The sequence below is a fragment of the Zarconia sp. genome, assembly GCF_057467645.1.
Genome location: NZ_JBRJXU010000179.1, coordinates 1 through 49,947, shown reverse-complemented (window position 1 = coordinate 49,947; position 49,947 = coordinate 1). Strand labels below are relative to the sequence as shown.

The following is a 49,947-nucleotide window of genomic DNA, read 5'->3' as shown; positions in this document are numbered from 1 at the left end:
TTTCAAACCCCAAAGCATTCCTGGTGCTTGTGGCGAGACGGAACCACACCGACCCCATCCCGAACTCGGAGGTGAAACGTTTCAGCGGCGAAGATACTTGGAGGGTAGCCTCCTGGGAAAATAGCTCAGTGCCAGGTTTAAAATTTATCAAAAGGCTTCTTTCTTATGAAAGGAGCCTTTTGTGTCTTGGTTCGCGATGAGCTAGCAATATGCGCAAGAAAGTGTCGAAACGACAGAAAGCGGTTGAGATATTAACTCGCCTCAAACGATTGTATCCCGATGCAACTTGTAGTTTGAACTACGACACTCCCGTACAGCTATTGGTGGCTACGATTCTTTCGGCGCAATGCACCGACGAGCGAGTTAATACAGTAACGCCGGCATTGTTCGATCGATTTCCCGATGCACTTGCGTTTGCTGGGGGAGATCTCTCGGAAATTGAAACGTTGGTGAGATCGACGGGATTCTATCGAAATAAGGCTAAAAATATCCAAGGTGCTTGTCGGGCAATCGTCGAAAAGTTTGGGGAAGAGGTTCCCAAGCAGATGGAACAGTTGCTAGAGTTGCCCGGAGTCGCTCGTAAGACGGCTAATGTGGTGTTGGCTCATGCTTATGGAATTAACGCTGGCGTTACCGTCGATACCCACGTCAAACGCTTGAGCAATCGGTTGGGATTGACCTCGCAAACTGACCCGGTAAAAGTCGAGCGGGATTTGATGCCTCTGTTACCTCAAGAGGATTGGGAAAACTGGTCGATTCGGTTGATTTATCACGGTCGTGCGGTGTGTTCGGCCCGCAAACCGGCATGCGATCGATGTCTGCTCGCGGACTTATGTCCGAGTGTCGATCTCGCGGCTTCTGAGCTATAGCAATCGCCACTGTGGTTAGGTCATAAGTGAGTGTAGGCGATTGAGGCTTCAGGGGCTTCGGGGGCAGCGGTCGGACATAAGTCCGCGCGCGCATACGCAAGGGAACGCCGACCGTTGGGGGGAAAGACTAAGGTTTATAGCGCTTCGCGCTGGTTTATTTACACTCTTGAAAAAATCGTTTTTTTCCATTCCCCATTCCCCGTTGTCCATGACGGAAAATCTGTAATGATACCAGCGCGGACTGTGATCGTTACACAATTTTCCGGTTCTGTCCTAACCGCCCTGACGGTTGCTATAAAAGCAAAGATCGAGGGATAGCATCCCAATCTCGACTGAAACCCAATGGGGAAAATGACTTGAAAAGCTTCATCCCAGGCAGTTTGGGCTATTCAAGGGCGATCGGATCGCGTTAGAATGATTCTTGTTTAACACTGGAGCAAGCGTCCCTTCTGGCGCGAGTTCAACTAGAGGAGATTTAGGAACACACTATGGCATACGAATTGCCCGCTCTACCCTACGACTATACAGCCCTCGAACCCTGTATATCGAAGAGTACCCTCGAGTTTCACCACGATAAGCATCATGCCGCTTACGTTAAAAAGTACAATGATGCGGTGAGCGGAACTCCCCTCGATAGCAAGTCTCTTGAAGATGTAATTAAGGAAATCGCTGGCGATTCGGAAAAAAGCGGTCTGTTTAACAATGCCGCTCAAGCCTGGAACCACAGCTTTTACTGGAAGTGCATGAAGCCAGGTGGCGGTGGAACTCCTACGGGAGACTTGGCTGCCAAAATCGATGCGGATTTCGGCAGTTTCGATAAATTCGTTGAAGCCTTTAAGAGTGCGGGTGCTACCCAATTCGGTAGTGGTTGGGCTTGGCTGGTGCTTGATGGCGGTACTCTGAAAGTTACCAAGACCTTAAATGCGGAGAATCCACTGACCTGCGGACAAACACCCTTATTGACGATGGATGTCTGGGAACACGCTTACTACCTCGACTATCAAAACCGTCGTCCCGATTATATCGGTGACTTCTTGGGTAAGCTGGTGAATTGGGATTTTGTGGCTGAGAATTTAGCCGCTGCATAATATAAACATCTCATGCAAATGGAGACAGGTCGATCGTTGAGTTACGCTCCCTGTCTCCACTAGCAACTAAGTTAATTCTGGGTTATCATCCGCAGCTGGGATACCAATGGTTTCTCAAAAATCTTCTAACAACCACTCCGAAGCTCGTTCTCCCAAATCGAGGGGAATACTGACTGCTTTCCCCAAGCGAGGGCGTTCTCGAGTTTGTTCGATGTAGCTGCGAACGCGATCGATGGCACTCCAACCGTTAAGATAGCTGGCGACGCGATCGAAATGGGAAAAGTATTCAGCTTCGGATAGGGGAAAAGAGGCTTGCTCTAAATATTTCCACATCACGAGCACAAAAATCTTTCCCTTTGTACGCCGCAATTGAACGTCATAAGAACGACCCCATTTACTAAAGATTAACTGGTGTAATTCTTGTCCGGTCATGGAAGTTTGATGGAGTGAAGGGGAACAGCAAGGTTAGCGGAGAACGGTAAGGCTGAGGACATAGAAACCTGAGAGATTTCGATCGCATTTTTTAAGCTTCGCTAGAAATCTGTTAGAGCCTCTCGCGAGAAATAATGAAGCGAGTCCTGCAATCAGAGGGTGTTTACATTTTTTTATATTTTAATGCAGTCAGCGACCTTTACAATAAGTTATGTAAAGGTACTCATTTTCGATACCATTTGTAAAGTTCTACAAATTAAATTCATACAACACATAGCACGAACGTAACCCATGACTCAACTCTCAGGATCGTCAGATGTCCCTAGCATGGGGCGACGCCAATTCATGAATTTGCTCACCTTTGGCACGGCTTCTGTCACGGCAGCTGCTGCTCTATACCCTGTCGTTAAATATTTTCTACCCCCTGCCAGCGGTGGAAAAGGGGGTGGATTAACGGCGAAGGATGCCCTTGGTAACGATGTGAGCGCCAGTGAATTTACCGCCACCTATAAGCCCACAGAGCGCTCTCTCGCTCAGGGTTTCAAAGGCGATCCGACCTATATTATCGTAGATGGCGACGGCTCGATCGCTAGCTACGGACTGAATGCGGTTTGCACCCACCTCGGCTGTGTTGTTCCTTGGAACGCCGGGGAAAATAAGTTTATGTGTCCTTGCCACGGTTCTCAATATAATAACGAGGGCAAAGTGGTTCGAGGCCCCGCACCGCGCTCGCTGGCTTTAGTTCACGCGAATGTCGAAGATGATAAAGTCGTCTTTACCCCTTGGACGGAAACTGACTTCCGCACCGGTGAAGACCCGTGGTGGTCATAACACAGATATTAGGAGAACCCCATTCCCAAAGCTCCGTTTGATGAGAACATTATCCCCTACAGATGAAAAAACTTTTTCGATTTGAAACGCTCCGCCGCCTGACAGCAGCTATTGTGAGAGGCTGCTTTGTTACCGCTACTGCGATCGCCTTCTTCCTTGCCGGTGACTTGGCCCTACCTCAGTCCGCCGCCGCTTACCCGTTCTGGGCGCAACAAACGGCTCCCGAAACACCCCGCGAAGCCACCGGACGCATCGTCTGCGCGAACTGCCACCTGGGGGCAAAACCCACGGAAGTCGAAGTGCCTCAAGCGGTACTGCCGGATACGGTATTTAAAGCTGTTGTCAAAGTTCCCTACGATACGGACGTTCAGCAAATTCTTGGAGATGGCAGCAAAGGTGGCTTGAACGTTGGAGCCGTGTTGATGTTGCCCGAAGGCTTCAAGATTGCCCCCGAAGATAGAATTCCCGAAGAGATTAAAGAAGAAACCGAGGGAATGTACTATCAGCAATACCGCGAAGACCAAGATAACGTGATTATCGTCGGTCCTTTGCCCGGAGACCAATATCAAGAACTCGTATTTCCCGTTTTGTCCCCCGACCCGGCAACGGATAAAACCGCCCACTTCGGTAAGTATGCCGTTCACGTTGGCGGCAACCGGGGTCGCGGTCAAGTGTATCCGACCGGTCAGGCAAGCAATAACGTTGTGTATAAAGCTTCTGCTGCCGGAAGTATTGCCGATATTCAAGAGTTAGAATACGGTGGCTATGACGTGACCGTGCAAACGGTCGATGGTTCTGAAGTCCTTGAGTCCATCGGTGCTGGAAGCACGCTCGTCGTTTCCGTGGGAGATACTGTAGAAGCCGGTCAGGCTCTGACCACCAATCCAAACGTGGGCGGATTCGGTCAAGCCGATGGTGAAATCGTTCTGCAAAGTTCGGCTCGAATCACCGGACTGCTCGGATTCTTCGTCCTGGTGATTTTAACTCAAATTTTCCTGGTTCTGAAGAAGAAGCAGGTGGAGAAAGTTCAAGCCGCCGAAATGAATTTCTAAGAGGTCAGTTGGGAATCGGGAGTCGATCGAACTTCTGGTTTCTAGCTTCCCGCGCGATCGAATATGAAGGATGTTTCTGAACGCTCAAGAAGCATCCTTTTTAATTTATCCCGATCGAGCTTCCGTCATCCATCATCCACCCATCGGTCGATCGCACCACGTGCATCCCCGCAGCTGCAAATCGATCGAAGGCTTCCTTGGCTGCCTCAGTATAGTCCACGACCCCCGGAACCACCACTGGGGAAGTGCAATCTTCGAGCAAATAGACCTTTTGCGCCAAACTCGGATCTGTAGCTTGGATCTCATCGAGTAGATCGGCGATCGTCCAGGCAACGCAATGGCTTTTGGCTTGTCCGGCGATAACGATTCGATCGAACTTCAATAAATCTTGCATCAATCGTCGATTCTGTTCGGCGATTTGCTTTCCGGTGGCATCGATCGAAACTTCCGGACGCAACACCGAATAATTTTCCGTGAGGGGATTCCCCCCCTTCAGTTCAAACCGAGTTTGGTCGTTCCGGGCAAGATTGTGGAAAAAGCACGCTTCCTCAAAAGCAGACACCAGTGCGTGCCCGATGCCCCCCAACATGGAATGATAAGGCCAAATGGTCAGGGGATATTTGCCATCTTGGGTGAGTTGGCAAACGTAGTGGCGAGCGTAGGCTTGTAACTTTTCCCCGTCGCCGTCAAATAAGTATGCCGCAATCGCCCGATTGGGTTGCCACGTCCGATTATCCACCGCTTCGAGGGAAATCTGCGTCATCGGCGGTGCGGTTCGGCCATCGGCATCGCACCAAAACACCGGATGAAAAATTTGGGTAGCGGTATGGGTATCCATCGTCGGCACAATTTGAGTAATGGCGCCCAAATTCCGATAAATAAACTCGCACAATCGGATATTATCCTCGATCGCCCCCCGTCCGCTGCGTCCCCCTACAAATAGCTCGTATTCCGGAATACAGAAGGTATTCTGCACGTCGATAGCGAGCAAACAGGTGCGGATGCGATCGCCCATAGCCGGAGAAATCCCGTGTTGCTGCGCCCAGTCTCGAGCTTCCGTTGCCCGTTGTTGGTACGGCACGCGCCACACCTCACCCACAGTGTCGCGATCGAAATGAGGGGGAATCGGTAAGGTTCGATCGGTATTAGTCATTTCATTTTTGCCAAGGGGGAAATTTTGAGCTTTCACGGGTCTAGAATTTTTGCATGTTTAATTTAATACGCGCCCTTTCTCCCCCGGCTCTCCTTTCTCCCCCTGCCTCCCCTGTTCTCTTTGTTGTGGGAACGACTGAGAAAAACGAGCATCATTTTTATAATGAACCCATTCTAATCTGTCAATATTCGACTCATGGATCTCTCTTTGGCCGATCGCCGTGCAATTCGCGAAACCGTCGAACGGCAACTGCAAGCTTTTCAAAACGACGATGCCGCGACTGCTTTTTCCTTTGCCAGCCCCAAGATTCAGGAGCAGTTCGGCACGCCGGAAAACTTCATGGAAATGGTTGTGACCGCATACGAACCCGTTTACCGCCCTCGATCTGTCGTTTTTGAAGACCCGAGCATCATTCGCAGCACTCCCGCGCAACCCGTCTTTCTATTGAGCGGTGACGGTATACCCGTCACCGCCCTTTACCTAATGGAACGGCAATCCGACGGCAGTTGGCGAATTAACGGCTGCTTTCTGATTCCCGTCAACAGTACCACGAGCTAGATAGACGACCCGCTAGGGGGAACTAGCCAAAAATGGGTTTGAGCACCATGTCTGGCGCAATATCAGTGATTTTGCCCGTCGGGGATTTGATGGGGGTAAATTTGTCAGCGGCTGGCAGTCGTTTTGCCGGATCGCTGGCACCAAAGAGGGCAATGGTATAGGTTTGAACCCCCACCGCTAACTGCATGGCGGCACCATCGGGACACAGCAGCACATCTGCCCCGGCGATCGCGGCCGCCATTTTTCCGGTATCTTCGGGGATTAAGATTTTCAAACCGGGGGTGGAGGCGGATAGCTCCCGCACGAGCGCCAAATTTTCAGGGGTTGTCAGTAGGGCGACGGGTACGTCCGGCTGTCGTTCTTGTAGGGTTTGAACGATCGCCTGCCAATGTTTGACCGGGTACGCTTCCGTTGAGTTATTCGAGATCGAAGGAGCTGGACCCAAATCAATTAAAACGTAGCCGCTCGCATCCATTCCCAGCCGTTTTTTCTCGGCTTCCGCCCAATCCAAATCTTCCTTGAGCAACGTCACGTCAATTTTTGGACAAGGAGCACTAATGTCAAGCCCTTGCAACAAATCGTCGTAAACTTCCGGGGCGTACTGTTCTGACTTCAGAGGAATGCGATGGGTGAGGAACATCTGAGCGCCACCGCCACTGTAGCCGATGCGAGTGGGAATTCCCGACATCCACAGCAGAAAGCCCACGTACCAACTGTTATCGCCCGACAGAACCGCATCGTATTCTCCATCGCGAACGATTCCCAGCCAATTTCCCCAGTCCGCCATTCCGTTGCGATCTTTAAAGTCAAACGGATAGGTTTTGAGGGATTTATCGTGAGAGAATTTACAAACGCGATAAGCATCTCGAGCGCCCGAGGCTGCCATGACATCGATCTGGGCATCCGGATACGCGAGTTTGAGCGTTTCTAAGGTCGGGAAGAACAGAAGCTGCTCGTCAATTCCACCGGGAACGAGGGCTAGTACGTGCATTACGATCGACTCTACTTTAGTTTCCTATGAGGTGGTCGCTCAATCGCCGTACCGGGTCAACGGTCGTTCGATTATCGGCAACGTTTTTATACTATATACCCAGTTCAGGTTAAGACTCGCGCTATTCATGTATTTTTTAATTCCTGCCGCAGGTATGGGCCGCCGGATGGGGGCCTCTCGCAATAAACTCCTTTTGGAATTATCCGGCAAACCCCTGATTTACTGGACGTTACAGGCAGCAGAAGCCTCCCAACGGATTCAATGGATCGGTCTAATTTGCCAGCTAGAGGATTTAGCTGATTTGAAAGAAATTGTCGCCAGTTTGTCCCTCACCAAACCCGTGGAATTCATCCAGGGAGGAGATACGCGCCAGGAGTCGGTCTACAATGGCTTGCAAGGACTGCCTCCCGAAGCGCAACAGGTCTTGATTCACGATGGGGCGCGCTGTTTGGCAACCCCGCAACTGTTCGATCGCTGCGCCGAAGTCATTTCTACCTGTCCCGGCTTAATTGCCGCAGTGCCCGTCAAAGACACGATTAAAGTCGTCGGTGGTGATGGCATCATCCAAGATACCCCCGATCGCGCCAAGTTGTGGGCGGCCCAGACTCCTCAAGGCTTCGATGTCAAGTTACTCAAGGAATGTCACGATCGCGGCAGACAAGCGGGATGGGAAGTTACCGACGATGCGGCACTGTTTGAAAAATGCAACCTCCCCGTCAAAATTGTGGAGGGGGAAGAGACGAATCTGAAAGTTACCACCCCGTCGGATCTCGCGATCGCCGAAATTATCGTGGGGCAAAGAAACAGCGATCGCTAACTGTAGCAAGATGGATAAATTAACCGAGTATCCCCAACTCATCAAGCAAATTTTGACCGAGTATATCGAACTGTGCAATCGCAATCCCAAGTCAGAGATGGAGACATTTTTGCTCGTCGATGAGTCCAAAGCGCACTATATGTGGATGAATCTGGGGTTGCAAAAGGGCGTTCGCGTCGCTGGGATGACGGTCTACGTTCGGATTCGCGAGGGTAAATTTTGGATAGAAGAAGATTGGACGGAAGACGGTATTACAACGGATTTAGTTCGTGCGGGGGTGCCCAAAGAAGAGATCGTGCTAGCCTTCCACGAACCGAAAATGCGACCGTACGCGGATTTTGCCGTGATGTCTTGACGCTCCATCGATCGAAAATTTACTCAGCACCGCGTCTGCGAACGGTTCTACAATAACGAAGAGATATAAAAATCCTTTTCACTTAAACTTCGATCGCCCTATGGCTCCTGCCGTCTTCATCGAAAACCTGCAAAAGCGCTACGGTTCCGTGGTTGCCGTTAAAAACGTCTCCTTCCAAATCGAACCCGGAGAAATTTTTGGCTTACTCGGCCCCAACGGCGCGGGGAAAACTACCACCATTCGCTGCCTGTGTACCCTGAGCAATCCTGATGGGGGACGCTTAGAGGTCTCGGGAATCTCCGTGGTCGATAATCCTCGGGCGGTGCGGCGACGGCTGGGGTACGTGGCGCAGGAAGTGGCGCTGGATAAAGTGCTCACGGGGCGGGAACTTCTCCAGCTTCAGGGGGCATTGTACCACCTGCCCAAAGCGGCGATCGGCGATCGGATCGAGAAAATGCTCGACCTGCTGGATTTGGGAGAATACGCCGATCGCAAAACGGGAACCTATTCTGGCGGATTGCGGAAGCGATTGGACTTAGCCGCCGGGTTGCTGCACCAACCGGACGTGTTGGTACTCGACGAACCCACCGTGGGATTGGATATTGAAAGTCGGATCGCCGTGTGGGATTTTCTGCGCCAACTGCGAGAAGAGGGGACGACGGTACTGATTACCAGCCATTATCTCGAAGAAATCGATGCCCTGGCCGATCGGGTGGGGATTATCGACAACGGCAACACCATCGATGTGGGAACGCCGTCCCAGTTAAAGGATAAGGTGGGGGGCGATCGCATCACCTTGCGGATTAGGGAGTTTTCCCCAGAAGAGGAAGCGGCGAAAGCCAAAGACTTGTTGTTGAACCTGCCATTTGTCAAAGAGGCGATCGTCAATCCGGCCCAAGGCAACTCCCTGAATTTGGTGGTGACGGCGGAAAATAATACTCTCCTCACCATTCAAGAGAAGTTGCGGGATGCGGATTTGCCCACCTTCAGCATCGCCCAATCTCGCCCCAGCCTCGATGACGTATACCTCGCCGCCACCGGGAAAACCCTAATGGATGCGGAACTCGCAGCGGCCGGGACGCGGGATTTGAAGAAAGAGAAGAAACAGCAGATGTCGGCGAAGTGATTCGGGTAAGGGGCAAAATTGTTGTAGGGGCGAACGGCCGTATAGCCCTTCAGGCATGGCTGCGCTAACGCCCCTACCCGATTAATCGCCGATTCCACCAGACGATTTACAGCCTTGACGAATGGAAGGGATATGCACCGTATCCAGAGATATCCCCATCTTCCAACGCCACGCTCAAATTCGTCAGGGTTGCCAGGTGAACCGGTTGTGCGACCCCGTTGCCATCGGCATCGAACATTACCTGTTGCGTTCCGCCACTGAGAGGAGTCGCGTATATCGTCGCTTGGTCTGTTGATGCTGCGGTTACGTTGAATTCGATCGTCGGGTTGCCGAAGTTTTCCGAGCTAAACTGGATTTTATCTTTTTGGCCGGAACTGAAATCGGTAATCGTATCGCCTCCTTCGTTGGGATTGCCGTATGCGAAGATATCTAGATGGTTGCCACCGGTTAGAATATCCGCTCCCGCACCACCAGAGATGATATCCTCACCGTCGCCACCATCAATGGTTTGAGCTTCCGCTTTTCCGATAATGCGATCGCCCCATTGCGTTCCCCACAGTTCTCCCTCATCGTTGCGAGCCAATAAACTGCCACCCTCATGGGTTCCATAATTCCGATAATATCCCGGATCTCGATCGTACCCTGTGGTCAAATTCACGATATCAGGCTCGGCAAGGGCATCCGGTTCGTTAAAGCCACCCAGGGTTATCGTGCCATCGTTCGTCACAATTTCGAGATCGTCTCCAAAGCGAACATCGGTAATCGCCCCATGTCGTAGTTCGCGTCCGGAATCGAAAGGATTGAAGGGATGAAAGTTTCCATCCTCAACACGGATTAACAGCCTTTCAGCCGAAGGTAATTGTCGATAAGGATAACGATCGTACCGATCCGGTCGAAATACCTGGTTCAATCGAAATGCAGGAATTGTGGCGGTGGTATCGAGATCGCCAACGTACAGAACTTCAGAACGATCGATGTCAATCGAACCCCGAGTGTCATCAGGATTGAGACCCTCAAACCCATCGGACATAAAAAATGTAATGCCACCTGAAATCGAAACAGAACCATCAAGAGTCAGTTCTCCTGTTTCTTCGACGATCAGCCCTCCATCTAAGGTAAAACGCCTGGGCAATGTCACCCGATCTGTAAATGTAGCTGTTGTCTGTAGATAGGCTGGTAGCTGAGGATTTTCTCCCGTAAATTTCGTTCGTCCGACTTTCCAATCACCTGAATCACCATACGGATCGGCAATCAAGTCTCCACCAATTGTAATTTCTGCGTATGGTGCGATGACATCTCCTTGAGTCAGAATGACATTCCCATTAATCGTCGTATTACCTTCAAACACGACTCCAGACCAGTTATCGATTTCTACATTTTGGAAGTATGAGGGTTGGAACTCTGGGTCGAAGGATTCTTTAGATAAATCTGGAACAGTTTGGCGTGCAGAACCATTAAAGGATACGGTATGGGTTCCGGAAGCCCGAAAAACGTAGCCATTCAGACCATTCCTGTGATAATAATTGTAACGGTCACCAAAAGGCTCATCTTCCTGTAACTTGAGCGTTCCACCAGTAAATTGACTCTTGGCTGCATCTTGTAGGAAGAATTTACCTCCGATTGTCAATACATCATCGGGATGTGCCATCACCAAGCTGGCATTCTCACCCTGGGTTTTGAAATCACCCAGAACATAGACTTCGTTTCCACCTAAACTCAAAACAGCATCAGACCTGTAGTCATTGCGATCGCCTACCTCCAGATTTCCAATGAGCGATAGATCGCTTGCAAGGGTTGTCTGGTTGACAAATATGGCATTGGTGCTGAGTCGAGAACCCAAGATTGGATTAGCCGCTGTGACAATAGTTTCATCAACTTGCCAGGAACTCTCTAAGCCCCAAGGATACTCCCATGGCTGGAGTTCGGTATTTGCCAATTCTGTATTGTCTACCAAGTTTCCATTGATAAAGACCTTCTGTCCGCGAACGATGCCATTGGTTAGAGTCAGAGTCCCGTTGACCTGAATATTGTTTAAATTTACTTCAGAAGAACTATCGATTTCTAGATTCTGGAAGTATTGCTCTTCATTCCATCTGGGTTCTTCCCAATCAATTCTCTGGTACTCTGACCCTTTAAGAACAATAGTGTGTGTACCAGATGCCCGAATAGACTCGACCGAGGAGTTATTCCAGGTGGTATCCCCCCCAATATTAATCGTTCCAGCTATCAATTGGGATGGCGCGGAGTTCGACATACTAAAGTATCCCCCGATGTTTAGAACATCGCTGGGGTCATCCATAATCAAACCTTCAGAGTCTGCATAGACATCACCAGTAACTGTAACTTCATGACCATTGAGGTTTAAACCACCATATAAATTTCCCTCAATGGTGGTTGCTCCCGCAGCCTTGACAAAGGCATTAACATGCAAACTCGGTAGAGTTCCTTGAAGCGTTAGATCGTCTTCTCGATCGGAGTCCCATAACTCTGCTATTTCTATGCCACTATATTCCCCGTTACCCGTAATAGAACCTAGAGCATTTAAATGTCCGTGGACTTGTAGTTCAAAGTCCGCAACATCCAAGCTCGCTCCATCTTCTACCGTTAGATCTCGAACTGGTGAATACTCTGTTAAAACAGGCTGATAGACTGTCGAAGCGGGAATGATGACACTTTCATCAGAGTCAGGAACTCGTCCATGGGCCCAGTTGTTGGGATTTGACCAGTTCGTGGGATCTGTCCCATCGCCTCCAATCCAGATGGCATCTGTCGTTACGATTGTGACGGTTGCTTCATCTGATTCTCGACCATTATCAATTTCATACTCAAATGTGTCGGTACCGATAAAATCTGGGTTAGGGGTATAGGTAATGGAACTTCCAGCCAAATCGAACTCGTCGATGTAAAAATTCCAGGAACTCGACGGATTAATATCACCATACCTAAATGACTGAATATACCAGTCTATACGTGAGTTCTCTGAATAGATATCATTCCCGAATAAGTTCATCTCTACGGATGTAGTACCGTAGGGAATCAAAATGACATCATCTTGAGCTTCTATCTCGGGAATGTATACTTCAACAACGGCAGTGTCGGTTTCGATACCATCACTAATGGTATAAGTAAATATATCGATCCCCCGGAATCCTGGTTCGGGAATATAAGTTACTCCTCCCCACTCATCAGTTACAAGCGTCCCCCGAGTGGCAGGGTTTTTATCGAATGTCAGGGTTAAAGGACGATCGCTAGGGTTTATATCGTTATCGAGAATGTCATCATCGATCCTTTCAATCGGTCGATTGAGTTCTGTATCAAAGTAATCATCATTTGCCGTGAATACCGGTTCGGGTTCCACTTCAATCTCGATCGATCCAGTATCGCTATCCGTCCCATCGCTAACGGTATAGGTAACCCGATCGATTCCCGTAAAATCGGCATTCGGCGTATACGTCACCGTCGTGCCATCCGTCGTCACCGTTCCGTTGATGGCACTCTCCTCGTCCACCGTCACCGTCAGCGCATCCCCATCGGGATCGGTATCGTTATTGAGGACGGAAATCTCGATCGCCGTGTTGAATTCGGTGGTTGCGATATCGTCGATCGCAATAGGAGGTTGGTTTTCGGGAATCGGATCGGGTGGCGGATCTGCCGGTGGTGGCGTGTTGGGAACCGGATCGGAGGTATTGTTCGTCGGTGGGGTTTCCGGTTCGGAATTGGGGGTATTATTCGTAGGTGGAGTATCCGGTTCGGGATTTTCCGCAGGGGTTTCCGGCTCGGGTTCGGTATTGTCTATCGGAATATCCGGTGTATCGTCGTTCTCTTGCGGGGTTTCCGTTGCCGGTGGCTGCGGTGCGCCCGAGTCGGGAGTAGACTGAGTATTGGCAGACTGAAAATTCTGCGGTGTTAAAGTTGTGCTGCTAACTCCTTGCAATACGAGCAACGCTTTACCCGATCGCCCGTCGCGCACAACCGTCCCCCCAGCACCATCCGACTCGAAAACCAACTCGGCAAAAGTCGTCCCATCGGGAAGTCGAACCGCATCCTCGCTAGGCTGAAAATCGGTAATCGTATCGAGTGCGACCCGGCTGCTTTCTTCCAGGACAATGACATCGCGACCGTCCCCCCCGGTTATCGTATCGGCTCCAACATCGCCGTAAATTGTGTCGTCGCCCTTATCTCCTTCAATGTGGTCGTTGCCTTTGCCGCCATAAATGGCATCGTTTCCTTGACCGCCAAATAAAACGTCGTTGCCGGAATTGCCAAATAAAGAGTCGTCACCAACCCCGCCAAAAACCAGATCGCTGCCGCCACCACCGAGAACGACATCGTTACCATCGTTTCCCAAAATAACGTCGTGGCCTTGGTTTCCCAAGAGTCGATCGTCACCTTGGCCGCCTTCTAGGGTGTCGTTATTTTTGCCACCATAGAGAGTGTCTTTGCCAGCATTTCCGAAAAGGCGATCGTCATCATCATTACCCCAGATTAGATCGTCGCCACTTAAACCGATGACCGTATCGAGTCCGCGACGACCCACTAACGTATCGTTTTCATCACTACCAACAAGAAGGTTGTTAGTAATATCGCCTCGTAAATTTAAACCTGGCATAGTTTTCACCCAAATTCGATCTCTCAGAGAAAGTACTGGTGGAACATGATTAAATCATGCAATAGAGTTCGATGGAAAAAGCCGTTTCTCAAAAAGAGAAAATTCTTTTCTTTAGCTCTATGTAGAGAATTTAATGTCTGTCCAGCCAGTACACAGATAGTCAAGTCTGAATCTAGGGTACGAAGCGAAATAATGAATCGTCAGGTATCAGTTCAGAAAAATATATTAGCTTTTGATTTTTCAAAGAAATATAATTTTTTTAAAAAATCCAACATTCAAATATACTCGAGAAAATTTGAAATGATATAATCTATAAAAATCTCGCAATCAAAAAAATATAATCTGTACTTTTGTATTCTAGTGATTCTGCAAAATCGTTCATTTAGATCGATTTAAGTTAAAAATAAAATAATATATTCTGCGCATCAAAATCTTGCCGTTTAACAAAATACAACGGTAAACATCGCTCTGTTTTTATCAACAAATATAAAAATTACTTCATTGTCGCCTCCCTTAAAAAAATCAATAGTAATATATAGAGATTAAGAGCCATCGACAGATAGAGATAGTTGGCGCCAGTTTTTGAATGAGTTCCCACAAAAATGACTCAGTTTTTGAGAATCTTCTATTAGTACTTCGACTAAATATTCATAACTCGAACGACTCAAGCTAGGCTTTGAAATTTGCCGATCGACTAACTCCGGTTTAATCGTTGAAACCGCTTTAGCTAAAGCTCTACCCCCCGGTAACTTTGAGAGCTTCAACCTCAGCTCTGTGGGTTGCGTTTTGACAGAGGAATCGTGAGCGGTATGCTCAAATCTGGGGTCAGTAAAATTGGAATCGACATTGAGAAACTTGAAGATATTCTGCAATGTCTGAATTCGATCGTGATATAAATCCTCTTGAAGAACAATTAAAATATTTGACGCTGAATAATACTCTAAATAGCGTTCGAGTTGCATGAAATAGAGACTAGTTTTAAGATAGTTACCGCTACCACGATCCGCAAGCACCTCATCGATACTTCGCTTTTCCAAACCGCGAGCGACTCGATGGACGTAATGAGAGATAATTCGTTGAATGGGATCGCGAACCAAATAAATCAACTTGGCATCGGGAATGATACGATGCATTCGCCCGGGAACTCCCGGAAACAAATGACATTTGGTATAATTCGGAGAAGACTCGCCGCGAATCTCTGTCGGCTGTCTAAAGTTCGATCGATACCAATCAAGTCCTCTTTTCCCGTTTAAATCTTCAGTAAAAAAGTCAAGTTCTTTAAATTTTGACATTGAAATTTGCGGGTGCAGCGATAGATAGTCGTGCAGACTCGTCGTTCCGCACTTCATCGCACCGATAATTGCGAGATTGGGTAAGTAGGTTTTCGTTTGGAGCAATAACATTTCAATAATCTAGATACGTTTTCCGACAGAAGGGCGATCGAACTCAAACGCAATCCGCGATCGCCCACCAAAGTTGGATTAAACTTGTGGATTAAAGTGGGTGAAACTTGAATCTATTGTCATGAGGGTTCGCCTAATTCGAGGCGCACCATAAACCTTCAGTTAGGGTCAACAGCGATATCGCCTTTCGGCATGTTGCACGCTCGACTCCAACTCCTCCCCAGGATGAATTGGGCATCAACTGCGTTACTCCTGAGACCCAAAATCCAAGGTTTTAACTCAGTTCCAATGAAGATAAATCCGCAATATAAACTCGGCGCGTGCCATCGGGACAAGCATTAAATGCAATTCGTTGAAACTGGCGATCCCACGCCGGATGGGGGTCGACGCGCAACTGCCTTTTCGGGCCGTAATAGGGAGGGGTAGTCTGAATTCGGACTAAGGTTTGTTCTTCCCCCGTCTCCACGTTAACCCAGCGAATGGGCGTCGTGCCATCCCCAAAAGACACCGGTTCGTAGGGATAAGCATCGGTCAAAATACAGTTGCCGTTGGGGTGCAAAGTTGGGTGTCCCGAACCCGAAATCGTTTTGGCAATCGCCTGATATTGACTGCCGTCGTAGCGAACTTTGATAAACCGCAATCCCTGGCGGTACATATTCAAATTCATGATGATAGTTTCCCCATCAGGACACCAATTAGGGTGATGGCCGCCTTTCCCCCATTCCGAGTTGGGAATCGCCAGACGGATATCAGAACCATCCGCTTTCATCGTCACCAAATTCAGCTTCAGCTTTTGCTTTTTGCGCAAGCGCCGCAAGAGGGGAATGGGTTTGAGGAAATCGAACGAAAAAGCTTTGTGAGGCAGCCACCGCAAGACAAACATCAATCGATCGCCCTGGGGATTCCACTTCACGTGAAACCCATAGAAATCCCCTCGTTCGTACTCGGCTAAATCCAACTGCGGGGCGATCGCATCCACCACTTCCCGAATCGAAACCAATAGCTTACACTCGCCGGTTTCCGTATCGGTAATGTAAATACCATCGTCTGACGATATACCGCGATTGGTGGGAATATGGGAGGGAGGAACGATAACACCGTATCCGGCTTGGGTCGCCCCGATGCGCAACAAGCAGGGACTCGCCGCCTGCTTGCCATCCGGGGAAATCATATACACCGTCCCATCAAGGATTTGCCGATCGCCCGAAAGAGGATCGAGCTTCACCCCAAACGCGCGCCAGGTTGTGACGTCAACATCATTGTAGAAAAGTTGAGTATCATCCGTTCCCCACTGAACTTGGGCCCCGAGTTGGGTATCCCATCCTTGGGTTTCGGCAACGACGCGAGATTCCCCCGTCTCCAAATCCACCAGAATCACCTCAGCTTTGTCCCCCGGTTGAGGCAGGCGATCCTCGAACGGAAAGCGCGTTACAGCCAAATATCGTCCCGACGGACTAAAGGGAGACGTATCGAAGAAACGATGGATGACACCATTCAAATGGGGCGTGGCACACCAAACTCGAACGGTCGGATCGAATTGAGTATAGCTGGGAAAGTGCTGGGTGAGAGTCTGAGTCATCGGAAACCAGTTTAATTAAAAATAAAAGGATATCGATATGGCAATTGACATGACCATCGGTGGGCAAGCGATTCGCCCAGACGATGTTCGAGCGCTCTCAATTTTGAATGTAATGCCCCTAATCGATGCAACTTGCCCGCAATTTATCCCACAGATCGGGCGAAGAACTGAAGATGATGCCCCTAAACGCGCTGTCGCGGTATCTGCTGCCATATCTCTTGGGTCTTTACCTACCGTTATAGCATCGCCCGATCGATAGACTTGGGGGTCGATCGCAGCTATCACATTCTTTAAAAACGACAACGATCGCGATCGCACCCTCGAAACACCAACCGGCAATAATGGGAGTAGAGCAGCGACCTGCTTGGCAGACGAAACTTGACTAGCAACCCACAGCGCATTGATTTGCGGACATCCCCAATGGTGGGGGCGTTAACGATCCTTTGACACTTTCATCTCATCGTCTAGTCAAGTTCAAATCGTCTGCTCAGATGCCGATAACTGCACGATCGCCGCTCGATCGGGCACTTCCCATCTCAACCCTCGTCTCGATTACTAAATCCTGGGAAGAAGCTCGGTGTCTAACGATATCGGGGTGAGTGCCACAACTAATCTTATCTGCTCGGTATCGCCCATGAGTTTAAAACAAAAAGCTGTTAAAGGAGTCGTTTGGTCCATCATCCAGAAACTGGGCGGGCAAACGATTTCTTTAATTGTGTTCTTTCTCCTCGCTCGCTTACTCGATCCCAAAGACTTTGGTTTGGTCGCGATGGCAAGTGTCTACCTGGCGTTTCTACAGGTTTTCGTCGATCAAGGATTTGCCGAAGCCATCGTCCAGCGCAAAAATCTCGAACGCGAGCATCTCGATACGGCCTTTTGGATTAGCATCGGCAGCAGTGCGATCCTCATGGGTTTGACAATGGCTATTGCTGGACCGGTCGCCCACCAATTTAAAGCAGCCGGACAGACTTCGGAACTGACATTAGTTCTTCGCTGGCTGTCCGCGAGCTTCATGTTTTCTGCTCTCAACAGCGTTCAGCAAGCTCTATTCCGGCGCAACCTAGCCTTCAAATCTCTCGCAGTGCGATCGCTCTCGGCCACCATTGCGGGGGGAACCGTCGGCGTCACCATGGCACTTTCGGGCTTTGGCGTGTGGAGTTTAGTCGGCCAGCAACTCGTCAACGGTACGGTGGGCATCATCGTTCTCTGGAGAGCCAGCGATTGGCGACCGGGTGTTCGGGTTTCGCTCCCTCATTTCAAAGAACTCTTCGGTTTCAGTGCCAGTATTTTGGGCTTCAACATCCTCAACTTTTTCAATCGTCGAGCCGATGATTTTTTAATTGGATACTTCCTCGGACCCGTTGCATTAGGTTACTACACCATCGCCTATCGCATCTTGCTGATGGTGACCGACCTCATGCGCACCCTCTCCAAAGTCGCCCTGCCAGCCTTCGCCCAACTCCAGGACGAACCGGAACGATTGCGGCGCGCTTATTACAAAGCCATCCAGCTCACGAGCTTAATCGCAATCCCCACCTTCTGCGGATTAGCAGCACTCGCCCCGGAACTCCTACCGAGTCTGTTCGGAACTCAGTGGACTGAGAGTATCCCCATCATGCAGATTCTCGCCTTTATCGGCATCGTCCACGCCCTGAACAATATCAGCGTCAACACCATTAAGGCCATGGGCAAGCCGGACTGGATTTTGAAAGTCAACATTGTCAATGCCGTTCTCAACGTCACCGCCTTTGTCATCGTGGTGAAACATGGGGTTTGGGCTGTGGCTGCCGCCTACGTCATTCGCGGTTATCTCGTGCCGCTACCCACATTTATTTTGATGGCACGCAAGCTCATCCACACAAAAATTTCCACCTACGCGCGTCAGTGTCGGACACCGATTTTGGGTTCGATGGTAATGGTTGCCGCAATTTTCGGTATCCGGTCGGTACTCGCAGCTTGGCTAGATATGTACGGACTGCTCGTTGTCTGCGGCATTCTCGGTGCGGCGACTTACATCGGCGTCGTCTGGCTTGTCGACCCCCAGCTCGTGCCCCAACTGATGGGATTGGTGAAGTTGGCGACATCGAAGAAGAAAAAGAAACTCGACCCCCAAGGTTTATCGTGAGGAGGGAACACATCATGGCTGGCAATATTCAAGGTCGTATTTTTCTGGTGGGATGTCCTCGTTCGGGGACAACCCTTCTCCAAAGTTTGTTAGCGGCACACCCGCAGATTGCCTCGTTTCCTGAATCCCATTTCTTTACCAGCTTGGAACCCTCAAGAGCGTGGATGCGCCAACTGGGATTGGGTTTAGCCTCTGGCAAGCGGGCAAAGTCTCGGTTTTTGGAGTTTCTCAAAATTTTGAACCAAGAGCCGATGCTGTCTTACGTGCCAGCGTTTGCTCCCTTCGTGCGGCAATACACTTCTGCTTTCGTGAAAGTGTTGGATACCCTGACCCTCGAACAGGGCAAAAGTTGGTGGCTCGAGAAAACCCCCGGACATCTCCAGTGCATCGATCTGATCCAGAAGCAGGTTCCGGAGGCAAAATTTATTCACATCGTCCGCAATGGTACGGATGTCGTCGCGTCGATCTACGATGTGGCAAACCACCGTCACTCCGAGGGTTGGCTCGAACCGGGCAATCTCGATAAATGTATCGATCGCTGGATTGCATCGATGGAGATTACCCAGCAATATGTCGATCGTCCCAATCATACGATCGTGCGTTACGAAGCATTGGTGGAAAAACCTCGGGAGGTTTTGAGAGATTTGTGCGAGGAGATCGAGATTGAATTCGACGCCACGATGCTGAAGGGATATCGCGCAGCAGCCAAACAAGTCGTGCGTCAGGATGAAACCTGGAAAGCATCCGCCGAGCAACCCATCCGCAATGCCAACGGGAAAAAGTTTTATCAGGTGTTCGACGAAGCTCAGCGCGAACATATTTTAACGCAGTTATCAAAAGTCGATATCGATCGATTGTGCGTGGCGAAATCGAGTTAAATGAGATTTTGAGAGATTGGGAAGATGAAGGTTTTTTTCCCAATCCCTCGGTGGGAGTTCAAAGAGTTTAATTTTCAGTCATGGGGAATGGGGAATGGGGAACGGGGAATGGAAAATACCTATTTCTTCGATGTGTGTAAATAAACTGATGACGAAGCGCTATAACCTGCCTTATTCACAAGTGTTCTACCAACATCGCTTAACGCCTCGTCTGGCAACCACTCATATCAAGTTTATTTGAATACTTATAATTCACCGTGAAATGAGCAGGCAATCGCGGGGGAAGCAGGGGAAGCTGGGGGCGAGATTCAGCACAATCGTGCTGTTTTTAAGTGATTATCCGAACTTGATATCAGACAATGTACTCAAAAACACGTCTGTTTTTTGAAGTTCGCTCGAGATCGGCATTTTAGCGTTTGGCGAACGATCCAGGTTAACTGATAGCCGTTTTTACAAAAGTAGACCCAGGTGCTAACGGAATCGGCGCCGGGCAAATTCTTATGTATTTGCGATCGAGCGAGCGAATTCGTTCGGTCTCTATGACTATTAACGTCATGTACAACTTGTTTATCCAAAACCTGACCGCACGGGGGAATGGGGAATGGGGGATTTCTCGACTCGCTTGCCATATGGCTTTGCTTAAAGTTGCACACCGCGTTATTTAAATTTCGATAGATTGCACCGAAAAAATTTTTTTTGACAGGTAATTTAGTTTTAAATGATTAATATAAAAAATAATTTTTCCGTAATTTCACTCAGCGACTATCAACAACATCGATGATAAAAAAGAATTAGATGATTATAGTCTGATTTCAAAATTACAGGTTTTCTGACAATGCTATTTAACTCTCCTGAGTTTATCTTTTTATTTTTACCAGTAACACTCATTACTTTTTTTGCCCTTGGAAAACTCAAGTTTTACCGAGGTGCTATCGTTACCCTAACTTCTGCCTCTCTATTTTTCTATGGTTGGTGGAATCCTCCTTATTTAGGATTACTTCTTTTTTCCATCGGATTTAACTATTGTCTTGGATCGCTCCTCAGCAAAAGAGTTTCTCATCCCATATCTCGGAAACTTCTCTTGTGGAGTGGAGTTGGAGTCAATCTCCTTCTGATTGGCTATTTTAAGTACGCAAACTTTTTTTTAGATACAGTCAATCAGTTTTTTCAAACACAATGGAATCTGAATCAAGTTATTTTACCCCTAGCCATCTCATTTTTCACCTTTCAGCAAATTGCTTACTTAGTTGATGCCTATCGAGGAGAAACAAAAGAATATCATTTTCTCGACTACTGTCTTTTTGTGAGTTTTTTTCCACAACTGATTGCCGGTCCGATCGTGCATCATCAGGAAATTATGCCACAATTCCGGGAAAAAGAAACTTACCAAGTTAGTGCCCAGAATCTGGCGATTGGGTTAACGATTTTCACGTTAGGGTTGGCTAAAAAAATATTCCTCGCTGATACATTTGCAACCTATGCTACTCCAGTATTCACCGCAGCAGATGGAGGAGAATTATTAACCTTTTATGAAGCTTGGTGTGCGGCGATCGCCTACTCGCTTCAGCTCTACTTCGATTTTTCTGGCTATTCAGAAATGGCGATTGGTGTCGCTCGAATGTTTGGCATCAAGTTACCATTGAACTTTAATTCACCCTATAAATCGATTAGTATTACTCATTTTTGGCGACGTTGGCATATTACGTTATCAAATTTTTTGCGAGATTATATTTATATTGTTCTCGGTGGAAATCGCAAAGGAGAATTGAGAAAAAACATGAACTTAATGACCACAATGTTACTCGGTGGTCTCTGGCATGGAGCGGGCTGGACCTTTGTTTTTTGGGGAGGTTTACATGGATTCTATTTGATTGTCAATAATCAGTGGGTATCGCTACAAAAAAGATTCAATATAACCGTTAATAATAGTGCGATTGTCACTCAAGTTTTAGGTTGCTCGATTACATTTTTCTTCGTCGCGATCGGATGGGTTTTCTTTCGAGCTGAGAGTATGGCCGGTGCAATTTCAATCTTAAAAGCCATGTTTGGTAGCGATGGCTTCATTTTGAGCGCACCTCATATCCGTTCTGACAAGCTTATGCCGGCGATGCTTGCCGTTGGTTTGTGTATTGTTTGGTTTGCACCCAACGTACAGGAGTGGATCGGTAAATACCAAGCGGCAAGCGATGTACCCCAGCTCAAAGAAAAACAGAAAGCTCCCGTCACGCATCATTTATGGAAGAGGCTACAGTGGCAACCGAATTTATTCTGGAGTGCAGCGATCGGGATTACTATCTTTTTGGTTTCTAAAACCTTTTTAACCGCTCAGTCTAGTGAATTCCTTTATTTTAATTTCTGATATGATGTTTGCCAAATTTTTAAAAAATGTCACCATTTGTTTTTTACTAAGCTGTACGTGTTTTTTGAGTGCAGTCTTCATTCAAATGAATGCGCCAACGGAAAGCTCGCGATGGATTTACGAAATCAATCAAGCCAAGTCAAATTTAGCCCATTCAATTAACGAGCCAAAATTAATCGTTTTGTCAGGGTCGAATAGCTTATTCGGAATGAGCTGTAAAACGATCCAGGAAGATATTCAAATTCCCTGTGTTAATGCTGCGACAAATGCCGGACTAGGTTTAGATTATATTCTGTCTTTCGGTCGTTCCCTCGCTCGCCCTGGCGATACTTTTTTACTTCCCTTAGAATACGGAATGTATCAATATGATGGAAAACACAGTGATGTTTTGATTGATTATATTTTCGCGCGAGATCCCGGCTATTTAAACAAGATCGGTTTTGAAAGTAGAATGCGCGCCATTGGGGGAATTTCTTTCTCCCGTCTGATGCGAGGAACCATTTATAAAGTCGCAAAAATTTCACCTCGCAAAGATGGATATCAGTCCGATACTTTAAATGAGTATGGAGATGAAACGAGAAATACTGTGGCGAGTATCACTGAAGCCCACCGTCAAAAATTGAATCGGCTTCAACCGATGGAAAAAATTAATGGTTCCGTCGATTCTAGTCATGGAATGCAAAGTATTCGTGATTTTGTCCGTTGGTGTCGAGACAATAATATTCAAGTCTTAGCATCTTGGCCGTCTACCGTTTGGTTTGAAGCCTACAATCAACCGTCGAGAAGGGAATACTTTAAGAGTATTAAAAACTTTTATCAAAGTCTTGATATTCCGATTCTCGGACAACCTCAAGACTTTATGTACGATGTTTCTCTCTTTTACGATACGGCTTATCATCTCAACGATCGGGGAATGCATCAACGAACGGAGCAGGTCATCAGTTTACTACAGCCGTATCTCCAGCCAAATGAAAAATTGACCCAGGTCACCAAAAAATAGTAGGACTTACCTAAAGCAAGCTATAGCCGTCGCCAGAGCAATTAGGATACTCGTGAAGGCAGGCGAAGGTGGCAAAGTCCGCCTCGAGCGACAGAGGAGAGGTCGGAGCGCACAAGACGCAAGGGAACTTCAAATCATAAAAGCGGCGATCGACTCAGGCGGTTGCCGCTCTTTAATGGACTCGATCGAGTTAAAGATGCTTGAGCTTTTTAAAAAAATAGTTCGGATTCTTCTTGACTAGTTCGTATCGATCGGATGCGAGAACATCCTCAACTATTTTTTTGACTTCCCACTGGGTTCCATCCGCAGAATCATCAAACAGAATAAACCCTCCGATTTCGAGTAATCGATCGACATTATAGAAATCGCGACGCACAAAATCGTAGTTGTGATTGCCATCAATAAAGGCAAAACTAATCGAACCACCGAGTCTGACCGTTCTCCCAAACAAATCGGTCAGTTCCGAACGATATATCCATTCTGCAAAAAAATCATCAGAAAAGAGTTCGATGGCATAGGGTAAATCCTGAGAACTAAAGAATTGTACGTTTCGCAGAAAGCTTTCTTTGACAAACTCCTTATAATCGCTGTGTTTGAGATAAGGATGTCCGCCTAAGAATTCTTTTTTATCTGCCCCTTCAAAATTCCAAGCATCGCTACAAAATAGCTTGTTTGAGATACCATGTTTGAGCTTAAAGTAGGAAATTAAATTGGTGGAAAGCCCGCAAAATGGTCCAATTTCTATAATGGGAGACGAACTAGGAAGATGAGAAATGGCATAATCGAAGCACCAAAGATTTCCTTTTTCAAACATCCCTGGATTGGCGCGAAACAACCACTTGATAAAATTATCTGAAACGACTTCCGTCTGTAATCGATCGATTGCTCGTTTTAAGCTATCAAGAACTTTACTCATATTTTTATTGAATACCGTTGCTATGGGTACGCGATTCGATATTGACAGTGATGTGGCGGTCAAAAGGATTTCAGGAAATATACGGAAGGCTCTACATGGAATTTCTTACGTAAACTTTCGTGATGTCTGGAATGTAAAGTTTACAAAAGATAAACGAATCCTGTAAACACTCCCATGAAAGTTTGTCAATACTGCACATACTTTTTTTCTAACATATAATGTTAGGAGAGGCTAAAAATTATCAAAATATTTGCACGATCCTTATCTGTATCTACCTACATTCAATAAGGTCTCCTTATAAAAATAGTCAGAACCTAAAAGGAATTGAATATGTCTCAAGCCGTACATCCTTTCGTTTCTGTCATCATTCCAGTTTTTAATGATTCTGAGGCTTTAGAAGTCTGCTTAACATTACTTTCAGAGCAAACCTACCCTCGCGAATCTTATGAAGTCATTGTCGTAGACAATCGTTCCGAGGAAGAGATCGAAGCCATCGTCGCTCGTTTTGAAGGAACGGTTTACGGCTACGAATCTTGTCCTGGTTCTTATATTGCTCGCAATCGCGGTATCTCCATGGCTAAAGGGGAGATCGTCGCCTTTACCGATTCTGATTGTCTGCCCAATCGAGATTGGATCGAGCAAGGTGTTTCTTATCTGACTCAAACAGAAAACGGCGGCTTAGTTGCGGGTTCGATCGAAACCTGTTTTCACAATCCCGAGCAACCGACAGCCGTAGAACTCTACGATCGAATTCTCGCCTTTCCTCAGAAAAACTATCTCGAGAAAACTCACTTTGGCGTGACGGCTAATCTATTTACCTTCAAACACGTCATTGACGCTGTTGGCACGTTTGATGAAACCCTCAAGTCCGGTGGCGACTACGAATGGGGACAGCGGGTTTATCAAGCCGGTTACCAACAAGTTTACGGCGAAAAAGCGGGCGTTTCTCATCCTGCGAGATCGACCTTCTCCCAGCTCTCGAAGAAAATCGGGCGCGTGGTGAAGGGGCAATACGATTTGCATCAGAAAGCCGCTTATACCAAGCAAAAGTTTATTCGCGAGACTCTCAAAGACTTAGTTCCGCCCATTAAGTTTGCCATGGGTTTATATCAAAAGAATCAAGATCTGACCCATTTGCAAAAGCTGCAAGTCACTTACATCCGGTTTTTGTTCAAATACAAACGAGCCTGGGAGCGGATGAAGTTACTCTTGGCCATCTAATCGGTCATCGAGATGGGTCATCTCAACCAACATTTTGTCCCCTATCGAACGAGCAAACGAGCGTGAAAGTTTTACATTTAAGCCGAGATACCGGAAGTGGGGCAGGACGGGGCGCTTACTGGCTGCATAATGCCCTCACTCAAGCGGGTGTTGAGTCCCAGGTTCTCGTGGCGCGCAAAACCATCGACGATCCCGATGTTGTCGGATTAGAAGGCAAGTCTAGCAAGTTTGCCAACAAAGTCCGGGACAAACTCGATAAGCTTCCCCTGGCACTTTACCCCAATAAAGATCCCTATATCTTTTCCCCCGCTTGGATCGCTCAAAACGTTAGCGATCGCATCGAAGCGTTAAACCCGGATTTAGTTAACTTGCACTGGGTGTGTGGCGGCTTTCTCAAACCCGAAAGCCTGCGCCAATTTCAGCGGCCGATCGTTTGGACGCTGCGGGATATGTGGGCATTTTCCGGCGGCTGTCACTATACCGGAGATTGCACCCGATACGAACAGTCTTGTGGTGCGTGTCCCCAGCTCAAATCCACTTGGGAAAACGATTTATCCCGTCAAGTCTGGCAGCGAAAACAGCAAGCGTGGGCAGATTTGGATATTACGTTGGTGGCGATTAGTCATTGGATTGCCGATTGCGCCAGCAAGAGCGAACTCTTCAAAAATCGACGCATTGAAGTTATTCATAATGCCCTCGATCCCACGGTTTACCAACCCAAACCCAAAACCCTATCCCGCACCCAATTAAATTTACCCACCGATAAAAAACTCGTGCTGTACGGGGCGATGAACGGCGTTGGGGATAAGCGTAAAGGGTTCGAGTATCTCGCTGCCGCCTTGAAAAATTTAGGAAGCAGCGACCTCAAAAGCGAGATCGAAGCCGTCGTCATCGGTTCGGTCAAGCCCGAAAATGCGCCGGATACGGGACTCAAAACCCATTACCTCGGACGAATCGACGACAACGACGTTCTGGCGCAAATTTATTCGGCCGCCGACGTTACTGTGGTGCCCTCCATTCAAGAAGGGTTCGGCAAAGTTGCCATCGAATCCCTCGCCTGCGGAACCCCCGTGGTGTCCTTCGATTCCACCGGACTCAAAGATATCGTCGAACACGAGCAAAACGGCTATCGCGCCCGATGTTTCAGCGCCGAAGACTTAGCAGCCGGAATTGCCTGGGTTGTGGAAGACGATCGCCGCTGGCAAAACTTATCGGTGCGATCGCGTCAGAAAGTGGAAGAAGAATTCACCCTCGAAGTTCACGCCCGCGCTTACCTGAAGCTCTACGAAGAGATTTTACAACCCGCCCAACCCGTCACGGTCTAAAGAACCGTCATTCAACCTCGATCTCTGACTCAAGGATGCAAAAACGATGACCAATTCCGTTTACATCATTATTCCCGTTTTCAATCGCAAAGAGACCACCCTGGCTTGTTTGGCTCGATTGCAAAGTACCGGAGACTTGCAACGATACCGCGTTGTCGTTGTGGATGACGGTTCCACCGACGGCACGGCCGAAGCCATCTCGCAGCAGTATCCCGCCGTAGATATTTTGACCGGAGACGGTAACCTGTGGTGGACGGGGGCGATCGCCACAGGAATGCAGTACGCCTACGATAAAGGTGCCGACTACTGCTTCTGGCTCAACGACGACTGCACCCCCGATGCCGGTGCCCTGCCCCTTCTGGTGCAGTTTATGGCGCAAAATCCCGGTACGATTGCCGCTCCCGCCTGCTACAACCCCGAAGCCGACAAAATCGATCGCAACGGTTTCAAAGGTCGGCAGTCCCGTGCGGCCGTTCCCGGCGAACTGGTGTGGGTGGACGGAACCTGCGGCTGGTGTGTCGGCATTCCCCGCGCCGTCATCGCGAAAATTGGCGTTCCCGATGCCCGTAAGTTCCCCCAATATTCTGGGGACGACACCTACACCCTACGGGCCACCCGCGCCGGATTCAAAGTCTGTCTGGTGGGAGATGCCCGTGCGACCCTTGCCGACGGCGTGCGCGTCACCCACAATTTCGAGCATTTCCATCGCTCGGAACACACCCTATCCCAAGCCTGGAACAGCGTTTTCTGGAGCAAAAAATCCCCCTATCACCTGCCCACCAAATTCTTCTACTGCACCGAACGCTACGGCCCGGTTGTCGGCGGCGTGTTATTCGGTGCCAAAATGGGCACTTGGCTGTGCGAGTGGGGACAGCTTCAGTTGAATGCAAATCGCACCAACGCTGAGGCTTAAGGTGTCGGGGGCTTCGGGAGCATCGGAGGCTTCGGGGGGGTATTCTTCTTCGTTCTCCGTTTCTCCCCTCCCCGCGTCCGGAGCGTCCCCGTGTCTTCCCCTCTCCCCATCTCGGTGCATCTACACGCACAACTACCAGTAAGACGACCTGTGAAAATTTGGCACGTTGGATCTTCTTTTTCACCCCAAAAAGTTTGCGGGGTTAATAATAGCGTTTGGTTGCTCGCCCAATATCAGGCACAACTGGGATGCGATGTGGCGGTGGTAGTCGATCCGGCGCCCGATGATGCAGCAAGAGAATTAGCCGAGAAATCGGGTTTTGAAATTATTCACCTCCCCTCCAATCGATGGCGGTACGATCGCTCGGTGCTAGATCCAATTCTGCGCGATCGTCCCCCGCAGGTGGTGCACATGCATTCGGTCTTCATTCCCAAACAGGCCGCTCTGGCTCGAGCCCTCGTCCGTTGCGGCATTCCCTATATCGTCAGTCCCCGCGGGGGATTGGACTTCCGGCGCTCTCGATTGCAAAAGCTCGTTTACAGCGCCCTCATCGAAAAACCCCGTTTTCGCGCAGCTGCGGCCGTTACCCTGTTGATGCCCAAGGAAGAAGAAGCCGTCCGCGCTTTCGTGCCGGAGTACGACAAACCCGTGCGCTGCCTGCTCAACCCCATCGAACCCAACCACCGCGAGGGCGATCGCTGGCAAAGCCATCCCGAAACCAAACGGGTGGTGTTTCTCGGCCGTTTTGACGTGGTACACAAAGGCATCGACATTCTCGTCGACATTGCCCGTCACTTGGAAGACGTAGAATTTCACCTCTACGGCAGCAAAGAATCTAAAAGCGAGCACGTCTTAGAAGAGTTGCAGCGCAACCTACCCCCCAACGTCTATTTTCACGAACCGGTTTTCGGGGATGCCAAAAACGAGGTTCTGACTCATGCGAGTTTGTACATCCAAGCTTCGCGCTGGGAAGGATTCGGGCGATCGATCGCCGAAGCGATGTATCTGGGGGTTCCCTGTGCCGTCTCCGAAACCATCAACTTTGCCGAAATGTTCCGAGAAAAAGATTTAGGTGTGGTGTTTCCCCCAGAACCCTCTTCGGCGGCCCAACTGCTTGCCAAAGCCATCGAAAATCCCGAGCGTCTTGAGGATTGGTCGGAACGGGGGCGGGAATTTGCCCGATCGCACTTTCAACCTCAAGCTGTTGCTACCGGATTTATCCGGCTGTACGAAGAAGTCACCGGCATTTAAGCCAATAAGTGGTGTGGGGAGGCGATGGCGATGAAAATCTGGCATTTGGGAGCGGCATCGTCTCCCCAAAAAATTTGCGGTGTCAATCACGCCGTGTGGCTCCTAGCGCGAGAACAAGCTCGACGGGGACACCAAGTCACCCTGTTACTGAGTGCCAAGCCCCACCCCAAGGCCTCAGAAATCGCCCGCATCGAGGGAATTGACTTAGTCCAGATGCCCGCCAACTGCTGGAATTATTTTTCAGATCGATCGCCCTTCGTTCCTGTTAACGACTCCCTTTGGGAGTATCGCCTCCGACCGGATATCGTCCACCTGCACTCGGTGTTCATCCTCAAACAGGCGATTTTTGCCGGGATTCTGGCACGACATCGCATTCCTTACATTATTACCCCCCACGGTGGATTGAACTTCCACCGATCGCCTCTAAAAAAGCATGTCTACAGCGCGTTACTCGAAAAGGATCGATTTTCCCGAGCCGCTGCTATTACGGTCTTAACGCCCCAGGAAGAAGCCGCTGTCAAAGCGTTCGTTCCCCAATACCAGGGAACGATTCGATGGATGCCCAATCCCATCGACTTGCAACGCATTCAAGAACCCAAGTGGCAGGGGAACGTGAGTCTGAAACAATTGGTGTACCTCGGACGGTTCGATGTCCTCCACAAAGGGATCGATCGGACGATCGCCCTAGCCCGAGAATTGGAGGAATTTACCTTTAACCTCTACGGCACGCCCGAATCCAAAACCCGGAACTTGCTCGCTCGCCTGCAACAGAACCTGCCCGGTAACGTCCATTTTCACGAGCCGATTTACGAAACCCGCAAAGCACAAGTATTAGCCAATGCCAGTTTGTACCTGCAAACCTCGCGCTGGGAGGGCTTTCCCATGTCCATTGCCGAAGCCATGGCGCTGGGAGTTCCGACGGCCCTATCCGAGCATTTAGGGGTAGCGCAAATCTTCGCGCGGCACGACCTCGGTTTACCCTTATCCGTCAACCCCCAAGAAGCGGCGACCCAGCTCAGATCGCTCTTCGATCGCCCCGATCGAATTCACCATTGGTCTTCTCGGGTGCGAGCGTTTGCCTGCGAGCATTTCCAACCCCAGACCGTCGCCGATCGCTATCTCGATCTGTATCAAACTGTTTTAAACCCATGAAAGTTCTTCTGTCTGCTTACGCCTGTCAACCCGGTGAAGGTTCCGAACCCAGCGTCGGCTGGAATACCGTTGTGGAAGTCGCCAAGTCCCACGAGGTCTGGGTGTTGACCCGACGTAACAACCAAAAGGCGATCGTTGCAGAACTCGAGCGCCATCCCATCGACAACCTCCACTTCATCTATCTCGATGTCTTCAACTGGACTCGTCGCTGGCCGCCGGGAGAAGTGGGGAAAGCGGTGCGAATTCACTACTATCTGTGGCAGGTGCGGGCTTATTTTGCCGCCCGTCGCCTTCATCGCCAAATTGGGTTCGATCTGATGCATCACGTCACCTACGTGCAATATTCCGCCCCCAGCTTTTTGGCGTTATTCCCCGTCCCCTTTATTTGGGGTCCTGTCGGTGGTGGAGAATCTGCCCCCCAATCCTTTCGATCGACCTTCAACAAACGGGCGCAGCGCTACGAAATCCTGCGGGATATCAGCCGCTCGATCGCAGAAGCCGACCCTTTCGTGCGCATGACGGCAAAACGCAGCACCATCGCCCTCGCCACCACCCAAGACACCGCCGAGTGCCTACACGCTTTGAATGCGCCCCAAGTCCAAGTGGTGGGACAATGCGGGTTGAGTGGGGCGGAAATCGATACGTTATGCCGTTTGCCTGCCCCCCAGGCGACCCCGCTTCGTTTCATCAGCATCGGTCGCTTCCTCCACTGGAAAGGTTTCGATCTGGGTCTAGAGGCTTTTGCCCGCGCCCAAATCGAGGATGCCGAGTTCTGGATGGTGGGAGATGGCTCCGAACGCGATCGCCTCGAATCTTTAGCCGCATCCTTGGGCATTGCCGATCGGGTCAAATGGTGGGGTAAACTCTCGCGAGACAAAACCTTAGAGATGTTAGGAGAGTGTCACGTTCTGGTTCATCCGAGCTTGCACGATTCGGGAGGATTTGTCATTTTAGAAGCCATGGCAGCCGCTCGCCCGGTCATTTGCCTGGATTTAGGCGGACCGGCCACTCAGGTCACCCAAGCCACGGGATACAAAATTACCGCCAGCGATCGCGACTCGACCATCGATGGTATTGCCAGTGCCATGAACCGTTTAGCCTCCGACCCAGAACGATCGAAACACATGGGTCAGGCCGGACGGTCTCGAGTCAAAATGCATTACGATTGGCGTGCGAAGGGTCAGTTCTTCAGCGAGCTTTACCGTCGCGTTCTCTCTGGCAAATCCGAGCAAAATCCAACGGTGCTAGCGGGCACCATCGGACAGACTAGCCAGACGCGAGGATGAGCGTATCTGTTAAGGATGAAAAAACACATTGTCGGAACATCCTTCAACGATCGGGGTTAAAGCCAGTATTTCTGAGGAGTAACATCGGGCAATGCCGTGGTGTTGCAACTGCCAAGGCGGTGAAGGCAATTCAAACAATTGGGTCATGACCCGAGGTCTTTCTCCCCTAGCTCCCGAAGCCTCCGAAGCCTCCCAGAGCGACCGGTCGCTTGTATCCTCAGGTCAGTTTTGGATAAGACTGTTTCCGGTGAGGGTGGGGAATAGGGAATGACGCCATGTGCAACTTAATTCTCCAAAATCCTCTCCCACGGGGGGAAGGGGAAAAGGGGGATCGGTCTACTCGCTCACCATATCGCGAGCGCAAAAAGAGCGCACACCGCGTAAATGGGGAATGGAGATGGAGTACTTTCCTCCCAAGCGACCAGATGTAGCCAGTGTTGTCGCTTCGCTTTCAAGAGGCTTGCCAACCGCCCGAACATCGCCAAGAGGCTGCATCCCGGCGAGATGACCGACGCGATCCTAACCAAGATGGCGACTGCTATAGTGCCGTCGCGATCGCAAAAATCGATCCGATCGCGGGCTTACATGATTTCTTGAGATGTCATAATCTAAATAGGTCGCTCTAGATACGATCGGGTTTCCTCGTTCGCAGTCGTGCTCGAATGAGAGAAACCAAAGTGTTCATCATTTCGAGGGAGGGTCAGTGATCCACATCGAGCAGAAAACACACACGACAAAAGATGGATTAACCGTAATTGTCCTCGCCCCCACGGGTCGTTTGGACATTACCACCGCATGGCAGTTTCGACTGAAACTGCAAGAGTGTATTTCCAAGCAAAGCAATCATGTCGTGGTGAACTTAGGTCAGGTCAATTTTATCGATAGCTCGGGCTTGACATCTTTAGTTGCTGGGATGCGAGATGCTGATAAAGTGAAGGGCAGTTTTCGCATCTGTAATGTTCATCCGGAAGCCAAACTCGTATTTGAAGTCACGATGATGGATTCGGTATTTGAAATTTACGAAACCGAAGAAGAAGCCCTAGAGGTTCCCCGCAATAACGTGGTGAGCTAACGTTGCGATCGCGCGCGAGTTTGGCTGTCTGGTTAAATTCCTCTCGACCGATGTACTCCGATCTTCGCGACCGTTGGTGAGTATTCCCATTGTTAAACGCGGTCGCGCCTAGCTTCTCTTCCCTAACCCCAAAATTGTCTAGAGCCAAAGAAAAAGGTAAACCGACAAGTCGCATTTGGAACAGGAAACAGAGCCATCGACCCTCTGTCAGAAGTCAGCCCATCGGTTCACTCGATCGGCGATCCCCATCTCTATCTTGGCAAAAGGAGAGCCAAAGGGGAGAATGAAAGTCAATAAATCCCTATATTTTGTCCTGTGGATAACGTCCCTACTGTATCAGACACCAAAAGAGCTTTTTACCAAGTTCACACCCGTCCGATTAATTCGATTTATCGTCGGGTTGTAGAAGAATTGATGGTGGAAATGCACTTGCTATCGGTTAACGTCGATTTTAAGTACGATCCCATCTACGCCTTGGGAGTTGTATCGTCATACAATCGCTTCATGCAAGGTTACCGGCCCGAAGCCGACAAGGATTCGATTTTCCAAGCCCTCGCGCGGGCTTTGGGAGTCGATCCCCAGCAGTACCGTCAAGATGCCCAATCCCTAGAATCTCTGGCTGCTGACCTGTCTGCGGAAGAAGCGATATCCGTTCTCAATGGCTCGGGGTCTCCAGAAAAAGCCAGTCAACTCTCAAAAGTCGTTGAGGAAATCGCTGCAGCCACGAACTTTAAGTACAGTCGCTTGTTTGCAATCGGGTTATACGTTTTCCTCGAATTGAGCGATGAGACGTTGGTGAAAGACGAAAATCGCCTCGAAGAAGCACTCCAGTCAGTTTGCACCAAACTAGGGATTTCCTCAGAGAAAACCCAGAAAGATCTGGAGCTGTACCGAAGCAATTTGGAGAAAATGCTGCAAGCTCAGATCGTCATGGAAGATATTCTTAAAGCCGATCGCAAAAAGCGTCAAGAACGAGAAGAAGCCAAACAAGCTGTAACCGCTCCGCCGAGCGACTCCTCCGATGAAGCCACCTCAGAATGAGTCAGCATCGATGGAGATCGCTAGCGCGTTAGGAGACATTGCCTTCAAGCAAGTGGAACTTTAACTTTAAAGTTTGAGACAGTTGGTTTAGATTTCTATCGTCGGTACGGGGAGCGATGGCGTTGAGCTTACTCTTATAGAGGCTCTCATCGGTTGTATGCTTAAAAGTATCATCCGATGAGAGCAGTATTTTAAGCAGTATTTCAAGTAAACGTAAAACTATGGCTTCTGTTAAGCAACATATTGCACTAGTTTCCGTTCACGGCGATCCTGCGGTAGAAATTGGTAAGGAAGAAGCCGGGGGTCAGAACGTTTACGTCCGTCACGTGGGCGAAGCTCTAGCCGAACAAGGATGGCAAGTGGAAATGTTCACGCGCAAGAGCCATCGCGAACAACCCTCGATCGTCGAACATCGTCCCAATTGTCGCACCATTCGATTGACCGCCGGTCCCGAGGATTTTATTCCCAGGGATCGGCTGTTCGATTATTTACCCGCATTTGTCGATGAATGGCTGGTATTTCAAGAGCGCTCTGGTTTTAAATATCCATTAGTTCATACCAATTATTGGCTATCAGCGTGGGTGGGTATGGCGTTGAAAAAACATCAAAATATCGCCCAAGTTCATACCCATCACTCCCTAGGAGCGGTCAAATATCGCGCCGTCGCCTCGAAACCTCCGATCGCCAAGATTCGCTTGGAAACGGAAAAAAACTGTATTGAAACCGTCGAGCGAGCGATCGCCACCAGCACCCAGGAAGTGGAAGATATGCACTCGTTGGTGACGCAAAAAGGAAATATCGACGTCATACCCTGCGGAACGGATATCGAGCGATTTGGATCGATTCCGAAATTTGAGGCCCGTCAGAAACTCGGACTCGATCCGAATGCCAAAATTGTATTTTACGTCGGGCGCTTCGATCCCCGTAAAGGAATTGAAACCCTCGTACGAGCCATCGGTTTGTCTCAACTCCGGGATAACGCGAACCTACAATTGATGATCGGGGGAGGTTCCCGGCCCGGATTCGCCGACGGAAAAGAGCGAGAGCGCATCGAAGGCATCGTCGATGAATTAGGGTTGCGATCGCTGACTCATTTTCCCGGTCGGATACCGGACGAACTGATGAGCGCCTACTACGCCGCCGCCGATGTGTGCGCGGTGCCCAGCCATTACGAACCGTTTGGCTTGGTGGCTCTCGAAGCCATGGCCTGCCGGACACCCGTGGTGGCATCCAAGGTGGGTGGCTTGCAGTATAGTATCGTCGATGGGGAAACGGGTTTGTTGGTTCCCCCTCAAGCAGATAAAGCTTGGGCCTGTGCCATCGATCGCATCTTGGGAGACACCGCGTGGCAAGAGGAATTGGGACGCGCTGCAAGAGCGCGGGTTGTCCAATATTTCAGTTGGGAGAGTGTGGCTTCGAATCTGAGCGCTCTTTATACTGAAGTCATTAGACACCTCCAGAAATAAAAAATTCCGACAATTTCTAGACCGAAGTCATGAATGGCTTCTGGCTTTCCCCCTTAATCCTTTGGCCCGAGATGTCTCTTGCATCATTGCGCGATTCGGTTTTGTCAAGTGCGTTCGCAGTCAAGCCCAGAGCCGGGTTGAAGATCGAATCTAGGGAAATCCGAACTTTCTATGGGGGAATGCGCCGCCGCGAAATCCCCCCAATTCTCGGTAAAATGAGCAAAAGTGCAAGAAGTTTTGATGTGTAATTGATGTTTAAAACGTCGTTTGGGTGTCACGATCGCACGAACATCATCAATGTCATTTTCCTGACCATGAGTAGACAGACCATCTCCGATCGACATTGCCAAAATTGATACTCATCCCAGGGTCGTCTGCACGTTTGAGGGAAAAACCTAACGCACTCCAAACAAAGCTGGGAGATAGTTTTATGGCTGGCAAATTGCAGCGACCGATATTAGTAGGCGGAATTGGCTTATCGGCGATGCTAGCGCTGTGGGAAGGTCTCGATCGCACAGACATGAGCGAATTTGGGATTCTAGGGGCGATCGCCGTCGGGGCTGGGGCGTGGTTGTTGCGTCCTCGGGTTCCCGAACTGGATTTGAGTCCGCTGCCAGTTATCGTCGATCGCACTGCCGTCGATAAGGCGATCGCCCAAACCCAAGCGACCCTCGACGGATTGGTTGCCGAAACGGAAAAATTAGAGAATCCCCATCCCGAAGTGACGACTTCCATCTCGACGTTCGCCAAAGCCCTCGATTGCCTCAAAACCAACCTCGATCGCACCGGGATGCAGATTGCCGTTGCTGGGGGGAAATCGGTCGGTAAAACGAGCTTGCAAAAACAGCTAGCCTCGGCTTTTTCCGACAAAAATCTCGAATGCAATTTCACCGAAATTCCCGCCCTGTTCGGTAGCGAAGAAACGGCATCTTTACCCACGGATTTAAATGCCGACTTGGTGTTATTCCTGGTGACGGGAGATATCACCGCGCCGGAATTTCAAGCCATCGAACAACTCAAAGGGGCTGGATATAAAACCCTGCTGGTGTGGAACAAACAAGACCAATGTCCCACCGACGATCGCGCCGGGTTGTTGCAACAACTTCAGTCTCGGATGCAGGGACTCCTGGATGGGGAAAACGTGGTGGCGATCGCTGCCTCCCCCGCGCCGGTGAAAGTGCGCCAGTATCAAGCGGATAACTCCGTCACCGAACGTCTCGAAGCCCAAACCCCGCAAATCGACCCCCTCACTCAACGCCTGGAATCGATTCTGACTCGGGAAGCGCGGGAATTGGTGTATGCGACGACTCTGCGGCAAGCCAAAGCATTACAAGGGGAAATCAAACAGCAGCTAAACCAACTGCGGCGCGATCGAGCCTTGCCAATTATGACCCAATATCAGTGGATCGCCGCTGCCGCCGCGATTGCCAACCCCGTCCCCGCCTTGGATTTACTAGCAACTGGGGCCGTTAGCGGTCAGTTGGTGATGGATTTGGGGGAAATTTACCAGCAGAAGTTTTCCCTCGAACAAGCCAAAGTCACCGCCGCCAGCCTGGGCAGTTTGATGGTGAAATTGGGATTGGTGGAACTGTCTACTCAAACCATTACCGCCATGCTCAAAACCAACGCCGTGACGTACCTTGCCGGTGGGGCGGTACAGGGCATCAGCGCCGCCTATCTGACGCGCATCGTCGGGTTGAGTCTCATCGAGTATTTCCAGCAGCAGGAGGTTGCCGTTGACGGCGAGAAAGGGCTGAATTTGGACAAGCTGACGGAAATCGTCAAAGGGGTATTTCAGGAAAATCAGCGCACTGCCTTCGTGCGATCGTTCGTCACCCAAGCCCTCGATCGATTGTCGCCGAAGCTCAAGCAAAGTGAAGGTAGCGAGATTGCCGCGAGTCATTAGGGGGAATGGGGGAATAGGGTGTGGGGTGTGGGGAAAGAGTATCGTAATTAACCCATTATCAATTGTCCATTACACTCTTCCTTGCCTCCGAAACCCACATTCGCCCAAAAAAATATGGCTTTACAGCTCAAAAACGTTATTCCCTGGGGACGCAGCTTTGAGGAATACCGGCGGATGTTTGCCCTCACGGATGGGGATTTGCAAGGGTCGATTCTCGATTGTGCCGGAGGGCCGGCGAGTTTTAATGCCGGGATGCGCGATCGAGGATACCCTGTAATATCGTGCGATCCGATTTATCAGTTTTCGGCAGACGAAATCCGCCAGCGCATCCAAGACACCTACGCTACGGTGATTGAGGGGGTAAACGCCAGCCGCGACGACTACGTTTGGCAAGAGATTGCGTCTCCCGAGGAACTCGGACGGGTGCGGATGGCGGCGATGGAGGCATTTCTGGCGGATTTTGGGGGAGATAGTTCGGGGGAAGTCGATCGAAACCGCTACGTCAGTGCCGAGTTACCCAATTTACCGTTCCGGGACGGTCAGTTCGATTTGGCATTGTGCAGCCATTTGTTATTTACCTATTCCGACCTGCTTTCAACGGAATTTCATCTGGATTCGATCGTTGAGTTATGTCGAGTGGCGCGGGAGGTGCGGATTTTTCCGATTTTAGATATTTCCGGTAAACTATCCCCGAGATTCGAGCCGATCGCCATGGAGTTGGAACGACGGGGTTATTCTTTTGAAGTGCGATCGGTTCGCTATGAGTTTCAGAAAGGAGGCGATCGGCTGTTGCAGATTCGTTCTCCACATTAGATAGGAACGTGCCGGAAATACAACGTTTCGCACTGGTATCATTACACTCAAAAATCGGAAAGACTCTGACGAGCATATCGCCATTTTATTGGACGTTCATTTCAACATCGATCGAATCCCAATAAAATGGCGTGGAATCTTGAGCGAGACTCACGACAGGGATAAAAGTTAGCAAAAATAATATTAAGCCAACCCAAACATATCTAAGTTTAATTTTTATCATTTTTCTGTGAATTAAATTTTCGCCTGACAGTTGAGAATTTTTAAATTCCGATTAGCTTTCTCCAATTGAATTTGACGAGGAAGGTTCGATCGACCGTAGGTGCGCAGGTTTTGGAGTTCTTCTGGAGTGAGGGGATTTTCTAATATTTCTTCTCCCCAATCGTTCAAGAGAATGACGCGATCGAGTTGCAAGCGTTTTTGTTGGTGTTGGCGATACAGTTGGGTGTAAGTGGCGACGACGAATTGCCATCGATTTTGCGCGCAATAACTGCGATCGATGATAATTATTTGGCTGGGAATGGGAAAGACAAAGCTGAGCACAACTCCAGCAAGCAGAAAGCTAAGAAAGCCAATGCCTAAAATTTGAAGCAAAATACGATCGAGCTGATTCATTACAGAACCTCCTTGGCAAAAATTAACGAGTAAAATAGAGACAGCACTATTGTTAATATTTCAGAAATCAGGGTGAGAATAAGGGAATTTTTCAGTGAGATAGCGATGTAGCATTTATCGAAAAATAAGAGACAAAAGCTCCCCCTAAATCTCCCGTTTGACGGGGAACTTAAGATTTCAATTTAGATAACGGCTGAATGCTTACCTAAAACTTATGGAAACCTCTACATGCTTCTATCTCGATCTCGAACGAAAAAAGCACTACAAATTCGTTTGAAACAAACCTTTGAGCAACCCTTGCACGTTTTCGGGGGTTCCCAATTTCACCGTTGATTCTCGCAACGCGGCAATTTCATCGAGTTCCGATCGATTTACATCCCCATAGGCAATGGGATAAACGCGCACGCCACTGTCTTGGATAATATTTCTCACACTCTCAAACTTAAATCCTCGGTTGGTTTCCCCATCGGTTAAAACCAGTAGATAAAATCGACCGTTCGGATCGTATTTTTGGTATTTCATCAACTCCGATAAACCCACCATCATGGCATCGTACATTCCCGTACTGCCATCGGCGCGAAGATAATCGATCGCCGCAAGCAGACGTTGGTGTTGGAGGGTATCGAACGGTGCGAGAGGCAACTTAAAATGTGGGTTTTCATCAAAGGTAATCAGTCCGAAGTAGTTGCCGGAATTAATTTCTTGACTGGCAATTTGCAACCCCGCTTTCACCGCATTTAAGGGTTCTCCTTCCATCGAACCACTGGTATCGATGACTCCCATCAAATACACCGTTCGATCGCCATCTTTTTGCAGCTTCCAGAACGATTGCGCTTTGGTTAAAACATCTCCGGATGGCAGTTTCGGTAAATCCGAACGTTCGATGTAACTGAGAACGTCATTTCCCATCTCCGGTGCGAGTTTTTGCATGGGTTCGGAGGTAGCAAATTCGGCAAATCGTTGTAAGGCTTCTTGTTCTGCGGGGGTATTCCAGGAGAATCCGGCGAGGGGATTATTGTGGGGAATGCCAAATGGGATGTAGCTGGTTTGAGCGAATTCCGGTAACTGTTTGAGACTGGAATAATCGAGATAGCTGACGGCAAATGCCGGTAGTTTTTGCGGATCGCGAATGGCAATATTTTTCAAGTCTGGGGTAATTAATGCCGTAATTAAGACCTGTTTTTGAAAAGCATCGAAAACAGAGCGAACTTGAGGGGATTGTAAATCTGTGGCGGTAAGGGGTTTGCCATCTTGATGATGTCCGGCAGCCTGCCACAATAAGGTATGCAGTAAATTCATACCGGTAGAACTGCTAAAAGGATTGGTATATCCGACGGTAATTTTTCCGGCAAGAATGGCATCGAGAACGCGATCGAAAGTTACGTCTTCATTACCCCAAATTTCTTGTTTGAGTTGATTTTGAATGACAAATCCAGCATTATTGGGAAGCAAACGATCGGTGACTAGATTTACGCTAATCCCTTTGCTTTTAAGCATTTTTAACCATAAGCCGTGAGAAGGTGTATATCCCGCCGGTTGCGCGCCACCCCCCGCGATGGTTCGTTCTCCCACTCCCGAAGGAATTTTGCGAATGCCAACTTGAATGACTTGTTGGCTGCTAGTGGTTAATTGTTGCTGGTTGAATGCTTCGGCAACATCGACTAACCAGCGTTCGTCTATTTTTTTGCCATTGGCTTTTTCTGCGGAACTAAAAATTTCGATGTAAACCGTATTAGGGTCTGTTGAAGGTTGCGCGCCGTAGAGAGGGTATCTATTGAGATCGGGAAGCGGTTCGGCAATATTGTCGGTGCTGTAGTTGAGGGCAATTTCATCGGGAATAAAATCGGCTTTGACTGAAATTTTGGGTAATATTTCCTTTGCTAAAATTTGACTCGTCGATCGAACTATATTTTCTGAGTTGGGAAGCCGCGAAAGGAATGAAGTTGAAAAAAAAACTAAGAGAAATCCGACAAAAAACCAGAAAATAATTTTTTTGAGCATGATACTTTCCAAGAAACTGAGAATGATGAAGCTAGATATTCTGAGTTTGTTGAAATGATTGGAGAGAACTGAGCGTTACTACGATTGCTCATCTAAATCAGTGGAGGTTTGCAGGACCGTTTGATTTTGAACGAGTAAAAGTTGTAGGCGATCGGGAAAAACCGCTTCTACATCGGGAAATTTATTACCGATTTCGTCGAGAACGATCCGATCGTGACATTCTTGCAATTGATGGTGGGTGGCTTGGATGCGATCGCAGCTCGTTTTTACATTTTGCTGCCCGATTTTCTGATAAGCTGAAGTGCGGATTTGTTGGTTCGCCAGTGTCATCACGATCGCCCGATCGGCTAAAGCCAAAATGGTATAGAGTGCCTCAATTAGAGAGGGAATCAGTTCCGGTTCGATTTCGGCAATTTTTTGCGCAAACCCGTGAGTTTCTCGCACCCAAAATAAAACCCGTTCTAACTCCTGTAATGACGGCGCATCGAGTTTTGTTTCCAAACGCCTGAGTTGTCTTTGAAAACACTCAATATCCAATAGGTTCTCGTGGGTTTTCTTAGGCGTTAGAAGCGGACTGGATTTGAGCTGCCAAACCCAAGCCGTCCACATTCCCAGGGCGATCGCGATTCCAATTCCCAAGGCGATCGATCGCAATCCCACCCAAAATATAAAGCCGATCGAACCCGCACCCGTTGCTACCAGAAGAATGTAAGTCTGCGGTCGTTGAAAGATACTGCGCGATCGTCTATTTTTGGACATAAATCAACCTTTTGAAGGAACGGGGAGAATGTTGAATTCGGAATTCGGAAAGAAGAGGAGACGTGGTTGTAGGGGCAAAGCATTTGAGCGACAAATTCCTTTTTATGCAACAACGCCCTTGTTACTTAAAAATCCCCCATTCCCTAATTAACCCTTCCCCAAAAAGCCGTAACAGAGAATCGAAATCGCCACGACACCGAGGAGATTCAACACCAACCCTTCCCGAACCATGCGATTGACGGAAAACTGACCCGTACCGTAGACGATCGCATTAGGGGGAGTGGCGACGGGTAGCATGAACGCGCAACTGGCACTAATGGCCGCCGGAACCATCAGCAGAGTGGGGTTAAGATTCGCCCCCACAGCCGCAGCCCCCAATAGCGGCATCAGTAGCGTCGTCGTTGCCGTATTGCTGGTGACTTCCGTGAGGAACGTAACCGCGAGACAGATTCCGAGAATCATCAGCATCGTCGGTAATCCCGAAAGTCCCGAGAGGAGGTTACCCAGAGATTCGCTCAATCCCGAGGCTTTGAACCCATTGGCGATCGCAATTCCCCCTCCGTACAGCAGCAGCAATCCCCAGGGAATGCGAACCGCCGTTTCCCAATCGAGTAACTTGCCCCCTTTGCCGTCGGATAAGATAAATAACGCCACCACCATCACCAAGGCCACGGTACTATCGCCCACCCCCGGCAGGTTCAACCAGGCACTCCAGCCGCCAAAGGGTTCCGTGCGTGTCATCCAAGCCAAAGCGGCGATCGCAAATACGATCAGTACCCGCTTTTCGTCGCTTTGCCAGGTTCCTAATTCCGGAAGTTCCGGTTTTGAGGCATCGCGCAGGTTGCGCGTCAACCACAGCCAAATCGCCGGTAGCATCACCAACACTACCGGAACCCCCAGTTTCATCCATCCCAAAAAGCTGAAAGGCGTTCCAGTGAGTTCTTCGTACTGGGCCATAAACACCACGTTCGGCGGCGTACCGATGGGGGTACCGATGCCCCCCACACTAGCCCCGTAGGCGACTCCCAGTAGCAGGGGAGTTGCGACTCGTCGGTTCGGGCAGCTTTCGAGAACGGCGGTGGCAACGGGAAGCAGCATTAGAGTGGTGGCGGTGTTGGAAATCCACATACTCAGGAACGCCGATGCCAGCATGAACCCGAGTACCAAGGTGCGTCCTCCCGCACCCCCCACCAGGCGTACCATTCCCAGGGCGAGTCTGCGATGGGCTCCGCTTTTTTCCATGGCGGTGGAGAGAATAAATCCGCCCATCATCAGTAAAATCAGGTGATGTCCGTAGGCGGTGGAAACCTCTTTGCGATCGAGAACGCCGATAAACGGGAACAAGGCAAAGGGAATCAGGGAGGTGGCGGGAATGGGGATGGGTTCAAAAATCCACCAGACGGCGCACAGGGTGGTCACTGCCGCAGTCCACGCCGCTTCCGTGGGTTGCCCCGCAATGTCGAGGATGATGCCCACGGCAACGGCCAGACAAGGGCCTCCGGTGAGTGCGAGTTGTTTGAGGTTCCATTTTTTCATCGTTAATGGGGGAAGGGGGAATAGGGAATGGGGAATGGGGAATGGTAAAGAGGTTTTAATCTCTGTGCGTTGTTTTCTATTCGATCGAAACGGAATACCCCCCACAACTGCCACAATCGCAACTTGCCATCGGTTCGGCGTTCGCGAGCAATTTGGCGATGGTTTGTCGCAGCTTGGGGAAACTAGAGAAAACCCTCCAGAGGTGCGATCGCCATTGCAGTTTCAACGAGGTAGTTTCTAAGGAATTCCAAATATCTGCTGGCGGCATTTTCCCGAAGAAAAGCTTGTAGCTATCTAAGGTTTGCTGGTATTGAGATTGAAATTGACTTTGTTCCCTGTCGCCTCCCACACTCGGTCGATGGTGAAATGGCGTTTGCAACACATGGGGGCAAAATTCATCCCAATAAGAACGAGTATGGAGTAGATGCTGATGCCAAACGCGATCGATGGGTTTCGATGGGGTGACGGGATGTTCGGTAACCACTGCAAGAAAGGCAAACTTTTTGTATTCTGCGATCGCCCGTTGGGCATATTCGAGACTCCAGTGATTTTCTCTAGCTAGTCGCTGGCTGAAGCTCGATTTGTCAGGGCAATCGTCGAGGGAAAAATTTTGAATGCGTTGGTACAGTTGGGTATATTGTTCGTTCATGAGGTTCTCTTCTGATTCATCAATTTTTTACGATCTATTTTTCTAGCCAAATCTTTGATTTAGGACAGTCAATTTCTCGATCGAGTTGAGTTATGGATGTAACGTAAGGAAAATTAGTCCAATTAGTCCAAAACGAATTTCGATTTTCAATAACTTTCAGTTCGTAGGTTTCACCAACGTCGAGATTGGCGTATAGAGTTGCTGAATTCCGGACGCTCGATTTAAAATGCCAAACATTTTCCACGATTAGGACATCGGAATGACAACCGTCTTCAAACTGAACGTCTACTCGCTTTTGGCTTGGAGATTCACCCATACTCTTCGTATATTTATTCTTGACTTTAACGATTGCTGTTTTCTCTGGAGAATTCGCTTGTATTAAAAATCCGAATAACAGACCAGCAAAACTTCCGAGAATAATCAGAGTGGTTAGACCTTCTAAAAAGGTGAAACCGCGATTGCAGAATGCGTTAGATTTGAGTTTCATGGATTTTGCAGATCGATTTAAATCAAAAACAGATCGGCATCAACTAGACTCTCTATTTTTCAGCGAGGCTACTGCTTTTTTCTCAACGTTGAAATTGAACTAAATCTATGATTGCGTTTTTCGATCTCAACCGTCAATTCATAAAACTCATGTTTTTTTTGAAAAGCTCAATAAAAAAAATATTTAATCCTATTTTTTTAAGAAAAATAGAGAGACTCAGTCAATGAAAGTCAATCAATAAAAAATATCGATCGACTGTGATTGAATCAACGCGATCGATATGGTCGGCGTGCAAAAATTAGAAGCTATGACGAAATCAGACTGTAAGCATTCAGTCTAAAATCCAGTACTCCCCAGTGATTCCTTAAATTCGATATTGCTGACACAGGTTCCCCACAAACTTTTCCAACTTGCGAGTATTGCTCCAATCATTGTGAACTTGATAAAGCGAAATTGCCCGTTTAAAATCGGAAACAGCCCGAGGAATTTGCCCGATTAAAGAATATGCCATTCCCCGATTAGCGTAAAATTCGGGATTGCTCGAATCGAGCTCGATCGCCCGGTTGTAATCGTCGATTGCCTCTCGATCTTGCAATAACTGCAAGCGTACCGACCCCCGGCTGTTATAGGCGATCGCCAGCTCCGGTTCTAGTTCGATGGCGCGATCGTAATCGACCAATCCAGCCATCAAATCCCCCAGTTGAATGCTAATCGCCCCGCGCACCAAATAAGATAGGGCATCCTCATCAACTTCAGCCGTCAATTGGGCGGGACGATCGTCCTGAGTTTCCGGCAACTTCTCCCCATCGTTACCATCAGTCAAATTATCGATAAAATCCCCCAGGCAGCTTTCTAACTTGGGTGGCAATTTTGAATTTTTATCGATCGCTAAATTATTCATATCAACTGCATTCATTATCCAATCGTCTTTTGCTAAGCCTGTAATGATACCCAACGTAAAAGCTGTAAATTCAAACTGACTGACCATCGATTTTTAACTCCCATTCAAACCCGCAACATGATGTTCCGATTACCAATTTTTCATTTTTAAGGTTTCTATACCAAAATCCCACTCGGATCGGCCGTGTCCGCGATAATCCCCTCTACCTGAGTCGGTGTCAGATTGGGATTGGCACCGAGCATCAACGCCGCGACGCCAGCAACGTGGGGGGCGGCAAACGAAGTGCCACTCAAATGGCCGTAGCGATTTCCCGGCTGGGTCGAACGTACCCCCACGCCAGGTGCCACCACGTAATCGAGGGCTGTTCCCGCTTCATTGGAAAACTCCGGGACCGTATCGAAAAAGTCGATCGCCCCCACGGCAATCCCGTATTTATCTGCATCTCGGGCGGGATAAGCCGGTTGCGATCGCCCGTCGTTCCCCGAAGACATCACCACGACAACCCCACGTTCCGTGGCATATCGAATCGCATCTTCTGCTTCGGGAAAATAGCGACCCCCCAAACTCAAGTTAATGACATCAGCCCCGTTGTCTGCGGCGTAGCGAATGCCCTGGGCCACGTCCCCCGCTAGCCCCACTTCGCCACCGACCACTCGAATCGGCATAATCGTCGCATCCGGGGCCACGCCGGTCACCCCCAGACCATCATCAGTCGCAGCAATGATGCCAGCAACGTGGGTTCCGTGTCCGTAGGGGCTATTGAGGGCGAGGCTAAAAACTTCGTTCGGGTCGCTGTCGTGATTCACAAAATCCCAACCGCGAATGTCATCGATATATCCATTGCGATCGTCATCGATGCCGTTGCCGGGGATTTCGTCAGTATTACTCCAAATATTGCCCGCCAAATCCGGGTGATTGTAGTCAACTCCCGAATCGAGAACAGCCACCACAACCCCTTCTCCGGTGTGACCTTGCGCCCAAACCTCCGGCGCGTTGACGCGGTTGATGCCCCAAGGACGATCGAAGGCGTCGAATACTTCGGGGAAGGGTGAGGGTTGTCCGACGGCAGCGGCTACGGCAGCAGAGGCATCGATCGCACCGTACCCGGTTTGGATGCTATATAAATCTGGGGTTTCGGTGACGGCGGGCAAAAATGCAATTAATTCGTTGCTGCCGGAGGCGGTTTCAAAAATGCCCATCCCCGTACCCCATCCCGGCAGGGCAATACTGGATGTCGTGATGGTGGTGGGATCGGAGACGGCGATCGTATCTTCACCAGGTCGGTAATCGGTAATCAGGGCGAAATCTGCCTGCCCGGTACTGGTGTAATAGGACTCAAATCGATCGCCCAATACGAAAAAGTCTTCTCCTTCTCCTCCGGTTAGGGTATCGATTTCCCCCGCACCGGAGTTGAACACAGAGGGATTGCTACCAATGAGAGTATCTCGGCCGATATCCCCCGAAAGCAGGTCGCTACCAACCCCACCAACGAGGGAATCTTCATCGCGACCGCCAAAAATGCTATCGCTTCCCTCACCACCAAATAGAACATCGGCCCCCAAGTTGCCGTAAACCGCGTCGTTATCCAAACCGCCCAGGACCCAATCGTTATCGCGACCGGCTAAAATCGTGTCGTCCCCCTCGCGACCGGACAGAAAATCCAAACCGGAGTTGCCAAAAATCAGATCTTGTTGGGAACCCCCAAAAACGAAATCATCACCGCCAAATCCGACGATCGAATTGTTGCCAATCTCGCCGTATAAGCTGTCGTCGAAGGGAGTTCCAAAAATATCCGTCATGGTTTTGACTTGGGTTAGTTCAGTGGAGGGGCTTCGGGGGCTTCGGGAGCTTCGGGGGAAAGACCACGGGTTAATTACACAATTGTCCGGCGTTGTCCTAACCGCCCTGGTGGTTGCTATATCTATTTCTCCCGTTTCTCTCTATGCTTCCGAAGCGACCCTTCGCGATATCTTTAGCGCGAGGTACAGCGGGAATTTTCCGGGAAGGATTCGCAGAACGCCTCTAAATCCGTCGGTTCGGGAGTGGGATTGACGATCGCCTCCGGTGCGGGTTCTTCGGCTTCCTCATTCTCGAACTCCTCGCCTTCACTGCCTTCGCTTTCGAGGATAATTTTGGCTTCGAGTCCCGTGAGTTGTTCTAAAGCATTCTTCAAATTCGGTCCGTCATCCCGTTCGACAATCAACATCACCACCGACGAATTCGCTTCTCCTTCCGGGGTATATTCCACGCTAATTTCGGCAAATTTATCCGGCGAACTGAGCAAAAATCCCGGCAGTCCGAACAGTAGCGTCAAACCGATGGTTTCCCCCAAGTCAGATTCGGTGGTTTCTCGATATTGAAGGGAGGAGACTTCGGGAACGAGGACTTCGATGGCTTGGGTATCCCGGCGATCGTCGAGGAGATCTATTTTTTCGCCGTATTCTTGGTAAACGCTCATTCTACCCTCGTTAATTTCGAGTTTGCATTTACCCGTCCGTTCCGTGGTACCGGCGTTGTAATGGCACACCATCTCTGTTCCCGGACGCTGTTTGAGGGCGACTGGGGCGGTATAGCCTTCGCAGCGAGAGTTGAGGGGGAAGGCGGAACACAAATTAAACCGCTCTCTGGCACTGAGTTCTTCTTCGGCGATAACAGAGGTGGGAAAGAGTAGGGAAGGAAGGAGGACGGCGATGGGCAAAAGTTTGGTGAAATTCTGAGTAAAAGTCATCGTAGATTAAGTTCCTGTGATTCGTAAACTGAAAGTAGAAAGCGTCTCGTAGCAGGCGATCGAGCTGCTTGTATTCCACGTACGTCTGGTGCTGGGGAACTTATGCAGTTCGCAGCGAGAATCGGAGGGCAACCGCACGCACAGTTGGTATTTTTCGTCGGGGGTCAGGGGATTTCGATCGGGGAAAATGGCCTGGAAACATAGGGGTAAACTAAACAAGACAATGGCGGTGACTTTGGCTGAATTCATGAAGCGTGCGTCGGATAATCCTCGATAGGTTTCGATGGCATTTGTTGAAAAATACTCAACAATTTTTTAAGATTCTCATGGGAGAACAATCGGGATCGAAAATCGCGTCAATCTATCAATTCCTCTCGAAAGCGAGCGATCGAAACGATTATTTTTAACCTACGTCTGCGATCGAAGCACTTATGCAGGTCTCCCTCACTCGAGGGGTCAATTTGCCAGTATTTCGCCCTCAGCCTTCAATCGACCAGAAGCTGACTGACTCGATCGAACTCTAGGGGAACGATAAATTTCTGAATCGGGCGAAATTGCCCCAAATTAAAGACCGACTGACATTGCTTTCTACTTCTTAGAGGTGGCTCGCCCAGAGATTCTTGACGATATGTTGCTCCGGAGAAGCTTGGATAAATATCGATCGACTCGATATTATCTACAATTAAGAATAAAGTTCGAGCGCACCCTGAACTATCCTTTCACGCGCACGACTCAAATCATCTCAGACCCTGTTGCCACGAAAGCATCATTCAATACTTTTCGGTGAATGTCAATTCATTAAAATCATCCCTTGATTGTGACTTCGAGCTAGGGCGATCGTAAAGTTCATACGTGAAATTCATAAAAGTCATATTGCTATAAAATCGGGTAAAAAAACATTTCATACTCTTGACGTTAACGCTCTTTTTTAGTTAAAAATAAATCGTCGAAATTCGATCTAAATTTAGAGTTTAGTTGTAGCGTTTAGTTGTCATGATGAATCAGTCTTTTGATGTCGAGAAATGCGTCGAGCTTCTCGATCGCCTCGTCGCGGAACATACCGGCGAACCCCTCAACAACGTGCAAAAAGCGATCGTCCGGGGCGTTCTCGACGGCATGACTTACAAAGAAATCAAACAAAACGATGCTGCCGCGCGGGGATATAGCGTCGGTTATTTAAGTCGATATGTGGCTTACCATCTTTGGGATTCCCTCACCCAAGTGTTTCAACATGCAGGGGTTTTAAACGCCGATGAAAAAGTCAGAAGCAAAAATTTATGGGATAGTATCACCCGCGTTATGGAACGGGAAGAAGACGCAGAGGAGGCGATCGAACCCTCAGTTGCGCCCCAAGGGGATTTACTCGGCCAAACCCTGCGAATGCGATATCTCATGACCGAACATTTAGTCGATGGCGAATTTTCCCACACGTACCTGGCGGAAGATACCGATGTTCCCGATGGTCGATTAGTGGTGATTAAGCGCCTCAAAAGCAATTCCGCCGATACCCTGAAACGATATCAGCGAGAAGCCAAAGTCTTGCAGAATTTAGGCAAACACGATCGCATCCCGGAATTGTTCGCCCGTTTCGAACACGATGGCGATTTTTACCTGGTACACGAGTTCATCGAAGGGCAACCCCTCAGCCACGAACTCATCACCGGGGAAGCCTGGGCAGAAGACAACGCGATCGCCCTGTTGCGGAATATTTTGGAGATTTTGAGCTTCGTTCACCAGCAAAACATCATCCACCGCGATCTCCATCCCGATAACCTGATTCGCCGCGCCGCAGATGGCAAAATCGTCCCCATCGATTTTGGGGCGGTTAAAGAAATTCGCACGGTTCAAACGGGCAACACCACCCAGACGACAACGGCCGTCTCCTTGGCGGGAACCTCTCGCTACTACATCTCCCCCGAACAAGCCTACGGTATTCCCCAGTTGTGCAGCGACCTCTACGCCGTGGGTATTCTAGTGATTCAGGCGCTGACGGGAGTTTCTCCGCGCAAACTCAAAGTTAACCCGAAAACGGGAAACCCCAGTTGGCGCAAATACGCTCAGGTGTGTCCCCAGTTTGCCGATGTTCTCGATAAGATGGTGTGCTACGACTTCCGGGAACGCTACCGGTCGGCAATGGAGGTGTTGGCCGCCCTTGATGGTCTCGAACCCTGCGAGTTGCGAGAAAGTGCTTGAGTGAGTATTGGGGTTGGGTAGAGCAGTGCTTCCCCTCCTGGGAGGGGTTAGGGGTGGGTTCAGTTTGCCCTACCTTCTCTACCCACTTCCCCCCGGCAACAGTAACTTTGCCTCAATCTCTTCGCGCACGGAACGAGAAACATAGCAATCGCTATTCAAGCAGTCTACGAGGAATTGGTTGGCATCATAATACTGCTGCAACCGTTCCTTTTGCACTTCGCTAAACTGCCAATCATGACCGATATCGCGGTGCTGAATCATCACCGCCCTAAGTTGTTCTCTCCAGGCTTTGCCTTTGGCTTTCCACCACCGTTGGCGTGTTTTTCGATTGCCTTCTGAATTGGGGAGTTGGCTTTTGAGGGTTTGCAGCGCTTGCTTGAGGTCAAGGTCGAGGTCGAGGTCGAGGGAGCGGGAGAGGGAGCGGGCGAGGGAGAGATCGAGGTCGCGGGAGAGGGAGCGGTCGAGATCGAGGTCGAGGTCGAGGTCGCGGG

43 protein-coding genes and 1 rRNA gene are annotated in these 49,947 nt (G+C 49.3%); 25 read left to right on the top strand and 19 right to left on the bottom strand.

The features are described 5' to 3' along the window. Positions 1-19 precede the first annotated feature (19 nt). From rrf to AC2215_RS26875, 3 genes are all read left to right on the top strand, one after another. Positions 20-137: ribosomal RNA gene (gene rrf / locus AC2215_RS26885) — 5S ribosomal RNA — on the top strand. A 72-nt stretch (positions 138-209) separates the two neighbouring features. After that, on the top strand, positions 210-869 hold the full coding sequence (gene nth / locus AC2215_RS26880; protein WP_486813113.1) for an endonuclease III: 660 nt from the start codon (positions 210-212) through the stop codon (positions 867-869). A 488-nt stretch (positions 870-1,357) separates the two neighbouring features. Next, positions 1,358-1,957 carry a superoxide dismutase gene (locus AC2215_RS26875; protein ID WP_486813112.1) on the top strand — a complete coding sequence of 200 codons (600 nt, stop codon included), beginning with the start codon at positions 1,358-1,360 and terminating at the stop codon, positions 1,955-1,957. Between the two features lie 114 nt (positions 1,958-2,071). Here AC2215_RS26875 and AC2215_RS26870 read toward each other — a convergent pair whose 3' ends face one another. Beyond that, positions 2,072-2,389 carry a DUF3067 family protein gene (locus AC2215_RS26870; protein WP_486813111.1) on the bottom strand — a complete coding sequence of 106 codons (318 nt, stop codon included), beginning with the start codon at positions 2,387-2,389 and terminating at the stop codon, positions 2,072-2,074. Between the two features lie 291 nt (positions 2,390-2,680). On the opposite strand from AC2215_RS26870, the gene petC reads away from it, so the two are divergent. Both petC and petA read left to right on the top strand, forming a co-directional pair. Further along, positions 2,681-3,220, top strand: a complete 540-nt coding sequence (petC, locus tag AC2215_RS26865; protein WP_486813110.1) for a cytochrome b6-f complex iron-sulfur subunit — start codon at positions 2,681-2,683, stop codon at positions 3,218-3,220. Between the two features lie 62 nt (positions 3,221-3,282). Further along, the gene (petA, locus tag AC2215_RS26860; protein WP_486813109.1) at positions 3,283-4,272 is read left to right on the top strand and encodes a cytochrome f; all 990 of its coding nucleotides are present in this window, start codon (positions 3,283-3,285) and stop codon (positions 4,270-4,272) included. A gap of 100 nt (positions 4,273-4,372) precedes the next feature. Here the strand turns inward: petA and AC2215_RS26855 are convergent, their stop codons facing one another. Further along, a complete protein-coding gene (locus tag AC2215_RS26855) occupies positions 4,373-5,425 on the bottom strand; it encodes a cysteine hydrolase family protein (RefSeq protein WP_486813108.1) in 1,053 nt (350 codons plus the stop codon). Positions 5,426-5,620: 195 nt separating this feature from the next. Between AC2215_RS26855 and AC2215_RS26850 the strand changes: the two genes are divergently transcribed. Continuing rightward, positions 5,621-5,983: a DUF4864 domain-containing protein gene (locus AC2215_RS26850; RefSeq protein ID WP_486813107.1), complete on the top strand. Its 363-nt coding sequence runs from the start codon at positions 5,621-5,623 to the stop codon at positions 5,981-5,983. A 22-nt stretch (positions 5,984-6,005) separates the two neighbouring features. On the opposite strand, the gene AC2215_RS26845 is transcribed toward AC2215_RS26850, so the two are convergent. Further along, complete coding sequence (locus tag AC2215_RS26845) at positions 6,006-6,974, bottom strand: glycosyltransferase family 9 protein (RefSeq protein ID WP_486813106.1); 969 nt, start codon at positions 6,972-6,974, stop codon at positions 6,006-6,008. A gap of 127 nt (positions 6,975-7,101) precedes the next feature. Between AC2215_RS26845 and ispD the strand changes: the two genes are divergently transcribed. The 3 genes from ispD (at position 7,102) to AC2215_RS26830 (ending at position 9,272) form a co-directional block, all read left to right on the top strand. Continuing rightward, the gene (gene ispD / locus AC2215_RS26840) at positions 7,102-7,791 is read left to right on the top strand and encodes a 2-C-methyl-D-erythritol 4-phosphate cytidylyltransferase (RefSeq protein ID WP_486813105.1); all 690 of its coding nucleotides are present in this window, start codon (positions 7,102-7,104) and stop codon (positions 7,789-7,791) included. 10 nt (positions 7,792-7,801) lie between these two features. Next, positions 7,802-8,146: an element excision factor XisI family protein gene (locus tag AC2215_RS26835; protein WP_486813104.1), complete on the top strand. Its 345-nt coding sequence runs from the start codon at positions 7,802-7,804 to the stop codon at positions 8,144-8,146. A gap of 100 nt (positions 8,147-8,246) precedes the next feature. Then, the gene (locus AC2215_RS26830) at positions 8,247-9,272 is read left to right on the top strand and encodes an ABC transporter ATP-binding protein (RefSeq protein WP_486813103.1); all 1,026 of its coding nucleotides are present in this window, start codon (positions 8,247-8,249) and stop codon (positions 9,270-9,272) included. 106 nt (positions 9,273-9,378) lie between these two features. On the opposite strand, the gene AC2215_RS26825 is transcribed toward AC2215_RS26830, so the two are convergent. The 3 genes from AC2215_RS26825 to AC2215_RS26815 form a co-directional block, all read right to left on the bottom strand. After that, positions 9,379-13,881 carry an Ig-like domain-containing protein gene (locus tag AC2215_RS26825; RefSeq protein ID WP_486813102.1) on the bottom strand — a complete coding sequence of 1,501 codons (4,503 nt, stop codon included), beginning with the start codon at positions 13,879-13,881 and terminating at the stop codon, positions 9,379-9,381. Positions 13,882-14,423: 542 nt separating this feature from the next. After that, positions 14,424-15,284, bottom strand: coding sequence for a sulfotransferase family protein (locus AC2215_RS26820; protein ID WP_486813101.1), 861 nt, complete (start codon positions 15,282-15,284; stop codon positions 14,424-14,426). A gap of 274 nt (positions 15,285-15,558) precedes the next feature. Next, complete coding sequence (locus AC2215_RS26815) at positions 15,559-16,863, bottom strand: hypothetical protein (protein ID WP_486813100.1); 1,305 nt, start codon at positions 16,861-16,863, stop codon at positions 15,559-15,561. Between the two features lie 634 nt (positions 16,864-17,497). On the opposite strand from AC2215_RS26815, the gene AC2215_RS26810 reads away from it, so the two are divergent. From AC2215_RS26810 to AC2215_RS26795, 4 genes are all read left to right on the top strand, one after another. Beyond that, entirely contained in the window at positions 17,498-18,988 is a 1,491-nt protein-coding gene (locus AC2215_RS26810) for a lipopolysaccharide biosynthesis protein (protein ID WP_486813099.1), read from the top strand. 14 nt (positions 18,989-19,002) lie between these two features. Then, entirely contained in the window at positions 19,003-19,866 is an 864-nt protein-coding gene (locus AC2215_RS26805) for a sulfotransferase family protein (protein WP_486813098.1), read from the top strand. 835 nt (positions 19,867-20,701) lie between these two features. After that, entirely contained in the window at positions 20,702-22,225 is a 1,524-nt protein-coding gene (locus tag AC2215_RS26800) for an MBOAT family O-acyltransferase (RefSeq protein WP_486813097.1), read from the top strand. A gap of 1 nt (position 22,226) precedes the next feature. Further along, positions 22,227-23,225, top strand: a complete 999-nt coding sequence (locus AC2215_RS26795) for a hypothetical protein (RefSeq protein WP_486813096.1) — start codon at positions 22,227-22,229, stop codon at positions 23,223-23,225. Between the two features lie 190 nt (positions 23,226-23,415). On the opposite strand, the gene AC2215_RS26790 is transcribed toward AC2215_RS26795, so the two are convergent. Then, positions 23,416-24,141 (bottom strand): class I SAM-dependent methyltransferase, encoded by a 726-nt coding sequence (locus AC2215_RS26790; protein WP_486813095.1) that lies wholly within the window; start codon positions 24,139-24,141, stop codon positions 23,416-23,418. A gap of 330 nt (positions 24,142-24,471) precedes the next feature. Between AC2215_RS26790 and AC2215_RS26785 the strand changes: the two genes are divergently transcribed. The 6 genes from AC2215_RS26785 to AC2215_RS26760 all read left to right on the top strand — a co-directional run bounded on the left by AC2215_RS26785 (position 24,472) and on the right by AC2215_RS26760 (position 31,289). Beyond that, on the top strand, positions 24,472-25,362 hold the full coding sequence (locus tag AC2215_RS26785; protein ID WP_486813094.1) for a glycosyltransferase family 2 protein: 891 nt from the start codon (positions 24,472-24,474) through the stop codon (positions 25,360-25,362). A 62-nt stretch (positions 25,363-25,424) separates the two neighbouring features. Beyond that, positions 25,425-26,687, top strand: coding sequence for a glycosyltransferase family 4 protein (locus AC2215_RS26780; protein WP_486813093.1), 1,263 nt, complete (start codon positions 25,425-25,427; stop codon positions 26,685-26,687). A gap of 46 nt (positions 26,688-26,733) precedes the next feature. Then, positions 26,734-27,600: a glycosyltransferase family 2 protein gene (locus tag AC2215_RS26775; protein ID WP_486813092.1), complete on the top strand. Its 867-nt coding sequence runs from the start codon at positions 26,734-26,736 to the stop codon at positions 27,598-27,600. A gap of 150 nt (positions 27,601-27,750) precedes the next feature. Beyond that, a complete protein-coding gene (locus AC2215_RS26770; protein ID WP_486813091.1) occupies positions 27,751-28,851 on the top strand; it encodes a glycosyltransferase family 4 protein in 1,101 nt (366 codons plus the stop codon). Between the two features lie 30 nt (positions 28,852-28,881). Continuing rightward, the gene (locus AC2215_RS26765) at positions 28,882-30,003 is read left to right on the top strand and encodes a glycosyltransferase family 4 protein (protein ID WP_486813090.1); all 1,122 of its coding nucleotides are present in this window, start codon (positions 28,882-28,884) and stop codon (positions 30,001-30,003) included. Next, complete coding sequence (locus tag AC2215_RS26760) at positions 30,000-31,289, top strand: glycosyltransferase family 4 protein (protein WP_486813089.1); 1,290 nt, start codon at positions 30,000-30,002, stop codon at positions 31,287-31,289. Before AC2215_RS26765 ends, AC2215_RS26760 begins: the two co-directional genes overlap by 4 nt. Positions 31,290-31,298: 9 nt before the next feature. Here AC2215_RS26760 and AC2215_RS26755 read toward each other — a convergent pair whose 3' ends face one another. Continuing rightward, positions 31,299-31,436, bottom strand: a complete 138-nt coding sequence (locus AC2215_RS26755) for a hypothetical protein (protein WP_486813088.1) — start codon at positions 31,434-31,436, stop codon at positions 31,299-31,301. 556 nt (positions 31,437-31,992) lie between these two features. Between AC2215_RS26755 and AC2215_RS26750 the strand changes: the two genes are divergently transcribed. From AC2215_RS26750 to AC2215_RS26730, 5 genes are all read left to right on the top strand, one after another. Then, entirely contained in the window at positions 31,993-32,361 is a 369-nt protein-coding gene (locus AC2215_RS26750; protein WP_486813087.1) for an STAS domain-containing protein, read from the top strand. A gap of 315 nt (positions 32,362-32,676) precedes the next feature. Further along, the gene (gene psb29 / locus AC2215_RS26745; protein ID WP_486813086.1) at positions 32,677-33,402 is read left to right on the top strand and encodes a photosystem II biogenesis protein Psp29; all 726 of its coding nucleotides are present in this window, start codon (positions 32,677-32,679) and stop codon (positions 33,400-33,402) included. Positions 33,403-33,623: 221 nt separating this feature from the next. Then, positions 33,624-34,868, top strand: a complete 1,245-nt coding sequence (locus AC2215_RS26740) for a glycosyltransferase (protein ID WP_486813085.1) — start codon at positions 33,624-33,626, stop codon at positions 34,866-34,868. 430 nt (positions 34,869-35,298) lie between these two features. Beyond that, positions 35,299-36,774 (top strand): slr1306 family protein, encoded by a 1,476-nt coding sequence (locus tag AC2215_RS26735; RefSeq protein WP_486813084.1) that lies wholly within the window; start codon positions 35,299-35,301, stop codon positions 36,772-36,774. A gap of 114 nt (positions 36,775-36,888) precedes the next feature. After that, the gene (locus tag AC2215_RS26730) at positions 36,889-37,587 is read left to right on the top strand and encodes an SAM-dependent methyltransferase (RefSeq protein WP_486813083.1); all 699 of its coding nucleotides are present in this window, start codon (positions 36,889-36,891) and stop codon (positions 37,585-37,587) included. A gap of 234 nt (positions 37,588-37,821) precedes the next feature. Here the strand turns inward: AC2215_RS26730 and AC2215_RS26725 are convergent, their stop codons facing one another. From AC2215_RS26725 to AC2215_RS26680, 10 genes are all read right to left on the bottom strand, one after another. Beyond that, complete coding sequence (locus tag AC2215_RS26725; RefSeq protein ID WP_486813082.1) at positions 37,822-38,202, bottom strand: hypothetical protein; 381 nt, start codon at positions 38,200-38,202, stop codon at positions 37,822-37,824. Positions 38,203-38,463: 261 nt separating this feature from the next. Further along, positions 38,464-40,203 carry a vWA domain-containing protein gene (locus AC2215_RS26720; protein WP_486813081.1) on the bottom strand — a complete coding sequence of 580 codons (1,740 nt, stop codon included), beginning with the start codon at positions 40,201-40,203 and terminating at the stop codon, positions 38,464-38,466. A gap of 78 nt (positions 40,204-40,281) precedes the next feature. After that, positions 40,282-40,962: a hypothetical protein gene (locus AC2215_RS26715; RefSeq protein WP_486813080.1), complete on the bottom strand. Its 681-nt coding sequence runs from the start codon at positions 40,960-40,962 to the stop codon at positions 40,282-40,284. A gap of 147 nt (positions 40,963-41,109) precedes the next feature. Then, positions 41,110-42,498 (bottom strand): SLC13 family permease, encoded by a 1,389-nt coding sequence (locus AC2215_RS26710; protein WP_486813079.1) that lies wholly within the window; start codon positions 42,496-42,498, stop codon positions 41,110-41,112. A 76-nt stretch (positions 42,499-42,574) separates the two neighbouring features. Beyond that, positions 42,575-43,147, bottom strand: a complete 573-nt coding sequence (locus AC2215_RS26705; RefSeq protein ID WP_486813078.1) for a glycine-rich domain-containing protein — start codon at positions 43,145-43,147, stop codon at positions 42,575-42,577. A gap of 34 nt (positions 43,148-43,181) precedes the next feature. Beyond that, positions 43,182-43,634, bottom strand: coding sequence for a hypothetical protein (locus tag AC2215_RS26700; protein WP_486813077.1), 453 nt, complete (start codon positions 43,632-43,634; stop codon positions 43,182-43,184). Positions 43,635-43,998: 364 nt separating this feature from the next. Then, complete coding sequence (locus tag AC2215_RS26695) at positions 43,999-44,622, bottom strand: tetratricopeptide repeat protein (protein ID WP_486813076.1); 624 nt, start codon at positions 44,620-44,622, stop codon at positions 43,999-44,001. Positions 44,623-44,690: 68 nt separating this feature from the next. After that, on the bottom strand, positions 44,691-46,334 hold the full coding sequence (locus AC2215_RS26690; protein ID WP_486813075.1) for a S8 family serine peptidase: 1,644 nt from the start codon (positions 46,332-46,334) through the stop codon (positions 44,691-44,693). A gap of 173 nt (positions 46,335-46,507) precedes the next feature. Continuing rightward, positions 46,508-47,263: a hypothetical protein gene (locus AC2215_RS26685; RefSeq protein ID WP_486813074.1), complete on the bottom strand. Its 756-nt coding sequence runs from the start codon at positions 47,261-47,263 to the stop codon at positions 46,508-46,510. A 6-nt stretch (positions 47,264-47,269) separates the two neighbouring features. Next, positions 47,270-47,512 (bottom strand): hypothetical protein, encoded by a 243-nt coding sequence (locus AC2215_RS26680; protein WP_486813073.1) that lies wholly within the window; start codon positions 47,510-47,512, stop codon positions 47,270-47,272. A gap of 744 nt (positions 47,513-48,256) precedes the next feature. Here AC2215_RS26680 and AC2215_RS26675 point away from each other — a divergent pair. Beyond that, the gene (locus tag AC2215_RS26675) at positions 48,257-49,456 is read left to right on the top strand and encodes a protein kinase domain-containing protein (RefSeq protein WP_486813072.1); all 1,200 of its coding nucleotides are present in this window, start codon (positions 48,257-48,259) and stop codon (positions 49,454-49,456) included. A 78-nt stretch (positions 49,457-49,534) separates the two neighbouring features. On the opposite strand, the gene AC2215_RS26670 is transcribed toward AC2215_RS26675, so the two are convergent. After that, positions 49,535-49,947 (bottom strand): NACHT C-terminal helical domain 2-containing protein (locus AC2215_RS26670; protein WP_486813071.1); only part of this gene is annotated, 413 nt, incomplete at its 5' end.

What these genes read in the sequence shown, in the direction of transcription:
- nth (WP_486813113.1), top strand. Translation starts at nt 210, where the DNA reads ATGCGCAAGAAAGTGTCGAAACGACAGAAAGCGGTTGAGATATTAACT.
- AC2215_RS26875 (WP_486813112.1), top strand. Translation starts at nt 1,358, where the DNA reads ATGGCATACGAATTGCCCGCTCTACCCTACGACTATACAGCCCTCGAA.
- AC2215_RS26870 (WP_486813111.1), bottom strand. Translation starts at nt 2,389, where the DNA reads ATGACCGGACAAGAATTACACCAGTTAATCTTTAGTAAATGGGGTCGT.
- petC (WP_486813110.1), top strand. Translation starts at nt 2,681, where the DNA reads ATGACTCAACTCTCAGGATCGTCAGATGTCCCTAGCATGGGGCGACGC.
- petA (WP_486813109.1), top strand. Translation starts at nt 3,283, where the DNA reads ATGAAAAAACTTTTTCGATTTGAAACGCTCCGCCGCCTGACAGCAGCT.
- AC2215_RS26855 (WP_486813108.1), bottom strand. Translation starts at nt 5,425, where the DNA reads ATGACTAATACCGATCGAACCTTACCGATTCCCCCTCATTTCGATCGC.
- AC2215_RS26850 (WP_486813107.1), top strand. Translation starts at nt 5,621, where the DNA reads ATGGATCTCTCTTTGGCCGATCGCCGTGCAATTCGCGAAACCGTCGAA.
- AC2215_RS26845 (WP_486813106.1), bottom strand. Translation starts at nt 6,974, where the DNA reads ATGCACGTACTAGCCCTCGTTCCCGGTGGAATTGACGAGCAGCTTCTG.
- ispD (WP_486813105.1), top strand. Translation starts at nt 7,102, where the DNA reads ATGTATTTTTTAATTCCTGCCGCAGGTATGGGCCGCCGGATGGGGGCC.
- AC2215_RS26835 (WP_486813104.1), top strand. Translation starts at nt 7,802, where the DNA reads ATGGATAAATTAACCGAGTATCCCCAACTCATCAAGCAAATTTTGACC.
- AC2215_RS26830 (WP_486813103.1), top strand. Translation starts at nt 8,247, where the DNA reads ATGGCTCCTGCCGTCTTCATCGAAAACCTGCAAAAGCGCTACGGTTCC.
- AC2215_RS26825 (WP_486813102.1), bottom strand. Translation starts at nt 13,881, where the DNA reads ATGCCAGGTTTAAATTTACGAGGCGATATTACTAACAACCTTCTTGTT.
- AC2215_RS26820 (WP_486813101.1), bottom strand. Translation starts at nt 15,284, where the DNA reads ATGTTATTGCTCCAAACGAAAACCTACTTACCCAATCTCGCAATTATC.
- AC2215_RS26815 (WP_486813100.1), bottom strand. Translation starts at nt 16,863, where the DNA reads ATGACTCAGACTCTCACCCAGCACTTTCCCAGCTATACTCAATTCGAT.
- AC2215_RS26810 (WP_486813099.1), top strand. Translation starts at nt 17,498, where the DNA reads ATGAGTTTAAAACAAAAAGCTGTTAAAGGAGTCGTTTGGTCCATCATC.
- AC2215_RS26805 (WP_486813098.1), top strand. Translation starts at nt 19,003, where the DNA reads ATGGCTGGCAATATTCAAGGTCGTATTTTTCTGGTGGGATGTCCTCGT.
- AC2215_RS26800 (WP_486813097.1), top strand. Translation starts at nt 20,702, where the DNA reads ATGCTATTTAACTCTCCTGAGTTTATCTTTTTATTTTTACCAGTAACA.
- AC2215_RS26795 (WP_486813096.1), top strand. Translation starts at nt 22,227, where the DNA reads ATGATGTTTGCCAAATTTTTAAAAAATGTCACCATTTGTTTTTTACTA.
- AC2215_RS26790 (WP_486813095.1), bottom strand. Translation starts at nt 24,141, where the DNA reads ATGAGTAAAGTTCTTGATAGCTTAAAACGAGCAATCGATCGATTACAG.
- AC2215_RS26785 (WP_486813094.1), top strand. Translation starts at nt 24,472, where the DNA reads ATGTCTCAAGCCGTACATCCTTTCGTTTCTGTCATCATTCCAGTTTTT.
- AC2215_RS26775 (WP_486813092.1), top strand. Translation starts at nt 26,734, where the DNA reads ATGACCAATTCCGTTTACATCATTATTCCCGTTTTCAATCGCAAAGAG.
- AC2215_RS26765 (WP_486813090.1), top strand. Translation starts at nt 28,882, where the DNA reads ATGAAAATCTGGCATTTGGGAGCGGCATCGTCTCCCCAAAAAATTTGC.
- AC2215_RS26760 (WP_486813089.1), top strand. Translation starts at nt 30,000, where the DNA reads ATGAAAGTTCTTCTGTCTGCTTACGCCTGTCAACCCGGTGAAGGTTCC.
- AC2215_RS26755 (WP_486813088.1), bottom strand. Translation starts at nt 31,436, where the DNA reads ATGACCCAATTGTTTGAATTGCCTTCACCGCCTTGGCAGTTGCAACAC.
- AC2215_RS26740 (WP_486813085.1), top strand. Translation starts at nt 33,624, where the DNA reads ATGGCTTCTGTTAAGCAACATATTGCACTAGTTTCCGTTCACGGCGAT.
- AC2215_RS26735 (WP_486813084.1), top strand. Translation starts at nt 35,299, where the DNA reads ATGGCTGGCAAATTGCAGCGACCGATATTAGTAGGCGGAATTGGCTTA.
- AC2215_RS26730 (WP_486813083.1), top strand. Translation starts at nt 36,889, where the DNA reads ATGGCTTTACAGCTCAAAAACGTTATTCCCTGGGGACGCAGCTTTGAG.
- AC2215_RS26725 (WP_486813082.1), bottom strand. Translation starts at nt 38,202, where the DNA reads ATGAATCAGCTCGATCGTATTTTGCTTCAAATTTTAGGCATTGGCTTT.
- AC2215_RS26720 (WP_486813081.1), bottom strand. Translation starts at nt 40,203, where the DNA reads ATGCTCAAAAAAATTATTTTCTGGTTTTTTGTCGGATTTCTCTTAGTT.
- AC2215_RS26715 (WP_486813080.1), bottom strand. Translation starts at nt 40,962, where the DNA reads ATGTCCAAAAATAGACGATCGCGCAGTATCTTTCAACGACCGCAGACT.
- AC2215_RS26710 (WP_486813079.1), bottom strand. Translation starts at nt 42,498, where the DNA reads ATGAAAAAATGGAACCTCAAACAACTCGCACTCACCGGAGGCCCTTGT.
- AC2215_RS26705 (WP_486813078.1), bottom strand. Translation starts at nt 43,147, where the DNA reads ATGAACGAACAATATACCCAACTGTACCAACGCATTCAAAATTTTTCC.
- AC2215_RS26700 (WP_486813077.1), bottom strand. Translation starts at nt 43,634, where the DNA reads ATGAAACTCAAATCTAACGCATTCTGCAATCGCGGTTTCACCTTTTTA.
- AC2215_RS26695 (WP_486813076.1), bottom strand. Translation starts at nt 44,622, where the DNA reads ATGGTCAGTCAGTTTGAATTTACAGCTTTTACGTTGGGTATCATTACA.
- AC2215_RS26690 (WP_486813075.1), bottom strand. Translation starts at nt 46,334, where the DNA reads ATGACGGATATTTTTGGAACTCCCTTCGACGACAGCTTATACGGCGAG.
- AC2215_RS26685 (WP_486813074.1), bottom strand. Translation starts at nt 47,263, where the DNA reads ATGACTTTTACTCAGAATTTCACCAAACTTTTGCCCATCGCCGTCCTC.
- AC2215_RS26680 (WP_486813073.1), bottom strand. Translation starts at nt 47,512, where the DNA reads ATGAATTCAGCCAAAGTCACCGCCATTGTCTTGTTTAGTTTACCCCTA.
- AC2215_RS26675 (WP_486813072.1), top strand. Translation starts at nt 48,257, where the DNA reads ATGATGAATCAGTCTTTTGATGTCGAGAAATGCGTCGAGCTTCTCGAT.